The sequence below is a fragment of the Mesosutterella porci genome, from assembly GCF_022134585.1.
GTDB lineage: Bacteria > Pseudomonadota > Gammaproteobacteria > Burkholderiales > Burkholderiaceae_F > Mesosutterella > Mesosutterella porci.
This window is the reverse complement of record NZ_JAKNCT010000015.1, coordinates 1-40,398: the sequence shown is the minus strand read 5'-3', so window position 1 is coordinate 40,398 and position 40,398 is coordinate 1. Positions and strand designations below refer to the sequence as shown.

The 40,398-nt window shown below is 53.1% G+C and carries 61 protein-coding genes; 21 read left to right on the top strand and 40 right to left on the bottom strand.

All coding sequences use genetic code 11. The features are described 5' to 3' along the window. The 27 genes from MAF45_RS10745 to MAF45_RS10620 form a co-directional block, all read right to left on the bottom strand. Positions 1 to 403 (bottom strand): hypothetical protein (locus MAF45_RS10745; protein ID WP_237980566.1); only part of this gene is annotated, 403 nt, incomplete at its 3' end. 113 nt (positions 404 to 516) lie between these two features. After that, on the bottom strand, positions 517 to 690 hold the full coding sequence (locus tag MAF45_RS10740; RefSeq protein WP_022443423.1) for a hypothetical protein: 174 nt from the start codon (positions 688 to 690) through the stop codon (positions 517 to 519). A gap of 77 nt (positions 691 to 767) precedes the next feature. Next, positions 768 to 1,520, bottom strand: a complete 753-nt coding sequence (locus MAF45_RS10735; RefSeq protein ID WP_237980565.1) for a phage tail protein — start codon at positions 1,518 to 1,520, stop codon at positions 768 to 770. Next, complete coding sequence (locus tag MAF45_RS10730; protein WP_237980554.1) at positions 1,520 to 2,143, bottom strand: YmfQ family protein; 624 nt, start codon at positions 2,141 to 2,143, stop codon at positions 1,520 to 1,522. Before MAF45_RS10730 ends, MAF45_RS10735 begins: the two co-directional genes overlap by 1 nt. After that, positions 2,134 to 3,174 carry a baseplate J/gp47 family protein gene (locus MAF45_RS10725; RefSeq protein WP_237980552.1) on the bottom strand — a complete coding sequence of 347 codons (1,041 nt, stop codon included), beginning with the start codon at positions 3,172 to 3,174 and terminating at the stop codon, positions 2,134 to 2,136. The genes MAF45_RS10730 and MAF45_RS10725 overlap by 10 nt, the downstream gene beginning before the upstream one ends. Then, positions 3,171 to 3,587, bottom strand: a complete 417-nt coding sequence (locus tag MAF45_RS10720) for a phage GP46 family protein (protein ID WP_237980550.1) — start codon at positions 3,585 to 3,587, stop codon at positions 3,171 to 3,173. Before MAF45_RS10720 ends, MAF45_RS10725 begins: the two co-directional genes overlap by 4 nt. Beyond that, positions 3,584 to 3,709: a hypothetical protein gene (locus MAF45_RS11370; protein WP_283207074.1), complete on the bottom strand. Its 126-nt coding sequence runs from the start codon at positions 3,707 to 3,709 to the stop codon at positions 3,584 to 3,586. The genes MAF45_RS10720 and MAF45_RS11370 overlap by 4 nt, the downstream gene beginning before the upstream one ends. A 96-nt stretch (positions 3,710 to 3,805) precedes the next feature. After that, the gene (locus tag MAF45_RS10715) at positions 3,806 to 4,198 is read right to left on the bottom strand and encodes a DUF2513 domain-containing protein (protein WP_237980548.1); all 393 of its coding nucleotides are present in this window, start codon (positions 4,196 to 4,198) and stop codon (positions 3,806 to 3,808) included. Positions 4,199 to 4,205: 7 nt separating this feature from the next. Continuing rightward, complete coding sequence (locus MAF45_RS10710; protein WP_237980546.1) at positions 4,206 to 4,739, bottom strand: phage baseplate assembly protein V; 534 nt, start codon at positions 4,737 to 4,739, stop codon at positions 4,206 to 4,208. Further along, positions 4,736 to 5,857 (bottom strand): phage baseplate assembly protein, encoded by a 1,122-nt coding sequence (locus MAF45_RS10705; RefSeq protein ID WP_237980544.1) that lies wholly within the window; start codon positions 5,855 to 5,857, stop codon positions 4,736 to 4,738. Before MAF45_RS10705 ends, MAF45_RS10710 begins: the two co-directional genes overlap by 4 nt. Before the next feature lie 50 nt (positions 5,858 to 5,907). After that, positions 5,908 to 6,276 carry a hypothetical protein gene (locus MAF45_RS10700; RefSeq protein ID WP_237980542.1) on the bottom strand — a complete coding sequence of 123 codons (369 nt, stop codon included), beginning with the start codon at positions 6,274 to 6,276 and terminating at the stop codon, positions 5,908 to 5,910. A 5-nt stretch (positions 6,277 to 6,281) separates the two neighbouring features. Beyond that, a complete protein-coding gene (locus MAF45_RS10695) occupies positions 6,282 to 7,499 on the bottom strand; it encodes a DNA circularization protein (RefSeq protein WP_237980540.1) in 1,218 nt (405 codons plus the stop codon). Further along, the gene (locus MAF45_RS10690; protein ID WP_237980538.1) at positions 7,499 to 8,866 is read right to left on the bottom strand and encodes a phage tail tape measure protein; all 1,368 of its coding nucleotides are present in this window, start codon (positions 8,864 to 8,866) and stop codon (positions 7,499 to 7,501) included. Before MAF45_RS10690 ends, MAF45_RS10695 begins: the two co-directional genes overlap by 1 nt. A gap of 219 nt (positions 8,867 to 9,085) precedes the next feature. Further along, positions 9,086 to 9,373 carry a phage tail assembly protein gene (locus MAF45_RS10685; RefSeq protein ID WP_237980536.1) on the bottom strand — a complete coding sequence of 96 codons (288 nt, stop codon included), beginning with the start codon at positions 9,371 to 9,373 and terminating at the stop codon, positions 9,086 to 9,088. Beyond that, a complete protein-coding gene (locus MAF45_RS10680) occupies positions 9,370 to 9,735 on the bottom strand; it encodes a phage tail tube protein (protein WP_237980535.1) in 366 nt (121 codons plus the stop codon). The genes MAF45_RS10685 and MAF45_RS10680 overlap by 4 nt, the downstream gene beginning before the upstream one ends. Positions 9,736 to 9,745: 10 nt before the next feature. Next, positions 9,746 to 11,221 carry a phage tail sheath subtilisin-like domain-containing protein gene (locus MAF45_RS10675; RefSeq protein ID WP_237980532.1) on the bottom strand — a complete coding sequence of 492 codons (1,476 nt, stop codon included), beginning with the start codon at positions 11,219 to 11,221 and terminating at the stop codon, positions 9,746 to 9,748. A gap of 9 nt (positions 11,222 to 11,230) precedes the next feature. Next, entirely contained in the window at positions 11,231 to 11,797 is a 567-nt protein-coding gene (locus MAF45_RS10670) for a phage tail terminator protein (protein WP_237980531.1), read from the bottom strand. Further along, on the bottom strand, positions 11,794 to 12,282 hold the full coding sequence (locus MAF45_RS10665) for a hypothetical protein (RefSeq protein ID WP_237980529.1): 489 nt from the start codon (positions 12,280 to 12,282) through the stop codon (positions 11,794 to 11,796). The genes MAF45_RS10670 and MAF45_RS10665 overlap by 4 nt, the downstream gene beginning before the upstream one ends. Next, positions 12,269 to 12,619, bottom strand: a complete 351-nt coding sequence (locus MAF45_RS10660) for a phage head closure protein (RefSeq protein WP_237980527.1) — start codon at positions 12,617 to 12,619, stop codon at positions 12,269 to 12,271. The genes MAF45_RS10665 and MAF45_RS10660 overlap by 14 nt, the downstream gene beginning before the upstream one ends. An 8-nt stretch (positions 12,620 to 12,627) precedes the next feature. Next, positions 12,628 to 12,948 carry a head-tail connector protein gene (locus MAF45_RS10655; protein ID WP_237980524.1) on the bottom strand — a complete coding sequence of 107 codons (321 nt, stop codon included), beginning with the start codon at positions 12,946 to 12,948 and terminating at the stop codon, positions 12,628 to 12,630. Continuing rightward, the gene (locus MAF45_RS10650; protein WP_237980523.1) at positions 12,941 to 13,126 is read right to left on the bottom strand and encodes a hypothetical protein; all 186 of its coding nucleotides are present in this window, start codon (positions 13,124 to 13,126) and stop codon (positions 12,941 to 12,943) included. Before MAF45_RS10650 ends, MAF45_RS10655 begins: the two co-directional genes overlap by 8 nt. Before the next feature lie 55 nt (positions 13,127 to 13,181). Further along, positions 13,182 to 14,360: a phage major capsid protein gene (locus tag MAF45_RS10645; protein ID WP_237980522.1), complete on the bottom strand. Its 1,179-nt coding sequence runs from the start codon at positions 14,358 to 14,360 to the stop codon at positions 13,182 to 13,184. 18 nt (positions 14,361 to 14,378) lie between these two features. Next, positions 14,379 to 15,047, bottom strand: a complete 669-nt coding sequence (locus MAF45_RS10640; protein ID WP_237980521.1) for an HK97 family phage prohead protease — start codon at positions 15,045 to 15,047, stop codon at positions 14,379 to 14,381. A gap of 7 nt (positions 15,048 to 15,054) precedes the next feature. After that, positions 15,055 to 16,305, bottom strand: coding sequence for a phage portal protein (locus tag MAF45_RS10635; RefSeq protein WP_237980520.1), 1,251 nt, complete (start codon positions 16,303 to 16,305; stop codon positions 15,055 to 15,057). Then, positions 16,302 to 17,984 (bottom strand): terminase large subunit, encoded by a 1,683-nt coding sequence (locus MAF45_RS10630; protein WP_237980519.1) that lies wholly within the window; start codon positions 17,982 to 17,984, stop codon positions 16,302 to 16,304. The genes MAF45_RS10635 and MAF45_RS10630 overlap by 4 nt, the downstream gene beginning before the upstream one ends. Next, positions 17,981 to 18,442 (bottom strand): P27 family phage terminase small subunit, encoded by a 462-nt coding sequence (locus tag MAF45_RS10625; protein WP_237980518.1) that lies wholly within the window; start codon positions 18,440 to 18,442, stop codon positions 17,981 to 17,983. The genes MAF45_RS10630 and MAF45_RS10625 overlap by 4 nt, the downstream gene beginning before the upstream one ends. An 82-nt stretch (positions 18,443 to 18,524) precedes the next feature. Beyond that, positions 18,525 to 18,746 (bottom strand): hypothetical protein, encoded by a 222-nt coding sequence (locus tag MAF45_RS10620; RefSeq protein ID WP_237980517.1) that lies wholly within the window; start codon positions 18,744 to 18,746, stop codon positions 18,525 to 18,527. 10 nt (positions 18,747 to 18,756) lie between these two features. On the opposite strand from MAF45_RS10620, the gene MAF45_RS10615 reads away from it, so the two are divergent. Then, on the top strand, positions 18,757 to 19,347 hold the full coding sequence (locus tag MAF45_RS10615) for a DUF4145 domain-containing protein (RefSeq protein ID WP_237980516.1): 591 nt from the start codon (positions 18,757 to 18,759) through the stop codon (positions 19,345 to 19,347). Here the strand turns inward: MAF45_RS10615 and MAF45_RS10610 are convergent. Next, complete coding sequence (locus MAF45_RS10610; RefSeq protein ID WP_237980515.1) at positions 19,336 to 19,725, bottom strand: HNH endonuclease; 390 nt, start codon at positions 19,723 to 19,725, stop codon at positions 19,336 to 19,338. The genes MAF45_RS10615 and MAF45_RS10610 overlap by 12 nt on opposite strands. 27 nt (positions 19,726 to 19,752) lie before the next feature. Here MAF45_RS10610 and MAF45_RS10605 point away from each other — a divergent pair, with 27 nt between their 5' ends. Next, positions 19,753 to 20,100, top strand: a complete 348-nt coding sequence (locus tag MAF45_RS10605) for a hypothetical protein (RefSeq protein WP_237980514.1) — start codon at positions 19,753 to 19,755, stop codon at positions 20,098 to 20,100. On the opposite strand, the gene MAF45_RS10600 is transcribed toward MAF45_RS10605, so the two are convergent. After that, positions 20,081 to 20,311 carry a hypothetical protein gene (locus MAF45_RS10600; RefSeq protein WP_237980513.1) on the bottom strand — a complete coding sequence of 77 codons (231 nt, stop codon included), beginning with the start codon at positions 20,309 to 20,311 and terminating at the stop codon, positions 20,081 to 20,083. The genes MAF45_RS10605 and MAF45_RS10600 overlap by 20 nt on opposite strands. Before the next feature lie 89 nt (positions 20,312 to 20,400). Here MAF45_RS10600 and MAF45_RS11365 point away from each other — a divergent pair, with 89 nt between their 5' ends. Together MAF45_RS11365 and MAF45_RS10595 are read left to right on the top strand one after the other, a co-directional pair. Next, positions 20,401 to 20,523, top strand: a complete 123-nt coding sequence (locus MAF45_RS11365) for a hypothetical protein (protein WP_283207085.1) — start codon at positions 20,401 to 20,403, stop codon at positions 20,521 to 20,523. A 65-nt stretch (positions 20,524 to 20,588) separates the two neighbouring features. Further along, positions 20,589 to 21,014, top strand: a complete 426-nt coding sequence (locus tag MAF45_RS10595; RefSeq protein ID WP_237980512.1) for a helix-turn-helix domain-containing protein — start codon at positions 20,589 to 20,591, stop codon at positions 21,012 to 21,014. 53 nt (positions 21,015 to 21,067) lie between these two features. Here MAF45_RS10595 and MAF45_RS10590 read toward each other — a convergent pair whose 3' ends face one another. The 8 genes from MAF45_RS10590 to MAF45_RS10555 form a co-directional block, all read right to left on the bottom strand. Further along, positions 21,068 to 21,940: an LAPAL motif-containing putative phage structural protein gene (locus MAF45_RS10590; protein ID WP_237980511.1), complete on the bottom strand. Its 873-nt coding sequence runs from the start codon at positions 21,938 to 21,940 to the stop codon at positions 21,068 to 21,070. Positions 21,941 to 22,278: 338 nt separating this feature from the next. After that, entirely contained in the window at positions 22,279 to 22,629 is a 351-nt protein-coding gene (locus tag MAF45_RS10585) for a hypothetical protein (protein ID WP_237980510.1), read from the bottom strand. Next, a complete protein-coding gene (locus MAF45_RS10580) occupies positions 22,619 to 22,873 on the bottom strand; it encodes a hypothetical protein (protein WP_237980509.1) in 255 nt (84 codons plus the stop codon). Before MAF45_RS10580 ends, MAF45_RS10585 begins: the two co-directional genes overlap by 11 nt. A 4-nt stretch (positions 22,874 to 22,877) precedes the next feature. Then, entirely contained in the window at positions 22,878 to 23,276 is a 399-nt protein-coding gene (locus MAF45_RS10575) for a DUF1064 domain-containing protein (protein ID WP_237980508.1), read from the bottom strand. A 60-nt stretch (positions 23,277 to 23,336) separates the two neighbouring features. Beyond that, positions 23,337 to 23,669, bottom strand: a complete 333-nt coding sequence (locus MAF45_RS10570) for a hypothetical protein (protein ID WP_237980507.1) — start codon at positions 23,667 to 23,669, stop codon at positions 23,337 to 23,339. Further along, positions 23,654 to 24,682 (bottom strand): AAA family ATPase, encoded by a 1,029-nt coding sequence (locus MAF45_RS10565; RefSeq protein WP_237980506.1) that lies wholly within the window; start codon positions 24,680 to 24,682, stop codon positions 23,654 to 23,656. The genes MAF45_RS10570 and MAF45_RS10565 overlap by 16 nt, the downstream gene beginning before the upstream one ends. Next, entirely contained in the window at positions 24,654 to 25,037 is a 384-nt protein-coding gene (locus tag MAF45_RS10560; RefSeq protein WP_237980505.1) for a hypothetical protein, read from the bottom strand. Before MAF45_RS10560 ends, MAF45_RS10565 begins: the two co-directional genes overlap by 29 nt. Further along, on the bottom strand, positions 25,024 to 25,875 hold the full coding sequence (locus tag MAF45_RS10555) for a helix-turn-helix domain-containing protein (RefSeq protein WP_237980504.1): 852 nt from the start codon (positions 25,873 to 25,875) through the stop codon (positions 25,024 to 25,026). The genes MAF45_RS10560 and MAF45_RS10555 overlap by 14 nt, the downstream gene beginning before the upstream one ends. 302 nt (positions 25,876 to 26,177) lie before the next feature. On the opposite strand from MAF45_RS10555, the gene MAF45_RS10550 reads away from it, so the two are divergent. From MAF45_RS10550 to MAF45_RS10480, 16 genes are all read left to right on the top strand, one after another. Continuing rightward, positions 26,178 to 26,828 (top strand): XRE family transcriptional regulator, encoded by a 651-nt coding sequence (locus MAF45_RS10550; protein ID WP_237980503.1) that lies wholly within the window; start codon positions 26,178 to 26,180, stop codon positions 26,826 to 26,828. Between the two features lie 163 nt (positions 26,829 to 26,991). Beyond that, a complete protein-coding gene (locus MAF45_RS10545; protein WP_237980502.1) occupies positions 26,992 to 27,291 on the top strand; it encodes a hypothetical protein in 300 nt (99 codons plus the stop codon). A gap of 313 nt (positions 27,292 to 27,604) precedes the next feature. Continuing rightward, entirely contained in the window at positions 27,605 to 28,096 is a 492-nt protein-coding gene (locus MAF45_RS10540; RefSeq protein ID WP_237980501.1) for a hypothetical protein, read from the top strand. Position 28,097: 1 nt separating this feature from the next. Then, entirely contained in the window at positions 28,098 to 28,550 is a 453-nt protein-coding gene (locus MAF45_RS10535) for a hypothetical protein (RefSeq protein WP_237980500.1), read from the top strand. Positions 28,551 to 28,975: 425 nt separating this feature from the next. Beyond that, on the top strand, positions 28,976 to 30,058 hold the full coding sequence (locus MAF45_RS10530) for a ParA family protein (protein WP_237980499.1): 1,083 nt from the start codon (positions 28,976 to 28,978) through the stop codon (positions 30,056 to 30,058). Between the two features lie 99 nt (positions 30,059 to 30,157). Beyond that, positions 30,158 to 30,817 (top strand): DEAD/DEAH box helicase family protein, encoded by a 660-nt coding sequence (locus tag MAF45_RS10525; RefSeq protein WP_237980498.1) that lies wholly within the window; start codon positions 30,158 to 30,160, stop codon positions 30,815 to 30,817. Positions 30,818 to 30,869: 52 nt separating this feature from the next. Further along, entirely contained in the window at positions 30,870 to 31,406 is a 537-nt protein-coding gene (locus MAF45_RS10520) for a hypothetical protein (protein ID WP_237980497.1), read from the top strand. A 9-nt stretch (positions 31,407 to 31,415) separates the two neighbouring features. Beyond that, positions 31,416 to 31,934: a siphovirus Gp157 family protein gene (locus MAF45_RS10515; RefSeq protein WP_237980496.1), complete on the top strand. Its 519-nt coding sequence runs from the start codon at positions 31,416 to 31,418 to the stop codon at positions 31,932 to 31,934. A gap of 16 nt (positions 31,935 to 31,950) precedes the next feature. Further along, entirely contained in the window at positions 31,951 to 32,172 is a 222-nt protein-coding gene (locus tag MAF45_RS10510) for a helix-turn-helix transcriptional regulator (protein ID WP_237980495.1), read from the top strand. Between the two features lie 2 nt (positions 32,173 to 32,174). Next, the gene (locus MAF45_RS10505) at positions 32,175 to 32,366 is read left to right on the top strand and encodes a hypothetical protein (protein ID WP_237980493.1); all 192 of its coding nucleotides are present in this window, start codon (positions 32,175 to 32,177) and stop codon (positions 32,364 to 32,366) included. Next, a complete protein-coding gene (locus tag MAF45_RS10500) occupies positions 32,363 to 32,788 on the top strand; it encodes a dUTP diphosphatase (RefSeq protein WP_237980491.1) in 426 nt (141 codons plus the stop codon). Before MAF45_RS10505 ends, MAF45_RS10500 begins: the two co-directional genes overlap by 4 nt. Before the next feature lie 2 nt (positions 32,789 to 32,790). Next, positions 32,791 to 33,333, top strand: coding sequence for a hypothetical protein (locus tag MAF45_RS10495; RefSeq protein WP_237980489.1), 543 nt, complete (start codon positions 32,791 to 32,793; stop codon positions 33,331 to 33,333). Beyond that, positions 33,326 to 33,682, top strand: a complete 357-nt coding sequence (locus tag MAF45_RS10490) for a DUF3310 domain-containing protein (protein WP_237980487.1) — start codon at positions 33,326 to 33,328, stop codon at positions 33,680 to 33,682. The genes MAF45_RS10495 and MAF45_RS10490 overlap by 8 nt, the downstream gene beginning before the upstream one ends. Then, positions 33,675 to 33,881, top strand: coding sequence for a helix-turn-helix transcriptional regulator (locus MAF45_RS11495; protein ID WP_370659319.1), 207 nt, complete (start codon positions 33,675 to 33,677; stop codon positions 33,879 to 33,881). Before MAF45_RS10490 ends, MAF45_RS11495 begins: the two co-directional genes overlap by 8 nt. A 187-nt stretch (positions 33,882 to 34,068) precedes the next feature. Further along, on the top strand, positions 34,069 to 34,530 hold the full coding sequence (locus MAF45_RS10485; protein ID WP_237980485.1) for an ImmA/IrrE family metallo-endopeptidase: 462 nt from the start codon (positions 34,069 to 34,071) through the stop codon (positions 34,528 to 34,530). 131 nt (positions 34,531 to 34,661) lie between these two features. Next, positions 34,662 to 34,991: a hypothetical protein gene (locus MAF45_RS10480; RefSeq protein WP_237980483.1), complete on the top strand. Its 330-nt coding sequence runs from the start codon at positions 34,662 to 34,664 to the stop codon at positions 34,989 to 34,991. Here MAF45_RS10480 and MAF45_RS10475 read toward each other — a convergent pair. From MAF45_RS10475 to guaB, 3 genes are all read right to left on the bottom strand, one after another. Next, complete coding sequence (locus tag MAF45_RS10475) at positions 34,981 to 36,183, bottom strand: tyrosine-type recombinase/integrase (protein WP_237980481.1); 1,203 nt, start codon at positions 36,181 to 36,183, stop codon at positions 34,981 to 34,983. The two genes, MAF45_RS10480 and MAF45_RS10475, sit on opposite strands and share 11 nt — an antisense overlap. Before the next feature lie 232 nt (positions 36,184 to 36,415). Further along, positions 36,416 to 37,981 (bottom strand): glutamine-hydrolyzing GMP synthase, encoded by a 1,566-nt coding sequence (gene guaA, locus MAF45_RS10470; protein WP_237980479.1) that lies wholly within the window; start codon positions 37,979 to 37,981, stop codon positions 36,416 to 36,418. Between the two features lie 120 nt (positions 37,982 to 38,101). Further along, positions 38,102 to 39,568, bottom strand: a complete 1,467-nt coding sequence (gene guaB, locus MAF45_RS10465; RefSeq protein WP_237980477.1) for an IMP dehydrogenase — start codon at positions 39,566 to 39,568, stop codon at positions 38,102 to 38,104. A gap of 369 nt (positions 39,569 to 39,937) precedes the next feature. Between guaB and MAF45_RS10460 the strand changes: the two genes are divergently transcribed. Then, complete coding sequence (locus MAF45_RS10460) at positions 39,938 to 40,252, top strand: DMT family transporter (RefSeq protein ID WP_237980475.1); 315 nt, start codon at positions 39,938 to 39,940, stop codon at positions 40,250 to 40,252. The last annotated feature ends 146 nt before the right edge of the window (positions 40,253 to 40,398 follow it).

The following is a 40,398-nucleotide window of genomic DNA, read 5'->3' as shown; positions in this document are numbered from 1 at the left end:
GCTTCACGTACGCGGCCTCGGTTCCTCCCTCTGCATCCAGCTGTGCAATAAGCTCCGTGAGCTTGCTCTGCAGGGCGGTTTTCCCCGCTTCGATGTCAGACGAAACAGTCGACCCGGCGTCCTGAACGGCTTTGACCTGCTTATCGCCTTCAGCATCGATTTCTTGAATCTTTGATGCTGTTTCAGTGACAACGCCGTTGGCAGCCGTTTCAGCCCGGGTCGCGGCCGCTTCAGCCGCTGTTTTGTAAGCCTCGGCCCCTGCGGCCCGCGTTTTGAAGTCGGCAAAGACATCGGCCAGCTGATGCAGATTTGTAAGCGACGGCTCCAGCCCGGCCTGTTCGATCACCGCCATGAACTCCTCGGTGATCATGTGGTACCAGTAGGCCCCGATCACTGTCGGCATCTGCTTTTTCGCTCTGTTTCCATCCTGCGGATACTGATTTGTGATCGGATTCTTAGGCGGAGAAGGCGGCGTGTCAGACGCGTCTGAGTAATAAAGTCTCTTCATCTTTACCTCTAAAAGAAAATGCTTTTCATCTTCTCGGCAATAAGCAGGATCCCGTAAGCGAGAACAAATATCGTCACTCCCCACCGCAACACTCGCAGATAAGCAGGAAGTTCCTTGTCTGGCTTCATCATGGCCTCTCTCAGCGGCAGAAGTGCCGCCAGCACGGGTATAATTTCATTCATCGGGAACCGTTTCTTCTCGATAACAAAAACCCCGCTCAGATGGCCGTCTGGGCGGGGCTTGTCTTTCTACTAAAAGCTTAAATATGAATGCACGGGAGCAAAACAAGAGCCGGAGGCTGCACTGTGCCTGACCGTCCATAAATCACGTTGGAGAGAGAGGCGTCGAAGTGATACCGCCCCTCATCACCGCCGGATCCGCCCTTCAGACCACGGCTTGTGACATCTGACACGTAGAAAGAACCGTCTGCCGAGGCGTTCCCACGAGTCCAGTTCAGGAAGGTGCCGGTAATGTTCGGAAGGCCGGCGCTTCTCTGCTCGCCAACGTTGCTCTGCCCGCCCCACACCGTCTTGTCGATCAGATATGGCAGATTGAATGTCGTGCTCCCGTTACCCGAGCCATATTTGGTCCCGATCACAGAGAACAGGTTCGCGTAGGCCGAACGGCTCACCGCCTGGCCGTTGCATACAAGCCAGTTTGCGTTCGGAGAAGAAGAAGTAGGAAAGAACATGATGGCGCCGGAGGGAACCACTTCAACTTGAGCAACTTTTGCCTGGATCTGGGCAACAGCGTCTGTCAGAGCCTGATTCACAGTCTTGATTTGGGCTTTGATAGCTGCGTCAAGCTGAGCATTGTCGTGCCGGTCCGGCGTGATGCCGCCGCCCTTGATCGCATTGATCAGCTCCATCATGACCGCGTTGTACCAGATCGCACCTGGGATGGTCGATGCTATACCGCCACCGGACGATCCGTCTGTCGGATACCCCGGGTCGACGTCATCGGGAATGTTGGGCTCGTTCTGCACGGCTCCGGAAAGAAAGATCCTGTCCATTACGCATTGTCTCCTTCAAAACTGTAGTATCCAAAGTACAGCTCAGTGTGGGCCGGCTTGTAGCGCTGAATCAGGCATTCAATAAGCCTGTCTCCCCACCACGCAAGCGCCTCGTTTACCGGTCCCAGCGTGTTGTGATACCCCATGACAGACCCGGCTCCGGTCATCACGTCAACTCGCCAGACGTGCCTCCAGTTCTCGCCGCAGACCGCATCCATTGAGGTGGACTGAACGGAGTGCTGGCGGAACTCATCAATGACGATTCGATACCCAAACATTTCGGCCAGCTCAAAGAAGTAGGACCGGTCCTGCCTGCCGATGTTCTTAATCTTGTACATGAGCAGCGTGCGCAGCGTCGTCTGATTTGCGCTTGACCAAGCTCTGATGCAGTCATCCGGAAGGCCCCAGTCATTCAGCCAGTCTTCGAAAGTTTCCACAGCAAAGCGAGGGTCGGCCTCCCGCATCAGCGCCCGTACTCTTGAATCGATGCGACTGAATTCCTCCGCCCAAACTTCGATCATCATCCCCATGAGGGATGCGGCATCACCCCTCGGCCACGCCGGACCCGGCGGAAGCAGCTGCTTCAGCATCCGGGAGTACTCTTCCTGTGTCGTCAGTTCCATGTGATTGTCCCCAGCGTGAGAAGCTCATTTGTTCCCGCTGTCGGGTTGGAAGTCGGAGACACGAGGACATGGTCAACCTCACCCGCCGCGGCCGAAATGGCCGCTCTTATGTGCGAAAGATAGATGCTCCTCGAGGGTTCGCTCTCCTTCATGAACAGGTCCTTAAGCTCGGCTTCAACCGCCGCCCTGACGTCAGACGTGTCCGGGGTGAGCGTACTGATTTCGATATTGACCGCCTTGAGCGTCGGACCCATGACGGTTACGTCAGCCGTCACCGGGCGCTTTGAATCTATATAGGACTGAACCTGCTTCACCATTTCTAACGTCGGGGAAATGTCTGCCAGATCGTCGCAGACAAACCTCACAACAACCGTTCCGTCTCCATTTTCAAGCGGATAGCACCAGGCTCTTGTCACACCCGGTACAGCCAGGGCCCACTGGACATAGTCAGACGAAGTACCTCCATGCGGCGTTTCCCGCTGCCGTGCAAGAACACGGGCCCGCAGGCTTTCGTCGTCCTCCGCATCAGCTCCCCCCGCAATACCTTGGGACTTAACCTCGGAAATCACACCTTCGATTGGCGAGATCAGCGTGAGCGTATCGCCGGAGTCGATGTTGCCCGCTTCTCCCGCTACCAGGGCCTCAACAGAGGAAACCCCCTCCGCATCCGGAGCGACGGTCACCTGGAACTGCTGCTCGTCTCCGCCCTGCAGAATTGTCCCTACGGGTACGTTCACAACGCCGTCCTGAAAGCTAAATTTCACCGTTCCGGAGGCTTTCGAAGCAGCCTTCCTTGTGATCCCGAAGATTGAAGCATGGCGGTCGAGATGCTCGGAGTCTGCCGTGTCGACGAAAATCTGTTTGGAGACGTACTCAATGAAGCCGTGCAGTTCATGGCTCGCCCCTGCCAGCACCCGGCTGTAGACGTTCGCGTTGCTTCTGCGCACCTGCGGAACGCTCAGGCGCGATTGGATTCCCGAACTTATGCGGGAAATCAGCTCCCGCAGTGTTGGTCTAACAAATGCCATCATTCGCTCCAAATGTCTTGAAACCTCATACCGATCAGGTCTGCGTCGCTCGGTTTCTGAATCGTGACCGTTAGATTAAGCTGGTCGGCGCCTCCCCGGTCTGCGGAAACGGCCACGCTTTTGGCAATGCCGTCTTCGATCATCCACTGCAGCGCCGCCGCGGCGTATTCCTGCGCTTTAAGCAGCGTCTCCTGTGTCACCTTCGCTCGAGACAGCAGCCAAAGCTTCGATCCGAAATGGTCGCCCGTGTCATCCGCATAGGTGTCACCCCACCAGCCCTGCTTCGAATCCCCTGGGAGCTCGTCTGAATCCGAAGCCCGCGCCCATGAAAAAAGGCTGTTGTACACAGCCCGTCTTAACTCATCGTCACAAAAATCGGACAAAGTCGACTCAACGCCGTTGAGCATCAGAATCATTTGACCAAGCTCCACGAAAAGGACGCGGCGACCATCACCAGGCAGGCGATAACGGCCCACGGAAGAACCCTTCCCCACAGCCGAAGCTTTTGGTCCGGGGCGAGAAGTTTCATGATCACCATTGCTATAATTTCCAGTGTCCTCAGTACGATTGAGGTCATAAAAAAGCCCAGCCAGATGCCCGTCTGACTGGGTTTAGTTTTGTGCGCTGCGGGTTTTCAGATCAGCGCCTTCAGCCCCGCTTTGATCAGCTCCAGTGTGATCGGCACCGAGGCCTCCGCCGCTTTTTTCGATACCAGCCGCCAAACGGGATCGCTTCTTAAGGCTCCCAGCGCGTCATGCCCGGACATCGTCAGGCGGGGAGCGTTTAGATTGAACCCCCACTTGCCTCCATGCAGTCTTTTGACCGTCACCACCCCCGCCACAAGGTTCGAATCTTGCAGAAGCAGCAGATGTCCGAAGACCAGATCGCGCCTGCGGATCGCCTCTTCCCGATCCTGAGGGTCAATTTCATATTCCGGAGCGTCGTTCACCTCGTTCAAATATTCCGGGAGCGATTCATCTTCGAACCTCTCCATCAGAAGCTTCATCGTCTTCCAGCTACGCTTCATATTCGCCTCACATCTTCTGATCGGGAGCCGAGCCGCCGTTGTGGGTGTGGCTGTTGTATGTGTCGCGGATGGCCTGCAGGCGGCCATTGCTGTCGTAGACCTGAGCCTTGCCCTGAATGTCCCCGGTTACGATCAGCTTGCCCGTAATGGTGGTTTCGGGCGCATCAATCGTCACAGAACTAGAACTCTTTACTGTCACTGGCGAATCCTTGCCTTCGACCACGATCCCGGATCGAGAGAAGTAGACCTTTCGCCCCAGATCGTCAAAAACGCAGACCTCGCCATCCTTGAGTCCCGTTGGGCGGTAGCGCCGGTCGGTGATGCAGAAAGCGATCGTGTGCTCTCTGTCGCCTGCCAGGGAGGCCGCAAGCACTTCAGCCCCCGTTTTAGCCTCGGATGTGAAGCCGTACGGTTCGAAATGCTCGACATCGTCCCGCAGGTCATCGGCAAAGAGCTGCACCTGCACCGTCCGCATCTTCCGGGCGGCGTTCTTGGCCAGCAGCACTCCTCTCGTGACCAGATCAATCAGACCGTTGCTCATAGTTTGCCGGACCCCGCTTTGGCAAGGAATGTCGTTCCTTTCTTGGCCTGCTTCGTTTTAGTTTTTTTGGTCGTTTTGCCTTTTTCGGCATCTGGTAGATCCGTCACCGCAAACGCCCAATGGGATTTCAGCACCATCGTTGTCGTAGATCCGTCTTGATCAAGCTTATAGCTAATTTTTGAAACCAAGAGCGTTTGGCTAATGTCAAGCATTGGGTCTTTTACTACGACATTCATGTTTTGTTTCCACAAATCCCCGTTGCTTTGCCGCCAACCCTGCACTTGATAGGTTAAAACATCCGCATTTCCTACAGAATTGAACTTTAAATTATCTGCTCTAGTTTTAAGCTCTTTTCTTGTTCTATTTCCTGATTGTTCAGTAACCAAGACCCTATTTCTAGGAAACTCTGCATTTTCCGAAGGCTCAGACAAAGAATTTGCCGGATTTTTGCTTTTACTTTCCGGATCTGTGCCTTGCCCAATAACAACATATGTTTTGAAAACCTTTGATATATCGTGGTCCCTTGACCCACTCAAAATATTTTTACCATATATAAGTTGGTCATGAGCGTCACCATTTTGACCAATATCGCATATAACTAAATCACCAAATTCATCATCATTTATAAGAAGGCTGTCAGCTTTAAGCAGGTTTACGATCCCCTTGCCTATAGTTTCGTGGGTAGAAAAATCAATATTCCGAGCGTTTTTAGCTAAGCCATTATCAATTGTTTCTATTCCGTAATACCCAGCCACCGTTTTTATTACTGAAGAAATCCGCGCATTTTTCCATTGATTTGGTTTTTTTGGCGGAATCATGCATTCTTCCAAATCAACGGTTTTACTTTTAATCGTTATTTGGATCTGTGTGCTGTTTTCAGAATAGCTAACTTTTTTGCTAACGACATATCCTGTCAAAACAGTATCAGAACCTATTTTAACAACAGCATCAGCGCCTTCTTCTATGCCATCGCAAAGACTCGTTCTATTGGAAGTTCGTGCCGCACCAAGTTCGCATACGCGAACTAAAGAATTCACACTGACATCAATTTGAACAGACCGCCAGCCAATATATTTACGACCGTTTATATATAGTGTGACTTCGTTTTCTGGTGCCATAAAAAAAAGCACCCCAATTTCTTGAGGTGCTCCTATTTAAACCAATCCCATTAAGGCTTATCTATTTTGATAATACCGGTTTTGGGATCTACCAAAATACTCTGCTTCGTTACAGGGTTATAGTAATTGGTGTATTTTCCTATTGTTCCGTTTTTTACGAACTTATTGTGTTCATCGCGCCAGCGTTGCTCTTCCTGTATTTCTTTTAATTTCCGCTCATAATCCGCTTTAAGCTCCTGCTCGCGCGTCAATTTATAAGGGGCATACTTTGTTCCTGGAGGATCTGGAACCAAGATAAGTTCCTGATGCTTTACTCCTTCTGCATCAACCCATTCTTTTGCAACACGATGATACGCAAATGCGTTGACGCTTAAGCAAACCCCAAGCACAGCAGCAACAACAGCAAGGATCTTTTTCATGGCGGTCACCGGCTCAGAAGCTTCAACTCCCTGGCGGGGACGAACCCGCCGTGCCGAATGCCGTTGCGGTCGATGATCTCTTTCTCCCGATCGGCATCCTCATAAAAATTATAGGCAACCACCAGGGCCGGCTGTACGTCCGGAGGTGTAACAGATATTAAACGAGCCGAGTCCTGAGCCCGAGTCGTCATGTCATCAGACACCGCCGATCGGGCGTCTTCCAGCGCCAGATAAACATCGTCGCTCTCGGTCTCCAGCATCTCAGCGTCGAGCGCCGCAAGAACCTGGTCGCGCACCGCGATCATGTCCTCGTAGGCTATGCCGCCTTCTGCCGTATCTTCATCACCGCCAACCTTAGCCGACGCCGAAACGGCCTCAGCAAGCAGCGTCTGACGAGCAAGAGACTGGAGGGTTGAAGACTGAGCCGTCGTTCTCGCTTCTTCATCGGAAACCTGCCCCGTCTGGTAATCGTTGTTCATGCCGTCCGATCTCACCAGGCGGCTCAAAAGCCTCGTCACACGCCTCCAGTTGTTGACGCTGTAAGCCAGCCTCGAATACCCGAAGGAGTCGGCGACGGTCTTCGCAAACACCTCGACATCGCTGCTCACAAGGGAAATTGCCTTGGCCGACAGCTCAGACATCTCGTCGGACACGGAAAACAGCCGGCAGAGCTCCTTGTAGTCGCTGAGCTCGAAGAACTTCGAAAGATTTCCCGTAACCGCCGCCTTCACGAAGTCCTGGGCGCCGGAAAGATCAAACTTGTCGAGAAATGCGTCCAGTGCGCTCTGCTTCAGGGTTTCAGAGGCCGAGGCGCTTACCGCCGCCGTATCATTCGAGGAAGTCGGGAAAACATAGTCCCCGGATTCGACGAAAACGAGATCGGCGGACGAAAACCCGAGCTTGGTCGTCGAATAAGTGACCTTGGTCGTTGCTTTGGGCGTCACCGTCATGCTGCCAAGCATTGGGTGGACGAGGACGCCGGAGCCCTCCTGCTCCATCGCCTCAAGCAGGCGGTTCATGCCAGTGATGTACTCGGGGCCCGCGAAAACCGCTGTCAGAGTGATTTCGCGCGCGCTTTTGCCCAAGTCTTCGACAAAGGGCTTGTCGCGCTGCGGGTATTCAAACACATGCGTCCGGCGGCCAATCGTGAGCGTGCTCGCCGTTGCGTTGAACGGCACGCCCCGGAAAGACGCCGGCCACAGCTTTTCTTCAAAAGTAGCCATCAATCAGTCCCCGGAATCGCGTCATAGCTGTAATCGGTCGTAAGCGACATCGGACCGCGCGACGCAACGCCCTCTGTCCTAACCGTTGTTCCCTTATCCGTCTGGATGCGAAGGCGCACTTCACTTTGGGCGGTCACTCTGCCGTTGCCTGCCACCACGCCTTCGTCCACGCCCCTGAAACCCGCAGGAAGCCTGCCGTAGCTGTCGGAGAGCCTGTTCCCACGGCTCGACAACTCTTCAGTTTCACCAAAAAGCTTCTTCAGGAAACCGCCGACAGCGGACAGTTTGTCGAGGAAGCTGTCCAGCACCGGCATCCAGGTGTCTTTGAACTTGATGGCCAGCGCAATGCCGGCGGCCAGCGCCGTAAGGACAAGTCCCACAGGATTCGTCATGGCCGCGACTCCAAGGAGCCTCAGCGCACCGATCACTGTGGCGATCGATTTCACAAACGCCCCGACCTTGATCACAAGGTCCATGCCGATCAGCACGCCAAAAGCCTTCAGAATCGTCGATACGCCGCCAACGGATCGAATGAAGTCCGTGAAAGCGCGGATCGAATCAAACGCGCCCTGGATCATTGACTGCCAGTTGACGTCTTTCAGCTCTTTTGTCAGCTCTTCCACAAAATACTGGACATTGGTCGCAATCAGGTCCCGGCACTTGACGATCGTCTGCTCCATAGGCTCGATCAGGCCCTGAAGAACCGGCTGGAGCCTGGATCCGATCGCGGTAGAGAGCGTTTTTGTGACCGACTGGAGCTCGGAGAGCTGATCGCCGAACTCGTTGGCCGCCTTGACGTCCGCGGCCGACATGACAAGGCCCAGCTCTTCGGCTCGCTTTCCGAAAGCCTGGAGCCCCTCGGCCCCATCCTTGAGAAGCGGGATCAGCCTCGCTGCCACCTTGTCGCCAAAGGCCGCTGTCAGAATCTGCATCCGCGCCGCAGTCGATTCGTTGTTCTTCACCGCCTGGGCGAGGTTATTCATCACATCGGCCGCGCTGCGGATATGCCCGTTGCTGTCCTTAAGCGCAATGCCAAGGTGCTTAAACATGGCCACAAGGTCGGCGTTCTGACCCGCGGCCGCCTTGCTCATGTTGGACGTGAGCTTGGTGAGCGCTCCGTCGAGCTCATCGGCTGTCATGCCAGAGAGCTGAGCCCCGTAGCGAAGCTTCTGCAGAGCCTCAACCGATACTCCAGCCCGGATCGAAGCCTTGTCAATCGCATCGGCCAGCTCGAGGTACGAAGAAACCGCGCCTTTAATGGAAAAACCGCCGGCGCCGGCAAGGATGGCGAAGGGCTTGGCGATCACCCCGGCCAGATCCATCGAAGCCTGATTGAGCTCGCGAATCGACCTTCCAAACGCGTTCATGCGTCTGCGGACATCCTTCAGCGGAGCTGACAAATTGTCCCTCAGCTGAAGAACGGTCTGCAGTAAATATTCCTGCCCTGCCATCACTCACACTCCTCGGCATGAACCTTATTCGTCATTTCCGCGTACTGGCAGATGCGCTCAAGAGTCATGCCGCCGAATTCCTCCGGCGACATGCCCCAGAACCTCGCCATTCGAAAGATCGATTCCTCGACGCCGTCAATCGCTTTCAGCCACCGGCGGCACTCCAAAAAGAGGAGCTATCGCCTTCGCGATGGCCATGCTGTCTTCAACCGTCACCTGCCCGAAAGACTTCGAATCTATGGTTGTGCAAAGACGCTGCGCGTATTGCATGACATGATCAAAGGCCTCAGCGTTGGTCTTCTCATCGCCCATCATCTTGAGCGCCCGGACGTCCGCAAGGATCGGCACGCGAAAAGAGAGCTTTTCGTATGTCGTGCCCTGGTAGTTAACCGGTGTCTTCAGACTTACCTCAACCGGACTCATGACCAGTCACCTCTTACGCCGTTGAAAACAAGCTGAACCGTTCCGTCCTCCGGGGCGAAATTCGCATTGTCGCCCGCGAGGAAAGCGTCAGAGAGCGTGTAGCGCATGCCGTTCGCAAGCTCCGCCACGATCGTCATGTCAGTCGCGGTTCTCAGCTTCTCAAGCGGGAAATCCGAATCAACGTAGAAGTTGCCTGAAATGAACGGCACGACCGGCGTTTCGGAATATCCGATCACCCGGCCCGAGGCCGTCACGGCCTGACGCGTGTACTTGTTGACCGGGATCTGGAGGGATCCGCTCAGGTTGAGCTCCTCGCCGTCCACCGTGATGTAGCAGGTTCCTGAAATTCTCTGGTTTGCCATTTAACACTCCTTAATTCAGACGGAACTGGGCGAGAACCGCGAAGATCCTCAGCTGGTTCACAAGGTCAGGCGGCAGAAGCACATCGACCCGGTTCGGATCATCCGCGTTCCTCTCCACGATGAGGTTCTCCTTGAAGGCGTCCAGGTTCTCGACAAGAGCCTTCTCCTCGAGCTTCTGATACTCGGCGATGAGCTCGGCGCGGATGATCGAGGGCGTAACGACAGCCTGTCCGGAGCCAAAGTGCGTGCCATCGGAGGCAAGCTTGTGCCTCGGGTATTTGCTCGTGATGACGGTCTTCAGATCCCTCAGAATGTACGCGAGGGTAAAGAGCGTGCAGTCATCCAGGTACGAGTTGTCGGCCGACCCGAAGGCGTTCGTCTGATAGGTCGTGATCGCCCTCTCAATCCTCATGTAGCCGCCCTGGGTGTACTCGGTCGCAATGCCCGAGGTGAGGAGGCTCTGGCGCTCCGAGAGGTTGAACCTCGAGCCGGCCTGCGCCGCCGCCACGCCAATCAGCTCCAGAGTCTGAAGCGGACGGGCGGGATCGTTGTTGAGAGCGCTCGCGGCCCGGGCGGCGTAAGCACCAAGGACCTCCGAGCAGGAAGAAGCTACGGCGGATTCGATGCCAAGCACCGTTTCATGCTGATTGTTTCGGCTCTTTCCGAAGGAAACCAGATCAGAAACAGGACCGCGCTTGACCGTGAAAACGTGGCCGTAGAGCTGGCGCATCGGAGACCAGCGACCGGACGCGTCGTTCAATTCTGCGGCCAAAGTAGTCAGGCTTGCAGCGTCCGCAAAAGGACAGGCAATCACGTCATACTGCTCTTCGCCCATCGCAGCCACCACTCCGGCCAGATCAGGCGTTCCAGTCCCGCCCGAGAACGCAGTCAGCACAACACTCACGCCCTCGGGAAGCTCCTCGCCGGCAGAATAGCCCTGCAGGTTCACGGCAAGCTGGATGTCGTTTCCGACAAGGCCCGCGTTCTTCGCGTTGAAGGTCACAACCCCTGCGGCCGCAGCGGCAGTCACCGGAAGGTCGACATTGGCGGTCACAGCAGAAGCGATCGCCGAAGCAATGGCAGTCGCCGTATCATCAGCCGCAACAGCGACAGCTACCCGCACCGACCCAATGTAAAGATTGATCGTGCCCGCCTCAGTCGGGGTACCGGAGATGGTTGCCGTAGCGGAAGCCTTGGTCCCGGTCGGATCCGCCACAGGAATGCACCAGACCTCGCCGAAAGTATCGTTCTTGCGATACATCGTATTCATCAGCGCGAGCTGGGAGCCGTGGCCGAAAAGTTCTTCGCCCTGGGCTGAGGAAGACACAAGCTGCGGCTTAAGGGCCGTGGCCTTGCCTTTTGTCATCTGGCCGATCAGCAGCGTTTTCAGAATGCTCGTCGCCGTATTAGCCTGAGAATTGTCGAGCTCCGCATAAAAGAGCGGAACGCGAATCCCGGACGGGATGTTGGAGAAGGAAACTGCCATAGTTGCCTCTTATTTAGTTAAAAGTTCAGCGGTGACGAGTTTGTCATCCTCGTCCGCAGTAGAAAAATCTTTAGCTTTGAGCCTTACAGACTGCAGAACCGGCAGGGCGTCAATGATTCGCTGCTGCGCCGTAACGCTTCCCATCAAGAGCTCGCCGTAGGCAAAGTCGAGCGTCTCAACGAGCCTCGCTCGGTTGCAAGCCGACGTATTCACGCTCTGGCTCTCGAAATAAACGATCCGGTTTGTCTGCTCCGGATAGCCAAGCGGAAGCCCCAGCACAGCCTTAAAAACTTCTTCCTTCAGGTCCTCCAAGTAGTCGTGCCCGGTTTTCCCCAGAGCGTCATCACTTGTAAGAGAGACGCAGATGTTGATTGAAAAATGGTTGTCGATCGGCTGGCGGTACTTGGTCGATGTCGTCGCAGTCTCAGCCGTAACTCCGGCTGGAAGAACAAAGGCACAGGGCATCGACGGATTGACGCTGTCGTCGATGTTGAACCACGCATAGGCCCCGAACACCCGGCGCTCAAATGACGGGCAGTTTTCTCGCAGGCATTCGATGATTGGTGCGAGCTTCATTTAAACGAGATCTCCTTCGCGACAAGCGCTTTGTCCATCAGCTGGGCGAGGTTCCCCTCAATCTTTTCTTCTCCAACCTGCTTTGTCGCATCAACCATGAAATTTTTGCGGGGCTGGGCCACTTTCTTCCCGGCGGTCTTCTTTCTGCGCCGGTTGTCGGCTGCGGTCCGCGTTCTGGGTCCTCTGTGACCGTAATAGACGTAGGCCGGGTAGAAATCTTTTCCCATCTGATCCGTCTTCCAGGGCTTGATCACCACGGAAAACCCGGACCTCGAGGGCTTGGGCTTAATGGCTTTCTGCAGCACGCCGGTGTCCCTTCCCGGATATTCGTCCGGCTTTGAAACGCCTTTTTTCCGAACAAGGTTCTTTGCGACCCGGGCGATCTCGCGACCTTCTTTGCGCAGCCCGCTTTTGAGCGTCTTCACGTCAAAGTCGGCATACTTGAAGCCCTTCGGAAAGCGAACCTCGACATTAAGAAGCGCCATACTGGGCCTCGCATTCCAAAGCGGTAAAGCGGTGGGCGTCATTCATGTCCGTCAAGCGCTTCACCAGATACCAGGACCCTTCGTAAAAGACCTTGGTTGCATGGGTCAGGTCCTGAGGGCGCGTTCCAGTCGTGTAACGGACGATGAAGCGATGCGTCACGTCAAAGCCCGCCTGCACGGACCCCCAGTAGTTCACGCCCCCGATCACTTCGACCTTCGCCCAGACATGGAGCTTCAGCGTCAAGTCGTTCGCGCTGTCGGATGCGTCCTTCGGGTTCGTTTCAAGGCTGTAAATGTCGATGGGGCGCTTCAGTTCGCCAACTTTTGGAAGCTGCATAAGGCCCCCTAAAAGATCCGATAGCCGTCGAGCAGATGGTCATAGAACCGCCTGCCAGTCGCAATGGAGCTCTCTGATGCCCCGCGGTGCTCGTAAAGATCTGTCACGGTTAAAAGCACCCATGTCCTGACAGCCTCCGGAACATCGTCAACAGAGTCACAGAGCGCGTTCTCATCGGAGCGCTTCACAATTTCACGACCGCAGATCTGCTCGCACTGGGCGGTCGCTGCCATGATGTAGGTGACTATGAGCTCATCCTCATCGGCGTAATCAACGCGAAGCTGCTTCTTTGCGGCATCAAGCGTCACGGCGCCGAAATAGTCACTCATTTTTGTCTTCCTTCGCCGCTTTTCTCGATCGAGCCTTTGACGGCGAAACAACCTTCGCGGCCTGAGCCAGCCCCTGCTCAATCAGGACAACGGCGTATGGGTCGTAAACCTCTTCGACATCGCCCGCTTTCCGCGTTCCGACCATCGAGAGACAGTCCTTGAGAAATTCAATTCGCATAAAAGAAAAGCGGGAGAGTTTCCCCTCCCGCCTCGGTCAAGCGTTTACAGGCTCATCAGGCCGTGGGAACGCTGAGCGCGCCGCCGATAACGGCGGTGGAGTGCTCAACAGCCAGCGCAAGACGACGCTCCGCACGGATCGTGTAGAGGTTCTTGATGAAGTCGTCTTCGTTCTGCGCGGCAATATCAACCACGGTCTGCATGCGGTCGTACACCGTAGCGGCGCGGGCGAAATCGCCGGCGAGGAACTTACCCTGAGCCATCGCGGCGGACTCAACAACGCGCACGCCCCAGATCGTGGAGGCGGAGAAGCTGTTGGCCGGAGATCCGAGCAGATAAGAACCGTCAGAGGACTTTAGGCCCTGCAGTACAGCCCAGTCCATCGGGTTAAGCACAACGGCGCTGGTGCGGTAACCAGCGGCGTTGACGGTCGCGAAGGAGATGCGCAGCAGATCAAGCATCGTCGCTCCGGAGCCGCCCAGCTGAGCGAGTTTGAACGCCTGGGCGGTGTAGTTTCCGGTCGCCATAATGCCGGACAGATTGGGAGAAGTTCCATTGCCTGAAAGCAGCTGATCCTCGGCCGCGAGATTCACGCCGTAGATCATGCGGGCGTTAATAAAAGCCTGAAGAGCCGGGGCGTCGTCAGCGAGCTGGCGGGTGATCTTCGTCCAGTGGGCGATAACCTGCACCGGAGTCTGCATGAGTTCGAACTCGAACGCGGACGAGGGCTTCTTTGCGGCTTCAGCAACGGTCGCGGCGCCGTTCGTGAAGGTCTTTTCACGGAGGTACTCGATCGACTGAGCAGAGGTCGGAAGCTTCGGGAAGAGGGCTTCAATCGAAAGCTCGCGGGTTTCGAGCGGAACGATGCCCGGGACGCGGTACGGCGTCAGGTGAGCCTGCGCGGATGTGACGGGGTTTTCTGCCGCCTTGTTCGCGACAATAGCGGACGCAGAGCGAACGCCGGTCACGCCCTTGAAGCGCTTGTAGGACTCGGAGTTCACAAACTGCGCACCGATAGACTTGTCGGCGACTTCAGAGCCATCGGCCTTCTGAGCCTTCTGCTGAATGTCGAGCAGCTGGCGGGAAAAGAGCACCTGCTTTTCACCCAGTTCGTCAATTTTCTTCTGAACGTCCGCCTGGGCGGCTTCGCCCTTCTTGACGGATTCCTGCATGGTCGCGATGGAGGCGTCAATCTTGTTCAGAGCCTCGAGAGCGATTTTGATATCTTCTGCCATTTGTATTTCCTTTAGTGGTTAAAACCTTTCGGCGATGGCCTTAATTCTTGCCAACACCTGTTTTTCAGCCTCAGACTCAGAATCCCTCTGAGCCTTTTCGCTGGCAATCAGCTCCTTGGCCTTGGCAATAAAGGCCTGAGCCTGAGCTTTCGACAGGCCGGCATCCCGCAGGCTCTCTTCCAGCTCTCGAATTGATATAGCTTTCTGAATGTCTTCCGACTTCACCAGCCCGATCCGCGCCCGGTCATCGGCCGGGAAAGTGCAGACCGATATTTCGCGGAGGCCGGAAACTGACTTAATGTTCCTTCCGCCGGCCTCATTCCATTCGTAATCCTGCTTTGAAAGCAGAATTCCGACCGACAGGCCGTCGATCGTCCCCGCCTTCATCGCTTCATAGACGTCCCGGGCCTTCTGGATCGAAAGCGTCAGCTGACCTTCGACATACAGCCCCTGGGCGTTCTCTTTCATCGCCGTATAGCGGCCAATGGGCAGGTCCATCGTGTTGTGGTTCAGAAAGATGGGAGGCATCCGGCCCAGCACTTTCTGATACGCCCCCGGGAGAATTGTGTCCCCGTAGCTGTCGATGCCGTTGAACTTCGAGGCGTAGCCGCGGAAAAGCCCGGCCTCGCCTTCAGTTTTAAGCTCCACTTCATTGAGCGAGAGCGTCTTTTCAATAATCTGAGTCATATGCGCCTCATTGCTTAATCGGGTCGCCGAGCGGCGTCTGATCGGTGTTCGTCTGTTCCCCCAGGCGATCAAGCGGCACGAGGTTGTTCTGCGCGGTCAGAGCGTCGGCCCCGTCCACCGTCGGCAGGTTCTCGAGTTTTCTCACCTCGTTTCGCGTCATGAATCCGTTCTGCAGAGCCTTGCTGTAACTGTCATAGCGGCTAGCGATGTTCGCTCTCTGCAGCGCGCTCATCTTGAATTCACAATTGAGCGTTTCCTGCTCTTCGATCGTGAGAAGGGTTTTTGTCAGCGCCTGCTCTAGGCCGGTGCAAAGCGGTTGAATCGTCGATCGGTAGAAGCCTTCGATAATCTGCTCGAGGCCGCTTGCCGCCGTACCTCCGGAGCTGTTCAAAAGTGCGCTCGGCACACCGAACCACCGGCCGATTTCCTCAATCCCGAACTGCCGTGTTTCAAGCAGCTGGGCGTCTGCGGCCGACATCGAAATCTGCTGGTACTTCATGTCGCCCGGAAGGACATGCAACCAGTCTCCGGAACTCCCGGTCACCGGCGTCAGGTTCGCATAGCGCTCCTTCAGCTGGCGGATCTGAGAAGGATTCAGGTCCTGATCGATCATAAGAAGTCCGGTCAACTGATTGCCGTTCCCATACATCGTCGTGGCGTTCTTCTGAGCGTTCACGAGCTCGGTTGTGGTCGCCTGCATGTACTCGAGCGTCGACAGCCCGACAATGCCGTTCCCAAGCCCCTTCCAGTGAAGGATCTTGTCGGACTTGAAGTAATAGATGCTGCCGTCCTTGTAGTACTGATAGACCACATCGCCGTCGACAACACCTACCTCCATCTGATCGGCCGCTAGAGGAGTGAGGCTTACGAGCTGCCCCGTTCCGTCTCGCGAAATAAGAGCGTATCCGTTGCCTCTGAGGAAGCGGTTCAGCCCCATAGCCATCCAGAAATCGTGCGGCGTCATGTTGGCATTCGGGGCGCGAAGCACCTGCCATACGCGGCACCCCCTCTCCTCTGTGCGGTTTCCGTCAGGATCCCGGCGGTATACAACGATGGGGAGAGAGGCAATTGTTTCGGCGAGCAGGGTAACGCACGACCACACGGCTGAAAGCTGCAAGCCGTGGTCCGGAGGAATCGGCTGGACTCCGCTTACAACGGGCCCAGTTGGCTCCCTGCGCTGGAGACCGGAGACATCGCCAATCGGCGAGCCCCATCCGGCCCAGTGGGCGATGGACCCAAAAATAGAGGCTATCTTCATAGTTCAAGAAACTCATTCAAATCCATTGCCTGGTGGTCTTCCTTCAGCAGGGCACGAGAAAGCGCCATGATTCCGGCCACAACCCCGTCGATCTTGTTCTCCGGCACGTCTTTGCGCGGATAGATGTTCTCCTTGGCGTCAACGTGACAGACCACGTTGCTCACCATCCATGTCAACACCGGATCCCCGTTGAAGTGGAGGCGGTGGTCGAGCACGAGAGCCTGAAACTGCTTCATTGGATCCGAGAGGTTGGCAACCGTCTGCTTGCAAAGCACCATCGGGACTCCGTCATCCGAGAGTTCTTTGGAGAGCTGCACAGCCTGGAACGGGTCGTAAGCCACGCACTGCACCTCATAGCGTCCGCAGTCCTCGAGAATCGAATCCCTAATCAGCGCGTAGTCCGTCACTGGCCCTTCGTTTACATGCAGGTACCCCAGGTACTCCCATCCCTGGTACTGACTGTTCTTCCCGCGCTCGATCGCGGCCCGCGGCAGCCAGTAGTCGCCGAACAGGTAGTAGTTGTTTTCGCCGTTGACCATGCGGTGAAAGATCTTCACCTTCGCCGTCATGTCATTTGTTGAAGCAAGATCCAGCCCAATCCAACAGGGCTCGCCGTCAAAATCAGTTTCGTCCAGGCTTTCGTCCGCGCAGGCGTCCCACGCCTTCATGTCCATCCAGCCAACATCGGCGTTGCACCACACATCGAGGTGCTTCGTCTTAAAGTTGTTCTCAGCACTGGGCGTCGCTATGGCTTTAGCCTGGAGGGCCCGGATCACTTCCGGGCGAACGCTCACGCCCCAGTTTGGGTTCGCTTTAGACAGCGCCGCGTCGCTCTTCCAATCGTCCTCCGGATCAAGTGTGTAAATGATCCCGAAGTAGGACTCATCATTAATCGTGCGCGACAGGATCTTCGTTACAATGCTGCGCTGCTCGTAGCAGATCCCGGTGCGGTCAACACCTGCCGTTGTGATTGAAACCATCAGCGAATTGCGCCGCTTGCCGAGCGAAGTCTCAACCACGTCAAAAACATCCCGCTTCTTGTGGGCGTGCAGCTCGTCAATGATCGCGAGGTGCGTGTTCAGGCCGTCCAGCGTGCTTCCTTCGGAGCTCTTCGCCTGAAAGTAACTGTGCGTGCCCTCGACTACGATAGCGTGAGCCGTTACTTCGAGTCCAAAAGCTTCCTGAAGGCTCTTGTTCCCGCGAGCCATCGTCTGGGCGTCCCCAAAGACGATTTTCGCCTGCTCGCGGGTTGTCGCAAAACTGTAGACCTCGGCGCCTGGTTCATGGTCGGCGCAGAGGCAGAACAGCCCTATTCCTGAAAGCAATGTACTTTTGCCGTTTCCACGCGGCACTTCAACGTAAGCAGATCTGAAACGCCTGTTTCCGGCTTTAGCCTTCCACCCGAAAAGCGTCGTAAGAAGGAACACCTGCCACGGCTCAAGATGAATAGGCCGGCCCGCGAGTTCACCCTTCGTGTGCGTCAGGTTCTCAATGAACCAGCAGGGGCGCCCGGCCTCCTTTTCGTCAAAATGGTAGTCCCCATCAGGGGATGACCATCTCTTCAGGTCATCGGCCTGCCGCTGCACTGCCTCCTTCACGTACCGGCATGCAGGCACAGTACCGTCCGCCACGTCGCGCATGTACTTTTTCGCAATGGCAACGTAGTCCGGCTTCTTCATTCGTTATTCAAATATGGATTGTTAGATTCCGGTTTCTCTTCCTCGCGCGCGGGCGCGTGCGTGCGGGCGACCGGCGTGAAGCCAAGCTCCTTTTCAAGCTTGATCAATGACGCCAGAAGGGCCTGCATGGCCGTGAATTCCGGGCTCAGCTTCCTGCTGCCAGACTTCTCGTCGACGTCATAGAGCGCACCATGCTCAACCGCCTTCGCCATCTTCCGCCATAGAGCGTAAGTGCGGCACCACTGCTCTAGCGCAGGCCCGTCAACAACCGACAGGCGGCCTTCCGGCGCGTTTTTGACCGCAAGCTCCCAGGCTTCCTTTGCATCCCCCGGAACTCCGACCGGTGGATCATCGCTAAGCTTGTTTCCAACGACAGGAACAGTTCTTCTAACGCTCCTAGCGCTCAGATGAACACCGGTCGCCCGTTTTCTTTCATCTGATACTCGTCGTGCCGGCATAGTTCAAAAAATCGATGTTCGTGCGCAAAAAAAAGGCTAAGGGCGCGGTCTTGAGGGCTTTCGATTCCAAAATCTGATCCCCCTACCCCCTGCTGTCGACCTGCTCGGACTCAATGAGCTTGATTTCAATATCGGTCTTGCATTCGTCAAGCTGCGACGACAGAGAAACGATCTCTTCAAGCGGCAGCACTTCTCCGCTGAATCTTTTGTTCGTGATCTCGGCCAGTCGATCTAAAATCTTTCTAGCCTCGCCAATGCCCTTATATACAGAGGAAAGGCAGGACACTTTATTCTCAACCGACATAAGCACCTCTATGAACGAACCTAAATTTAAGGCTCACGCGTTCACCTGTCCGCACTGTGGTGTTTTGGCCACAATGAACTGGGTTTCTATAAAAAAGGACTTCTCAGAAGACTTTAAGAGCGAAGAAGCAGCCATCTCTGTTTGCTTCAATTGCAACAAGCCCGCTCTCTGGGTGAATAAAGAGCTTGTCTATCCGGATTACAAAGACGTTGCACCGCATAAAGACATGCCGGAGCCAGCTGCGAAAACATTTCGAGAAGCTCAGAGCATCCTCACTAGATCGCCAAGAGGATCATGCATGCTGTTAAGACTTTGCCTCGAACAACTTTTAACTTGGCTGGGCTACGACCAGAAAACTTTAGCCTCTAAAATTATTGAAGTTTCGAAGAGAAACACTCAGATCGAAAGCCTTCTAAATGTCTGCCGATTTGCCGGTAATGAATTTGTTCACGCGGGAACATTAGACAGCTTGGACAAGTCTGGGCTCGACCCCAAAGGAACCGCAGAAAGCTTATCCACTCTGATCAATTCAGCCGTCGAGATACTTATTACTCAACCCAAAATCATTGCGGACCTTAACAACCGCTTCTCAAAGCACTGAGTTACCGAACCCACCGTTTTCTTTAGCGGTCTTGCGGCTGTGACATTCGTGGCACAGAGCCTGCCAGTTGCTCTGATCCCACATTAGCTTTGGGTCGCCATGATGCGGAATGATGTGATCAACATCCGTGGCTTTAGTCAGCCGGCCTTGCCGCTTGCACTCCTCACAAAGAGGATGAGACTTAAGGAACTGGGCCCGCAGGCGCTGCCACTTCGAACCGTAGCCACGCTGCGCAGCCGTTCCCTTGAATCTTTTTCTCCGTGCCTCGCGTTCGGCGGCCAGCGATTTTCCCTTCTCCTTGTGCTTCGCGCAGAACTTCTCTTCAACCGGAATCGCCGCCTGGCACCCCGGATAAGCGCAGATATGAAGGAGAGGCATACTGTCACGAAACAAAGGAGTTTAAGAATGGCAATCACAGACCACGAAAAAGAGCTTATTAACTACGCATCCGCCTGCCTGTTTCAAACCTTAATCAAAGCCAATCCGTTTTCCAACAACTTTGTTGGCGACGCCGCACGTCAAATGGCCGGCAGTGTTGACGACAGCGCAAGATCGTTTGCTTTCTCCTTGATTCAAGCTCTTGAAAGAATTAACAAGCAAAACGAAATACTACAAAGGCAAATAGCTATGGAGTCCAAGGTCGAAGCGGAAAGAAGAGCTCAACAGACAAGAAGAACAAGCCTCTTCGTTGCGGGGCCTGTTGCACTTATTGTTGTTTTTATAAGTGAGGGTATTAAATACCTGTTTTCTTAGCCCAAAACAGAACAAGCATTACACCAAGGCCAAGACAAAGCCCCCAGAGGAAGCCGACAAACGTGCTCTGCCTTCTCTCCGATCTTTTCGCCTGTTCTTCTATCGTCTTTTGCTCTCGATATTCTTTTGCCTGAAGGTCTTTTTCAACGATTGCCAGGCGAGAAGACAGATCGTTAAGTTCTTTTTCGATATCTATGTTCAGCACGGTCATGGCTTGCTTTAAATCAATATAATACCATATTATACTATCATTGATAGTTTTTTATGATATTATATGAATCAGAAAGGAGGTGATGCTTAGTGGATGAAACAAAGGTAGTGCGGAAGTTCTCCTTCGAGATCAATCTCAAGATCCTCAAAGTCAAGATAGAGATCACGAAGGAAACAACCGAAGAACGGAAAGCGGAGCCCCGTAATAAGTAGCACCGCAAGCCCCCGGGAAACCGGGGGCACCATCCACCGAAGCAAGCACCTCCAAGGAGCATTTTATGAGATACGCAGTAAAACTTACAAAGCTTTCAAACGGCAAGTTCAAGGCCGAAAGCGAAGACCTCGGTGCCTCCGTATCAGACGAGTTCGCCACGGAGTCAGAGGCCCTCGACTTCATGTGTGACGCCCTTCCTGGGATGATGTATCTGCTATACAGGAAAAACAGAAAACCCATCCCCATGCCTAAAGCGAAAGGTGAGCATTACATTTATGTTCCGGCTCGCGTTCAGGCAAAGATACTTCTCTGGAACAAAATGATTGAGAAAGGAATCGGAGTCAATGAACTGGCTAGGAAACTCGGCATTCCCCAGGCCAACGCATCAAGGCTCACTGACATGTCGCAGGATAAGGCGAGCATGGAGGCGATTGAAAACGCTCTCATTGCCATCGGCAGCCAGTTCGATCTTTCAACAGTAAACAATTAAACAAAACCCGTCCTCATCACGAGGGCGGGGTCGTTTAATTCGTTTCATATAAATTAATTTGTTTTCGGAGTTGCGTCTGGCTGAATAACTTCCTTTACCTCAACGATTGTCCTATCTGTTTTTGTACGGACATTTTTCCGTTGCACAACCCGTACCACCGCCCTGATGCTTGTTCCGTTTTCAATCATAATCTTTCTGCTCTTAACGTCCTCAAGAAAATCATTATCCTCGACTGTTGCTGTAAACGTTATGCCATCCTCGCCTTCGCTAAATGTCCAGCCCTTCGGCGTTCCGTTCAGCATTGGTCCAATAACTTCAAGAATAACTTCTGTCTCGTTGTCGGTAAGAACAATCCCTTCTTCGTGGCGGAAGTACTTTCTATCGTCCTTTGTTATTTCTTCGGGTGAGGAATCCTTATTTCCGGAAATTTTTATCTTATCAACACCATCAATGTCTAGCGTCTGTGTAAACCTTGAAAGCTGTGTTCGCGTTTTCATCGAACTATAAATGTTAACAACTCCGGCGTTGATGTTGATTGATTGACCAAATTTGTTTATGGCACGGACTTCTCCAGCCGCGTTTGGCTTTGCTTCAACATCAACCTTTTCGCCAAAAGCCCATTTCCCGAGCTTAACAACATCTTTAACAGTATCAATAACGCCGCGAACGGCAGTTACTGCAGCAGCCAACGCGCCAGTAGACTGAAAACACAAATCAACAATAAACGACCCCGGGCGAAAACCTCCACTAACCTTAAGCTCCGCCTGAACGTTTCTGCCATAAATCTCTCTCGCCACTTGCTGAGAAAACCCATCAAGTGCCAACAAAGATTGCGCTAAAGCCGCAGCAGATATTTCGTGCTTATCAAACGCAGGCCCATCGAATTCAACAAAGAAAGTTTCTGTTTTCGTCGTGACGTTTTCCATTTTCATCTCCGGAAAATGGATTGAAGAAACTATTTTAACTTACATCACGACAAAAGAATCATTCACCACTTAGGAGAACTATCTGTGTGGATGTTGGTGCCGAGGTTTCGCTTCATGCAGCGGTAAGCAAGACAATTCCAATCAGGAGAAAAAAGAAGCGAAGCCCCGGCATAAGTGGCGCCGAGCTGGGGGCCGGCCTTAAGCCAAGAAACCCCGCCCGGCATAAAAAATTAACCCGGGAAGATGGTTCTTCTCGGGTTTGCGTTTCTTTAGGGTGCAAAAACTCTGCGTCGCCGCAGATTTAAAGCCTATTGGCACCGTTCGAATTGTTTGATTTATTATACATCAAACTCTAATTCCTGCTTTACCTTGGCAACAGCCGCAGCCATGAGCGTTTCAAACTCCCTATAAAGGATCCGCTCATAGCTGCAGATGGCCGTCTTGTTGTAGAGCTGGATGTACCGAAGCTTCAGCATCTCCTTTTCATACGGCTTCAGTTTTGCTTTTGTTATGGCCCTGTCGACCCGTAGAGCGTCGCCCTCGTCGCATACTCCACTGGAGGATGGCTCTATCTCATAGTTTGGATCGTTTTCGACCATGATTCGGTAGATTGGAGAAGCCTGGGAATGCGAACCGCTTCCAGTCCTGCTCCACCTCCCCCAATTACGAAGCCGCTCCTCAACGTCCATAGTAGCTCCTGTTGAAGAATCTCAGCCCACGCTCTTCAGCTCCATCATTTTCTGGGACCTCATCCACGGCCCACATCTTGATGAGCAGCCATGAGATCTCGCGGCCCGTAAGCAGCACCTCGATCGTTTCGCGTCCGGTCCTGCGTCCATAAAAGCGGAATCCTGAGCGAGCCTCGAAGAGTACCCGCACCCCGTTTTTTGGCAGGTCTTTCGGCTGGTGAACTGTGTGCCACGTGTACTGCATCGGACTATCTCCTTGTGGGATAAGGAATGACATCGAACCCGCCGCCGTCTTTTTTGCGTCGGGGATAGATAACAAAAAAATCGAACGGGTATTTGTCGGCAATGACTTTGCACTTTATCTTCGCGTCGTCCATGAACACCGCTGGAGCGCCTTTCACTTCGTGCAGCTCGATCCTGCCATCTGGGCGAAGAACGACGAAATCCGGCGTGTACCAGCATGAGCCATCAGCCACTTTGAGCTTCATGCTCTCGAACCAAAAATCTAAGATGCGTCCTGAGCGCTTTTCTCCCTCCAAGTAATCGGAGTACGACTGCTCGGTCTTGTTCAGCTCGCCTGTTTTGAGACGACCTCTGGCCCTGAGTCCTTCCAGTGCGTAGTTTCGATGCGCGGTTTTAAAAATCATGGATGCCAAAACTCCTCTATCGTCCTTATCCGTACAGAAGTGCAATCATGCTTATCGAACTCAACCACCGTTCGCCTCCACAATGGTTTTTGAGAACGTCAAAGCTTTTTCAAGAGTTTTTATGCCAACTGGCAGTCCGCGGATGAGCCTGCTCATAGAGCACCTGTTAGTCCCGGATGCCAGGCAGAACCGCTCAACCGGCATAGTTCCATAGGCTCTTACGATGACAGCCAGCTCTTCCGGCGTAGGAATTCTTGATTTCCGGGTTCTATAGACTCGTTCCAACGACCTCTTGTTGACTTCAGCTCGTTTTGCCTTGTCCCGCCTCGCTCGCTCACACTCATGATCAAGCGCTGCGAGCTGGCTGCTCCAGTAGCTCATATCGGTTCCCATGGCTTGCTCCTTTCCTTAAGTCCCTGAATGGCATCGAGCTGATGCGGTTTTGTCGTGTCGATTCCGGACATCCCGGACGGCATGTAGTCCTGCAGATACCGAGCTGAGCTTATGCAGAACTGGCCGCTAGGCTTGTCGTACCAGAGCGGCGTCATGCTTGAGTCTCCGGTTGCTCGCTGCTTATCGACTGTCAGAAGGACATCCGGTTCAGAGTCCCACTGGTCATTACGAAATCCGCCGTCGATAATCTGCTGCTCCTTCTCTCGATTGCGCCTGAGCAAGGCCACGTTATCGGCCAGGTTGCTGATGTCTGACGATCCGGAGATGTCAAAACGGGACGGCTTCGCGTTCTGCCCCTGACCATTCGCCGGCTTGCGAAGATGAGCGACAAGATGGATATGGGCGCCGGTTGCGATAGCGATTTCTTTCATGGTCTGGACCACGCGCTTCTGAGACTGCATAACCGAGTCCGAGCTGTTTCCAGTCGTGAGCATCATGAGGTTATCCACAACGATGTGCCGGCACCCGAGCATTTTTGCGGCGTAGAAGACACCGTCTGCGCAGTACTCCGCGCTGATAGCGCCCTGGTTCCTGTAGATGTAGAGCAAATCGTTCGCCCAGTCGAAGAAAGGGAAAAGATCCTGAGTCGTGGGCGAACGGCCAAAAGCGCAGCGCATGCAGCTGATCAGCGTCCGCTTCGGATCCATTTCGAACGAGAACAAACAAACTTTCTGGCTCTGAGACATCATGGAAAGAGCAAGCTGATTCATAAGGGCTGACTTTCCCGCTCCGTTTTCGCCGCCCCAGATAGTGAGTTCCGAAGGACGGAAGTCAAAGGACTTCACGAGCGGATTCTTTCCTGCAAGCCGACTGGCCGGGTACATCAACTCCGAAGCGATATCGCCCTGCAGCTGTCCGCACTTGACGATGTCCTCGGCAATCCGGGCGTTGTAGTCACTCCAGGCGCCGCGGGTTTTTGCCGGTTCAACGGTCCCTGCAAAGACATCTGCCATCTCTGTAAACCTCCATTCTGTCGGTTGAGTCCAGGAAAGAAGCGAAGCACGGATCAGCGTTCAATATGTTGTCTCTGCAGGCCCACATCACCGGATCCATACCCTCCTCAGACTTCACGGAAACGGAATGCCCCCGGCAGAATCGCCAGTCCACGTCCTGGAACCTGTCCAATGGATCGATAAAAACCTCGTCGTCAACGTATGGAACGAGATCTTCCTCGCCGTCACCGAAGCCCCAGTTAACCTTGAGCCTTGGTGTTGCGTGATCCGGAAAAACCTTTGATCGGAAGGTGATGTAGATCACCGGTCCGAATGGAGCATGACGGTCGATCCGTGCGGCTTCAAAAGAGTCCATTGAGTTCCTCGTAGATTTCGTCGTCGTGGTTCTGTGGTTCAGAAGCGGGCTTCGAAGAAGGCGCCGGCGCCTGACCCTGCTGCTTCGCAAGCCTCTGCCTTTCTCGTTCCTGCCTACCCATGCGTTTGAAGTCGTCCTCCGGTTCCTGCTCTCTCTTCAGCCACTCGGCTTTAAATCCTTGCCATCCCCGCTCTATGCAGAGATCTATCGCCTGCGCTGGTGTTAGTCCAGCCTTAGCCGCTTGATTGCAGAAGAGCTTCCACCCATACTTCGTGATTCCGCCCGTCCTCTTTGCTTTCCTAACCTGCATCCACGCGTCCCATGCCTCAGGGTTGATTTCTGGTGGGCAGGGGAACGCGGTCTTCCTCCTCGCCGGAGGCGGGGAGGGAGGAAGAGCTTCTTTATCTGTTAATTGATTTGTTAACTGATACTCTTCATGTCCCGTTTTTGGGACTACCGATGTACCGTTTTTGGGACTACCGGTAGTACCGTTTTCGGTAGTACCGTTTTCGGTAGTACCGTTTTCGGTAGTACCGTTTTCGGTAGTACCGTTTTCGGTAGTACCGTTTTTGGGACTACATTGAATCAAGTACTTGTTTCCGTTGTTCGGTCGTTTCTCAACTGAAATAAAACCCATCTCTTTGAGTTCTTTTAAAACCTTAAACACAGTTTTTCTGTTGAGCAGAGTATCTGCGCATAGAGAAGGCACAGACGGAAATGAGGTGCATTTATCGTCTGAGTACTTAGCCAACGCCAAAAGCATCAGACGTTGTGTTGATGTTTTGACATTTGCTTCCCAAGCTTTTCGGGTAGCGGCAATTCCAAGCCACTGATCCATTTCGACCGCCTCTATTTTTTAGGGGTTTCTTTTTTGGATGGCCGTATAACGAAGTACCCTAAATTTTCAAGTTTTACTTTTGCGGGGATTCCACGCTTTGCCCACATGCACACTCGCGTCACCCCCTTTTTCCCGGTAAACCCAAGGTGTCGAGCTACGGCCGACGGCCCCCCGAGGAATTTAATGAGCTCTTCATCTGTCATTTTGATAGCCGAACAATTTGTTATGTCGAATATTCTAACACACTGTTAGGCATATTGTTGCGTCATTCCGTTAAAATTACTAACAAGGAGTGAGCCAAAATGTCTATTCCAATAAATGAAGGTCGGGCGGTAATGCAAAAGATTGTTTCGCTATTAAAAGAACGGAACATTAAAGCAGCAGAGTTTGCACGGCTAATGGGAGTTCAGTCGTCGTATGTGTCTAACTGGAAGCGACGAGGAATACCTGCCGATCGACTTCCGCGAGCCGCCGATGTATTGGGAGTTGGTATAGATGTTCTTCTCGGCAGGGCCGAAGAGGTGCCAAATAGTGCAATCCCAGTGGTTCTCTCTGGGCACATTCCCGTTGTTGGAAGGGCACAGCTTGGGGATGACAACGATTTCGCCGACTTTTCCTTCTATGATGATCCAGATGGCTATATAAGGCTACAAAGCAAAGATCCAAACGCTTATGCGCTGCGGTGCGAGGGAAGCTCAATGCTCCCGCGAATTCGCCCGGGAGAGTTTGTGGTCGCCGAACCGTCTATAGAAGCCATGCCCGGAGACGAAGTGGTTGTGCAAGACACCACTTCGAGAGCTATGGTAAAAAGATTCTTGTATTGGAGAGATGGTTATTTATATTTAGGGTCGGTAAATGATGCTTATAAAGATGTCATTATTCCCAAACAAAAAGTAAAATCAATCCACCCGGTTTTAGCTATTGTTCCAAAGAAATTGTGGCACCCACATTAAACTTCGCTCTCCGAAACAAAATAACGCCTCGTTAGTTCAAGAGGCGTTTTTTTTTGACATATAGCTAACATTGTGTTAGCATTCAGATCACAAAGAAATTTTCGTGTTGTTAGTTAATACACGAGCTACACGAGCCGTTTCGGCTCGGAGCAAGGAGCCAGACATGAAAGACCTCATCGAGGCGAAGTGGAAAGAGGAAAAGAAAATGGAACGCTGTTTCGCGGTTTTCCCCAGCAAGGGCACCAAGATTGTCTTCATCCGCAGGCACGAGGCCTGTACCTACGGAGACAAGAACATCCCGTGCCACACATGGGAAGCCCAAGTGGTTTTCACTGACGACCACGGGAACATGTCCGCATTCGACAAGGGGCAGGGGGTCGCCCCGGACAACAACACCAGAGCCGATCTTTTGGAGCTCTTCGGCTTCGACAGGGCGCTTGCGAAAACGGCCCGGTGCATCTGAGAGAGGAGCCAGACATGAAAGACGATTTCATTTTTGGATCGGTGATCGTCCTCGCGGTCATTGGAGCATTCACCGTCGGCGGCTGGGTGCTCTGGGCGCTGCGGGCGATCGCGGGGGTCTGAGATGACGGCATTTTTTCTTTCGTTGACTGGCATTGCGATTTGCGTGGCCATTGTGTTTCTCTCAGTGCAAATCGGGTCCGGCCTTCTCACGCTAAGCGCTTCAATTGATGAGCTTTCTAGAACTCTGAAAAAAAGTCACGGAACCTTACGTCAAAGCTCATGCGCGTCAGATAAGAGCCTAGGAGAACCAAATGAATAATGCCATTCCAGTTTTCTGGCGGGATAAAAAACACCTGCAGGTTCTGAACTCTGTCGAGGTTATGAATCGTCAGGCTTCCCGTGGAGCTCGTTTGCATTCGTTCAATGTCTTTCTCGGAGAGCCTGCCTGGATCGATCTCGGGGAACACTTTGCACCCTTTGATTGTGATTTTCTTGATCACAAAGTTTGGCGGCACGCGGTTTACAGAAAGAACAACAAAGAAAAGGCGATTCCTTTTCCCAACATCGGAGGAAACCATTCCGGTGCTGTGAATCCAAATATCTGGCCTGTTCAAACCCAGCCCCGTGAAGACGAAATAGGCCGTAGCTATGGCTCCTATGGCGGAAATGATAGTGAAAAACGGCTCAATGGCTTTGATGAAATTGAGCATTGCTGCACCCCCTCTGTGAGGGAAATAAGGATTGGTCTCCAAGAACTTTACCTCACAGAGGGGCTCACCAATGGAAACAGGAAGGAGTGGTGAGATGGAAGGCAAAAAGATCACCGCTGAGGCCGCCCGCGACATCTGGGCGGCCGAGCTCAAGAACGGCACTGAGTCTTTTCACAGGTGGGGATCGACAACAAACCACCTGATTGACGTTCTCAAGGACTTACATGAACTGACTGGCGGCCATATCGACGATCCTCTTGGCTTCTTCATCCTTAAGTCCGGTGACAAGCATCTGCCTGAGACAGAGAAGGTAGAGGGCATCCATTCGAGCCAAAAAGCCAAGTTGAGACGCGAAACGATTGCTTATTGCCTCGTTTATTGCCTTCTCGAACGGAACTCTACTGGAAGTTCGCATTTCGATGTCCTGCTTAACAAGGCTCTGAAGCTTCTCATGATCGAACGCCTGGAGGAACGGGAAATGGATAGCTCCTTTTTCAATACCAGCAATGATGATCTGGGCAGCCTCTTCGGAAGTAAAGGCGTTTGAATCTTTTTCTGTCATGTGATTTCTCCTAAGGGATGGTTGAGCTAAGAGAGCTTGCTAGGTCCTCTACAAACTCAATCATCCCACAGGGAGAAAAGCGAACCCTTATCTCTGGACCACATCCAGACACAAGGGCTTGCGATAAAGGCAAGTTCAAGGGGTGAAATTCCCCGGACGGCTCTGATCCGGCAGCGGCATGCCGGGGAGCCCGAGTGACAAGCTGCACGACCTCACGCGGCTAACTTCCTGAAGCTCTTCTGAGCCATAGGCCTGGGGCAGGTTCCACCAGTGCAGGGAGGACAAAACGCCAACACATGCTCTTTTAACAGAGGGCATCTGTGGGCGCTTTAGTAGCCGTTAAAATTAGTGGCACGTTTTAATGGCGATAAGCCGAACACAGAATGTATTTCCTACAAAGAGGCCGGGCAATGCTTAAATCAATTTCTTTATTTAATCACAAAGGCGGAGTCAGCAAAACGACGACCGCATTTAATCTAGGGTGGGCTCTGGCGGACGCCGGTTATAAGGTACTTCTCGTTGATTTGGATTCTCAATGCAACCTGACGGGGATTGTTCTGGGTTACGGGAAAATGAGCGATGGACTTGACAATTTTTATGGAAGCCGGGCAAACCTTACTCTTAAGACTATTGTTGAGCAATTAATCGACGGGGATACTCCAGATAACATTTTAGGGAATGAAAAAGGTAACCTTTTCCCCACTCAAAATGAGAATTTATATCTTTTGCCTGGGAGCCTGAATATTTCAGATATGGACTCTCAGGTAAGTATTGCTTTGAAAATTGCTGTTGGCATCCCCGCCACACGAAACCTTCCTGGGGCATTACCTCGTTTAATTAGATCGCTTGCTGAAAGAGACGGGTTTGATTTCATTATTTACGATATGAGCCCCAATGTTGGCGGAATTAACGAAGTAATGCTGATGTCAAGCGACTATTTCATTGTGCCAACGACACCGGATTTCTTCTGCTGGCAAGCAATTTCATCACTATCAAAACACATTAAATCATGGCACCAGGAAATCGACAGCTTTAAATTATCGGTACCAGGGCGGACAAGCTCCTCTCTTACCAATCATCCTCAATTTCTTGGGACAATTCAACAGCGCTACCGCATTAGGAATCAAGAACCGGCTAAATCCTTTGACAGATGGATTAATGAGATAAGAAAGGCTATAGATACCGTTTTAATCCCCTCATTAAAAGAAATTGATTGCATAGTTGATCGGGGAACAGTTCAGGATGTTTTAAATGCCAACCGCTCTAAAAATGGAGGGGGACTTAATGCCTATGATCTTGCTCACATCTCTGACTTTAATTCACTTATAGCAATGAGCCAGAGCCTTTCTAAACCTGTTTTTGCACTTACTGACGAAGATATTATTGGGCAAAAACAATTCGGCTACGCACTAGATACGATGAAGCGCAGCAGGGATTCGTTCCGAGAACAGTTTAATAGGCTAGCAAAAATAATTGAGATGCTGACAAATTAAGCAAAGCAATTTACTACAAATTGTAGTAGGTTGAAAATTTTAGAGTTTTACATCAGATCCGCCAGGCGCAAGTCAGGCGGATTTTTTTATGGAGCAAACATGAGTTATGCCACATTGATCTTGGGTGAAAGCGGGTCTGGAAAGACGTGCTCGCTCAGAAACCTGGATCCAACGAAAACACTGCTGATCCAGCCAGATCGCAAGCCGCTGCCTTTCCCTCCGACCGGTTGGAACGAGATCAAAACCAAGGGAGACGGCGGAAACATCTATGTAACCGACAACCCGAAGACGATTATTGAAGCCATGCACCGGACAACGGCCAGCATCATCGTGATCGACGACTGGCAGTACATCCTAGCGAATATGTACATGAACCGGAGAAACGAGAAATCGTTCGACAAGTTCAACGACATCGGGGGCGCCGGATTCGATATCGCAAAAGCCGCTTCAGATCTCGATCACGACAAGCGGGTTTACGTCCTTGCTCACACAGCAACGGACGAGTTCGGGAACACGCGCATCAAGACGCTCGGAAAGCTTCTGGACGACAAGATTGTTGTAGAGGGCTTGTTCACCACAGTTCTTAGAACACACGTCGTCAATGGCCGCTATTTCTTCTCAACGCAGAACTCGGGGTCAGACACCGTCAAGTCGCCCATGGGACTCTTCAATGATCCAGAAATCGACAACGACCTTGCTGCAGTCGATGCGGCTATATGCAGCTACTACGGAATCACTTCAAACGTTAAAGGAGCATGAAATGAAATTTTCTCTCGATCCTAAGGGCGCTCGCTCTGTCGGAAAAGCACAAATGATTGATATCAGCGGCGCCTATGAGGGCGTTTTTAAGGACGCTTATTTCATCAGAACACGCAGCGGCGCTGGGTTCATGCATTTTGACTTCCTGTCTGTTGAGGGACAGCGGTGCAACATTTCGATGTGTGTTCAGAAGATCAATGGCGAAGCGACATTCAACCGCGCCATTGTGGACGCCATCATGACAGTTCTTCGCCTGAAGGAGGTTGTATCTGTAAGCGGAGATGTGAATCGCAACGGAACTGTGACGCCTGTTGATCGCTTTCCTGAACTCATCGACAAGCCGATTGGCCTGCTCCTCCAGAGGATCAACGATCCCAGCAACGAGCGCTACCCGTACAGCATGAACATCGTCACGCCTTTCGACAAGACGACGAAGATGACCGCGGCCGAAATCCTCGACCGAGCTACCGAGGCAAAAGCGATGGAAAAGAGGCTTGCGAAGCTGAAAGACCGTACGCTCCGCGTTCGTACTTCCGAGCCCATCCAGGAAGCCTCGTCTAGCGAACCTGACGAAAACATCCCGTTTTAAGGAATGGCCATGAGTTCTCTGTACGAAATTAACGATCAGCTTTCTGCTGCCATCAATCGCCTCCAGCTCTGCTTTGACGCAGAAACAGGAGAGGTGGAGGACGAAAAAGCTCTCGCCGCAGCTGAATTGGAACTCTCCTCGCTCCAGGCCACATTCAACGCCAAAGCTTGCGCTGTCGCCGCATTTATGGACGACAGCCAGGCGCTGATCGAGCAAATGAAGGATCGAGAAGAGGCTATCTACAAACGCAGAAAGGCTCTGGAGAATCGCAACAAGCACCTCAAGCAGTACCTGCTCGACGCGATGACTGCTCAAGGGATCAAGAAGGTTGAATCTCCGGACTTCCGGATCAGCGTGGCCAAAACGGCCCCCAGCGTCGAGATTTTCGACGAGGCTCAGATCCCTGATAAGTACTGGATTTCCGAGCCGCGGCTCAATAAGACGCTTCTTAAAGCTGATTTGAAAGCTGGAGATGACGTACCAGGCGCCAAGCTCTCTGCGCCTGGCAAATCACTAAGGATTTCTTGATAAGGACGAAGCGCAAATGTCTTCAACAGAGAAAGAAACGCAAGAACCGAAGCTGCTTACCGTCCGCATGAAAGACCTTTCTGCGGCTATCGGCCTGAGTCCTTCGACCATTTTCCAATATGTCCATGATGGGAAGTTTCCAAAGCCCATAAAAATCAACCCGCGCGTTTCCCTTTGGAAATGGTCGGAGGTTGAGGCCTGGCTCGATCAGCAAGCAAAGAAACAAGAAGGCAAATAGAAATGTGCGAGATGAACTTTTCAGTCGAGATCGGGTCCGGCTACCCCAAGCTGCTCATCAGGAACGGGTCCCTGGGCGAGATCGTGATGCAGATCCGCATCACATCCGAGAAGCAGCTCGACAACCTGACAAACATCATTTACCTCGCCAGGCAGCAGCTGGCTGAAGCTCAAAAGTCGGAGGCTTTGTCATGAGCGGAGTGATTCTTTACTGTCGAAAACTTAACGAGCTGGCGAAGCTGCCGACGAAGGGCTCGTATGGCGCAGCGTGTCTTGGCCTGTACTCAATACAAGATATTGATCTTGAAATTGGTAAAACAACAATAGTTGGTACAGGACTTGCGATGGAGATCCCAAGCAGTCACGCGGGGTTGATCTTTACGAGGTCGAGCATGCTGGCTAAGCACGGGGTCTTAAAACCGGCCACGGTCATCGATTCGGACTACCGCGGTGAAGTAGGTGTGCCGCTTTTCGCCACGGCGCCTTGGCACGTCCACATTGGGGACAGGATCGCCCAGATCATGATTCTTCCTATTCCGGATGTGATGGTTGTCCCGGTCACGAAGCTTTCGGTGACTGAACGCGGCGCCGGTGGGTTCGGGTCAACGGGGCGGTGATCATGCCGAAAAGCAAGAAACCACGGAAGCCGCACCGCAAAGTCTCAACACTCGCCGGGCTCCGCGCTGCGTCCGCCCTCTCCCAAATCCTGATCCGCGGAAATGGCGTCTGGACCCGCGATGACAGACTGGGATTCGGCCTGGCTTTTCTCGAGCCGTTCGCAGCTATCCGCTTTTCGAAGGGAAAGGATCCATACCTCATGGAGTACTTCAGGCTGGCAAAAGTTCAGTTGACATTCGCCTGTGGTCTCACCAACTGGTATGCAGAGGACGAGAAAGTCGCAGAGCGCGAAAAACTGGCCGAGGCCAATCTCGCCTTCCAGACCGTCTTTAACGTTTGGCAGCGGCATGGCCGCATCTTGTATCCGCAGCTCAAGCTGTGCCGAACCCGCATGGCGGAGCAGTACGAGACGCTGCTAAACAACTTCGAGCCGTATGAGATCGCGAGCCAGCGGTATGCAATGGCAAAGGCACCGGCCTTCTACGACCGGGCCGAAGAAGAAATGGACGCTCGCCTGCACTTCAAGGAGATGAACTATGTCTGATATGGTAAACCATCCTGCGCACTACACGCACTTTTCGATCGAAGTCATAGACATCATCGACCGCATGAATTTCTGCGCCGGGTCGGCCATCAAGTACATCCTTCGCGCGCCTTTCAAGGGAGAGTACGAGCGCGACCTGCGGAAAGCGATCTGGTACCTGCGGAGAATTCAGGAGCTCCATATTGAAACCGGGATTGAGGTCGAGGAGGAGATCGCACTGCGTCATGTTTCTATGGAAGCGACCGTTGAAAACATTCGGCAGGCCCTCCAGTTCATTGCCGACGGGAACCTGAGCTGGGCGATCAAAGAACTGGAGGCCGCGATCAAGGAGGAGAAGGAAAATGATTAAACAGGGGATTAACTTCGAGGTGACTCTTACCCCGAAGGAGGTGTGCGAGATGTTTCAGGTCAGCAGGTCTACGCTTTACAGGTGGGAAAAGTACAATCCTGACTTTCCTAAGCCTTTAAGAATAAACACAAAGGTACTTCGCTACCGCAAGATAGACATCGAAGAATTTAAAAAGAAAGTCGGTTTTTGCGTGGAATAGATCTAAACTGACACATAAAGTTTACAATTCTATTTTGACTTCGATGCTCCATTCAAATAATATGGAAGCGTAATGGGACGGGGACTCCCCCATCCGGCGCTGGCCTGCGGGGAATTCCTCGTGGGCCTTCTGCTTTTCCGCCTTCTTTAGTTGTTTTCCTTTATCACTTACTTTTTTTGGAGGGCATATGACAACATATACTGCTCAAGCTCTCTTGGAAGAGTTTTGGGATATGAAGGTGCCCATCAAGCCCGAATATTTTGCCGAAAAGTTGGGCTTGTCAGTCGTAAAGAAGGATCTTGGCTACCGCTCCGGCTATCTTGACGAGGGCAAAAAGACCATTTTTGTCAACGAAAAAGAAATACCTGAGCGCCAGCGGTTCACAATTGCTCATGAACTTGGCCATCATTGCCTGGGGCATGGAAGCGCTGAAAGAAACACTGTTTTCCCGAGCGGGGCAATGAGCTACGACCCTGTCAAAGAAGCAGCAGCCAACAGGTTCGCTGCTGATTTGATCATGCCGGCGATAGCGATAAAAGCTCTGATCGAAAAGGTAGGGATCAAAGACCCGGTAAGACTGCGCCAGGTTCTCGGCGTATCTTCTCAAGCGCTCAATCTTCGCTTGGCGAAACTAGGTTATTTCCTATGACTGACAATAAAGAAGAGATCGACCTAACCTCCCCCGTTAAGGAAATAGTTAACGATACTTCTGCGATAGATTCAAAATCTCAAGCTTAACTGAGAATCACAGAGCTTGAGCTGGAGCTCCGCCAGTGCAGGTTGGATATTGAGAAAGAGTCTCTTGACCGTATAAAGAAAAATTCGGCCGGAAGAACTTGCATAGTTTGGATAACTGCGCTGGCGATGATTGCTTTCTATGCGCTTTTGTTCTTTGCGTTAAAAGCGGTGTTGTGCGGGGCCGAGAATACTGAGCCCCATGTTTTAATAACCGCTATGATCATTTCAGCCTCTATTCCTACCATTCTTTTGATAGCCTTAATTAAAGCTGTAATATTCCCCGTTTCTCAAAAACTAACCGAAAACTCAAAGATCTCTGATGCTGCCCCAGCTGCGAAATTGATCGAAGCCCTCAAAAACATCACCGATTAACTGCCCTCTCCGTTGCAATTGCGGTTACCTTATCTGCCCACCACTGCATAAGTTCCTTCCTCTCCTTCGCATATTCCGCCCGGTTGTAGACCGCCCGAATGTCGTGGTGCTCGTGGGCTAAGCAGCGTTCAATGATGTCGGGCCTGAATCCCTCCTCGTTTGCAAATGTTGAGAACGTGCGCCGGAAGTCGTGAGGAGTAAACGCTGCGATCTCTATCCCCTTCTTTGCCGCCGCCCGGCGAGCGTCATTGATCCACTTGTTGGGAGACTGGGGGACGATGGAAATCGTCGAGTCGTTCCTGCCCGGAAAGACGTATTCCGAGGCGCCGTCCCCTATGTACTGCAGACCAATGAAGAGATCGACGGCCTGACGGCTCAGGTACACAATATGAGCCAAGCCGCCTTTCATGCGCTCGGACGGTATTGTCCACTTCCCGGCTTCGAAATCCACCTCATCCCACTTCGCCCCCACCAGCTCTCCTTTTCGTACAGCGGTCAGCAACAGAAGCTTGAGGAAGGCCTTGTTGGAAGAAGCGATGGGCGTGTAATCCAGGGCCCGCAGAAAATTTTTGAGCTCCTCAGCCGAAAGTGTTCTGTCACGGGATTTAAAGACGTGAATTGTGCTGGGCTTTACATAACGGGCAGGATTGTCAATCCGGATGCCCTTGGTTTCATTGAGCCAGAGATAGAAGGATGAAAGGATGTCCCGGGCAGTCAATGCGGTGGCTGGCGCAGAGGCTTTGATCGGCTCAATCGCCTTGCGGATGTCATTGTCGGTCAGTTCGGAAATGTGCAGCCTGCCAAGTTTGGGGATGATCACGCTGCGGATTGTGTAGCGCCGGGCCCTGCGGGTTGATTCCGCCATCTGAGCCTTCTCGATCCACTCCCCTATTCCTGCCTCTATCGTGTCTTCGGCTTTCCTTCCTATTGCTGCAGCCTTCTTTTCCCGAGCCGGTGAGCGCCCCAACGCTAGAACCTTCTTGGCTTGAAGCAGCATCTCTCTCGCTTCAGCGAGGGATATCACAGGGTACTGACCGAAGGTAATGGTTTCCTGCCTCCCGTCGATTTTGTAGTTGTACCGGAAAGACTTCACTCCGGTCCTCGTCACAGCCAGATACAGGCCGTCGCGGTCAGCTACACGGTACAGCCTGTCCTTAGGCTTGAGGGTTTTGATCTTGGTATCGGAAAGCATATTTTCCAGTTCCTTCGAGTACCATTCGATTTTTTAGCATCGAAACCATGCAACCATGCGTGGTATCGGCCGCCTAAGGAACTATATCATTTTCCGTGCCATGATTTTTTGTTGCTTCGAACTAATCGATAGTGATCGGAGTTGATATAAATAAAGCGGGCAATTCAAAGCATTTTCAACAACTTAATGCCTTTAACTGCCCGCTATTGGGTGCTATCTGGTTAAATTTAGATCATTCCCACTCAATCGTCGCCGGCGGCTTTCCGGAGATGTCATAGCAGACTCGGTTAATTCCCTTCACCTCATTAATTATGCGGTTGGAGACTTTGCCGAGCAGATCATAGGGAAGCTGCGACCATTTGGCAGTCATAAAGTCCGTGGTCTCGACAGATCTCAGAGCCACAACATAATCGTAAGTACGCCCGTCGCCCATCACCCCGACGGAACGAACAGGCAGAAACACCGCAAAGGCCTGAGACACCTTGTCATACCAGCCTGCCGCACGCAACTCATCAATAAAGATGGCATCGGCACGCTTCAGGAGATCAGCATATTCGCGCTTCACCTCGCCCAGAATGCGCACACCAAGCCCCGGCCCCGGGAAAGGATGGCGGAAAACCATCTCCCGCGGAAGCCCGAGCTGAAGCCCCAGCTCGCGTACCTCGTCCTTGAAAAGGCCGCGGATCGGCTCCAGCAGCTGGAGGTGCATATCGGGGGGAAGGCCGCCCACATTGTGATGCGACTTAATGACCTTCGCTTTCTTGGTGTTGGCGGCAGCAGACTCGATAACATCAGGATAGATGGTCCCCTGAGCAAGCCACTTGGCACCGGTCAGCTTCTTCGCTTCGGACTGGAAACATTCCACAAAATCACGGCCGATGATCTTGCGCTTCTTCTCCGGATCCGTCACTCCCTTGAGATCAGAAAGGAACTTTTCAGAGGCATCCACCATCACGAGCTTCATACCCATGTTCTTTTCAAATGTCTCGCGCACCTGCTCGGCCTCATTGAGCCGAAGCAGCCCGTGATCGACAAACACGCAGGTGAGCTGATCGCCGACTGCACGGTGAATGAGAGCGGCGGTTACGGACGAATCCACACCGCCGGAAAGGCCGAGGATAACCTCATCCTTGCCCACCTTGCGGCGAATTTCCTCAATCGCCTCTTTCGCAAAATTGCCCATTTCCCAGTCCGGCTTGCATCCGCAGATATCCAAAACAAACCGCTGCAGGATTTCGCGCCCTTTTTCGGTATGGGTCACCTCAGGATGGAACTGAACCCCGTAAAAGCGCCGGGTCTCGTCTGCCATTGCCGCTATCGGGCAAGAAGGCGTCGAAGCCATGACCACAAACCCCTTCGGGAGTTCCGACACCCGGTCGCCATGACTCATCCAAACCTTCAGCATTCCTTCGCCGTTCGGCCCCTTGAAGTCTTCGATCCCCTCGAGAAGCTTCGTGTGATTGCGGGCGCGAACCTCCGCGTAACCGAATTCACGCTTGGTCCCGGGCTCAACTTTTCCGCCAAGCTGCTCCGCCATCGTCTGCATGCCGTAGCAGATGCCCAGAACAGGGACCCCTGCATTAAACACAGCCGGGCTGGCCTGATCCGTCGACTCCTCATAGGCGCTCATATAGGAGCCGGAAAGAATGATGCCGCTTGGATTGAATTTCCGGATGAAATCCTCGCCGACGTCATTAGCGTGCACTTCGCAATACACATGGGCTTCTCGCACGCGTCTGGCGATCAGCTGGGTCACCTGACTGCCGAAGTCAAGAATCAAAATGCGGTCGTAGTTCATGAATTCTCTTTCAATGAGGCTGTTGCACAAACAAAAAAGCGGGCATCCCGCAGCCCTTGAACCCATTGTTCCAAGAGCCCTGGATGCCCGTCATTTTAGCCTATCAGACCTTAGGTCAGATTACTGCTGATGGTAGTTCGGAGCTTCCTTCGTGATCTTCACGTCATGGACGTGAGACTCGCGCATGCCGGCAGCCGTTATCTCCACGAAGCAGGCCTTCTTGCGCATGTCATCGATGGTCGGGCAGCCGCAGTAGCCCATGGAGGAATGCAGCCCGCCCATCAGCTGGTAAATAATTGAGGCAACCGGTCCCTTGTACGGAACCATGCCTTCAATGCCCTCGGGCACAAACTTGGAAATGTTGCCCTGATTGTTGTCCTGGAAGTAGCGGTCGGCCGATCCGTGGCTCATGGCACCGAGCGAACCCATCCCGCGATAGGACTTGAAGGTACGGCCCTGGGAAAGAATTACTTCACCGGGGGCCTCGTCGGTGCCCGCGAACATCGAGCCCATCATCACGGAATACGCGCCGGCTGCGAGGGCCTTGGCGATATCGCCGGAGAAGCGGATACCGCCGTCGGCGATGAGAGGAACGTCCGAATCCTTGAGGGCGTCGGCAACATTAGCAATAGCTGTAATCTGGGGAACACCAACACCGGCCACAATGCGGGTCGTGCAGATGGAGCCAGGCCCAATGCCGACCTTCACCGCATCGGCGCCATGATCCACCAGGGCCCGGGCCGCATCACCGGTTGCAATGTTGCCGCCGATGACCTGCACATTGGGATAATTCTTCTTGACCCACTCGACGCGGTCGAGCACGCCCTGCGAATGGCCATGCGCGGTATCAACGCAAAGAACGTCCACGCCAGCGTCAACCAGAGCCTCGATGCGCTCTTCAGTTCCAGCGCCGACGGAAACGGCAGCGCCGCACACCAGCTTGCCGGACGCATCGTAGCAGGCGTTCGGAAATTCCGAGGCCTTCACGATATCCCGAACCGTCATCAGACCGGCCAGCTTAAAGTCATCGTCCACCACGATGACGCGCTCGAGTCGGTGAGCGTGCATGAGAGCCTTGGCCTCATTGAGGCTTGCGCCCTTCTTCACGACAACCAGGCGGTCGCGGGGAGTCATCACATCCGTTACGGGGGCATCATGCCGGTCTTCAAAACGCAGATCGCGGTTAGTCACCATGCCCAGAACCGTCCGATCATCAGCCACAACCGGGAACCCGGAAATGTGGCGCGCATGGGAGAGCCGCAGAACATCGCCCACCGTCATCTGGGGAGAGACGGTAATGGGATCGTTCACGATGCCCGCTTCATAACGCTTGACCTTGCGGACTTCTGCAGCCTGGGCCTGCGCAGACATGTTCTTGTGAATGATGCCGATGCCGCCCTGCTCTGCCAGAGCAATTGCCAGCCGCGATTCAGTCACGGTATCCATTGCGGCAGAAACGAGCGGAATGTTCAAAGAGATGGTGCGAGTCAGCTTTGTTTTCAGGGACGTCTCCCGCGGGAGAACATTTGAATACGCCGGGACAAGAAGCACGTCATCGAAAGTGAGGGCCTTCTGAAGGATTCGCATCGTTAACCTCTACGCAAAAAAAAGAACCGCTGGCTGGGATACTGCCGGGACCGGGGACATCAGCTGGGGAACTGCTACGAGAAACCCGGTTATAGGTTAACTTAGTATTTTATATTGGGAGCTATAAGCTTGTCAAGTTCAAAAGCAGATGTCAAGATACTCGGAAAACGGGCAGTAAAAAGCGGCTCGAATAGCGAGGAGAACTCCCTTTTGACAAACCTGGGGTATTTGGTAGACAATTCGCCTTGAAGACAGGAGCGTTCATCGCCGGATGAACGCAAGCACCTGAAATCATGCGCAGGCAGTGCCGTCGGGCACGAAGCATGGTTTCGGGTGCTTTTTTTTTACTTTTCTGATGAAGCGCAGACTATGAGCTGGGCATATCTTTTCATTGCGGGACTGTGCGAAATCTGGTGGGCAGTTGGCCTGAAGTTCACCGAGGGATTCACGAAGCTCGTGCCGAGCGTTGTCACGATTGTCGGCATGATCGCGAGCTTTTATTTTCTGTCGGGAGCGGTGAAGACGCTGCCACTGGGAATCGCCTATGCGATATGGACCGGCATTGGAAGCGCAGGGACCATTGTCGCGAGCGTTCTCCTCTTCGGAGATGAACTGACGCTGGGACAAATTGGATGCCTCGTGATGATCGTGGGCGGCATAGTCGGCCTGAAGCTGCTGGGATGACAGCAAGGCATGGGTGGCCTGAACTGGTATGGATTTCTTGGACAGATGTAAGACGGAATTATTTTAGGCATCCGGCTTTTCAATTTCTCGAAAAAATTTCTGTCGTAATCAGCAGCATTCAAGACACCGTTTCCTGTTTCTCCTTC

Bases quoted from the DNA above. Each gene is read 5' to 3' on its own strand.
- MAF45_RS10615 (WP_237980516.1), top strand. From the start codon at position 18,757: ATGAACGAACCTAAATTTAAGGCTCACGCGTTCACCTGTCCGCACTGT.
- MAF45_RS10585 (WP_237980510.1), bottom strand. From the start codon at position 22,629: ATGGACGTTGAGGAGCGGCTTCGTAATTGGGGGAGGTGGAGCAGGACT.
- MAF45_RS11370 (WP_283207074.1), bottom strand. From the start codon at position 3,709: ATGGTGATCATGAAACTTCTCGCCCCGGACCAAAAGCTTCGGCTGTGG.
- MAF45_RS10710 (WP_237980546.1), bottom strand. From the start codon at position 4,739: ATGAGCAACGGTCTGATTGATCTGGTCACGAGAGGAGTGCTGCTGGCC.
- MAF45_RS10485 (WP_237980485.1), top strand. From the start codon at position 34,069: ATGACAACATATACTGCTCAAGCTCTCTTGGAAGAGTTTTGGGATATG.
- MAF45_RS10555 (WP_237980504.1), bottom strand. From the start codon at position 25,875: ATGGATCAGTGGCTTGGAATTGCCGCTACCCGAAAAGCTTGGGAAGCA.
- MAF45_RS10580 (WP_237980509.1), bottom strand. From the start codon at position 22,873: ATGCAGTACACGTGGCACACAGTTCACCAGCCGAAAGACCTGCCAAAA.
- MAF45_RS10515 (WP_237980496.1), top strand. From the start codon at position 31,416: ATGAGTTCTCTGTACGAAATTAACGATCAGCTTTCTGCTGCCATCAAT.
- MAF45_RS10650 (WP_237980523.1), bottom strand. From the start codon at position 13,126: ATGCGAATTGAATTTCTCAAGGACTGTCTCTCGATGGTCGGAACGCGG.
- MAF45_RS10545 (WP_237980502.1), top strand. From the start codon at position 26,992: ATGAAAGACCTCATCGAGGCGAAGTGGAAAGAGGAAAAGAAAATGGAA.
- MAF45_RS10460 (WP_237980475.1), top strand. From the start codon at position 39,938: ATGAGCTGGGCATATCTTTTCATTGCGGGACTGTGCGAAATCTGGTGG.
- guaA (WP_237980479.1), bottom strand. From the start codon at position 37,981: ATGAACTACGACCGCATTTTGATTCTTGACTTCGGCAGTCAGGTGACC.
- MAF45_RS10560 (WP_237980505.1), bottom strand. From the start codon at position 25,037: ATGGACTCTTTTGAAGCCGCACGGATCGACCGTCATGCTCCATTCGGA.
- MAF45_RS10630 (WP_237980519.1), bottom strand. From the start codon at position 17,984: ATGAAGAAGCCGGACTACGTTGCCATTGCGAAAAAGTACATGCGCGAC.
- MAF45_RS10495 (WP_237980489.1), top strand. From the start codon at position 32,791: ATGCCGAAAAGCAAGAAACCACGGAAGCCGCACCGCAAAGTCTCAACA.
- MAF45_RS10600 (WP_237980513.1), bottom strand. From the start codon at position 20,311: ATGACCGTGCTGAACATAGATATCGAAAAAGAACTTAACGATCTGTCT.
- guaB (WP_237980477.1), bottom strand. From the start codon at position 39,568: ATGCGAATCCTTCAGAAGGCCCTCACTTTCGATGACGTGCTTCTTGTC.
- MAF45_RS10605 (WP_237980514.1), top strand. From the start codon at position 19,753: ATGGCAATCACAGACCACGAAAAAGAGCTTATTAACTACGCATCCGCC.
- MAF45_RS10590 (WP_237980511.1), bottom strand. From the start codon at position 21,940: ATGGAAAACGTCACGACGAAAACAGAAACTTTCTTTGTTGAATTCGAT.
- MAF45_RS10640 (WP_237980521.1), bottom strand. From the start codon at position 15,047: ATGACTCAGATTATTGAAAAGACGCTCTCGCTCAATGAAGTGGAGCTT.
- MAF45_RS10490 (WP_237980487.1), top strand. From the start codon at position 33,326: ATGTCTGATATGGTAAACCATCCTGCGCACTACACGCACTTTTCGATC.
- MAF45_RS10550 (WP_237980503.1), top strand. From the start codon at position 26,178: ATGTCTATTCCAATAAATGAAGGTCGGGCGGTAATGCAAAAGATTGTT.
- MAF45_RS10685 (WP_237980536.1), bottom strand. From the start codon at position 9,373: ATGAGTCCGGTTGAGGTAAGTCTGAAGACACCGGTTAACTACCAGGGC.
- MAF45_RS10740 (WP_022443423.1), bottom strand. From the start codon at position 690: ATGAATGAAATTATACCCGTGCTGGCGGCACTTCTGCCGCTGAGAGAG.
- MAF45_RS10690 (WP_237980538.1), bottom strand. From the start codon at position 8,866: ATGAACGCGTTTGGAAGGTCGATTCGCGAGCTCAATCAGGCTTCGATG.
- MAF45_RS10535 (WP_237980500.1), top strand. From the start codon at position 28,098: ATGGAAGGCAAAAAGATCACCGCTGAGGCCGCCCGCGACATCTGGGCG.
- MAF45_RS10655 (WP_237980524.1), bottom strand. From the start codon at position 12,948: ATGAGTGACTATTTCGGCGCCGTGACGCTTGATGCCGCAAAGAAGCAG.
- MAF45_RS10625 (WP_237980518.1), bottom strand. From the start codon at position 18,442: ATGCCGGCACGACGAGTATCAGATGAAAGAAAACGGGCGACCGGTGTT.
- MAF45_RS10510 (WP_237980495.1), top strand. From the start codon at position 31,951: ATGTCTTCAACAGAGAAAGAAACGCAAGAACCGAAGCTGCTTACCGTC.
- MAF45_RS10715 (WP_237980548.1), bottom strand. From the start codon at position 4,198: ATGAAGCGTAGCTGGAAGACGATGAAGCTTCTGATGGAGAGGTTCGAA.
- MAF45_RS11495 (WP_370659319.1), top strand. From the start codon at position 33,675: ATGATTAAACAGGGGATTAACTTCGAGGTGACTCTTACCCCGAAGGAG.
- MAF45_RS10530 (WP_237980499.1), top strand. From the start codon at position 28,976: ATGCTTAAATCAATTTCTTTATTTAATCACAAAGGCGGAGTCAGCAAA.
- MAF45_RS10575 (WP_237980508.1), bottom strand. From the start codon at position 23,276: ATGATTTTTAAAACCGCGCATCGAAACTACGCACTGGAAGGACTCAGG.
- MAF45_RS10610 (WP_237980515.1), bottom strand. From the start codon at position 19,725: ATGCCTCTCCTTCATATCTGCGCTTATCCGGGGTGCCAGGCGGCGATT.
- MAF45_RS10725 (WP_237980552.1), bottom strand. From the start codon at position 3,174: ATGATGGCATTTGTTAGACCAACACTGCGGGAGCTGATTTCCCGCATA.
- MAF45_RS10505 (WP_237980493.1), top strand. From the start codon at position 32,175: ATGTGCGAGATGAACTTTTCAGTCGAGATCGGGTCCGGCTACCCCAAG.
- MAF45_RS10525 (WP_237980498.1), top strand. From the start codon at position 30,158: ATGAGTTATGCCACATTGATCTTGGGTGAAAGCGGGTCTGGAAAGACG.
- MAF45_RS10520 (WP_237980497.1), top strand. From the start codon at position 30,870: ATGATTGATATCAGCGGCGCCTATGAGGGCGTTTTTAAGGACGCTTAT.
- MAF45_RS10705 (WP_237980544.1), bottom strand. From the start codon at position 5,857: ATGGCACCAGAAAACGAAGTCACACTATATATAAACGGTCGTAAATAT.
- MAF45_RS10620 (WP_237980517.1), bottom strand. From the start codon at position 18,746: ATGTCGGTTGAGAATAAAGTGTCCTGCCTTTCCTCTGTATATAAGGGC.
- MAF45_RS10720 (WP_237980550.1), bottom strand. From the start codon at position 3,587: ATGATTCTGATGCTCAACGGCGTTGAGTCGACTTTGTCCGATTTTTGT.
- MAF45_RS10665 (WP_237980529.1), bottom strand. From the start codon at position 12,282: ATGGCGCTTCTTAATGTCGAGGTTCGCTTTCCGAAGGGCTTCAAGTAT.
- MAF45_RS10730 (WP_237980554.1), bottom strand. From the start codon at position 2,143: ATGGAACTGACGACACAGGAAGAGTACTCCCGGATGCTGAAGCAGCTG.
- MAF45_RS10700 (WP_237980542.1), bottom strand. From the start codon at position 6,276: ATGAAAAAGATCCTTGCTGTTGTTGCTGCTGTGCTTGGGGTTTGCTTA.
- MAF45_RS10675 (WP_237980532.1), bottom strand. From the start codon at position 11,221: ATGGCAGTTTCCTTCTCCAACATCCCGTCCGGGATTCGCGTTCCGCTC.
- MAF45_RS10475 (WP_237980481.1), bottom strand. From the start codon at position 36,183: ATGCTTTCCGATACCAAGATCAAAACCCTCAAGCCTAAGGACAGGCTG.
- MAF45_RS10635 (WP_237980520.1), bottom strand. From the start codon at position 16,305: ATGAAGATAGCCTCTATTTTTGGGTCCATCGCCCACTGGGCCGGATGG.
- MAF45_RS10660 (WP_237980527.1), bottom strand. From the start codon at position 12,619: ATGCAGCTTCCAAAAGTTGGCGAACTGAAGCGCCCCATCGACATTTAC.
- MAF45_RS10735 (WP_237980565.1), bottom strand. From the start codon at position 1,520: ATGGACAGGATCTTTCTTTCCGGAGCCGTGCAGAACGAGCCCAACATT.
- MAF45_RS10565 (WP_237980506.1), bottom strand. From the start codon at position 24,682: ATGGCAGATGTCTTTGCAGGGACCGTTGAACCGGCAAAAACCCGCGGC.
- MAF45_RS10570 (WP_237980507.1), bottom strand. From the start codon at position 23,669: ATGGGAACCGATATGAGCTACTGGAGCAGCCAGCTCGCAGCGCTTGAT.
- MAF45_RS10695 (WP_237980540.1), bottom strand. From the start codon at position 7,499: ATGGCTACTTTTGAAGAAAAGCTGTGGCCGGCGTCTTTCCGGGGCGTG.
- MAF45_RS10645 (WP_237980522.1), bottom strand. From the start codon at position 14,360: ATGGCAGAAGATATCAAAATCGCTCTCGAGGCTCTGAACAAGATTGAC.
- MAF45_RS10540 (WP_237980501.1), top strand. From the start codon at position 27,605: ATGAATAATGCCATTCCAGTTTTCTGGCGGGATAAAAAACACCTGCAG.
- MAF45_RS10670 (WP_237980531.1), bottom strand. From the start codon at position 11,797: ATGAAGCTCGCACCAATCATCGAATGCCTGCGAGAAAACTGCCCGTCA.
- MAF45_RS10595 (WP_237980512.1), top strand. From the start codon at position 20,589: ATGAGATACGCAGTAAAACTTACAAAGCTTTCAAACGGCAAGTTCAAG.
- MAF45_RS10500 (WP_237980491.1), top strand. From the start codon at position 32,363: ATGAGCGGAGTGATTCTTTACTGTCGAAAACTTAACGAGCTGGCGAAG.
- MAF45_RS10680 (WP_237980535.1), bottom strand. From the start codon at position 9,735: ATGGCAAACCAGAGAATTTCAGGAACCTGCTACATCACGGTGGACGGC.